This window comes from Nocardia sp. NPDC047038 (assembly GCF_040644075.1).
Taxonomy (GTDB): Bacteria; Actinomycetota; Actinomycetes; order Mycobacteriales; family Mycobacteriaceae; genus Nocardia; species Nocardia sichangensis.
Genome location: NZ_JBEYVQ010000002.1, coordinates 830,867 through 886,689 on the forward strand (window position 1 = coordinate 830,867; position 55,823 = coordinate 886,689).

Sequence of the window (55,823 nt, forward strand, 5' to 3'; positions counted from 1 at the left end):
GGTGACCCCGGTCTACCCGACCCGCCTCACCGGCAAGAAGGTCGCCGTCGTCGGTTCCGGTCCGGCCGGTCTGGCCGCGGCGCAGCAGCTGACCCGCGCCGGGCACACCGTGACCGTGTTCGAGCGGGCCGACCGCATCGGCGGTCTGCTGCGCTACGGCATCCCGGAATTCAAGATGGAGAAGCGCTTCATCGATCGCCGTCTCGCGCAGATGGAGGCCGAGGGCACCATCTTCAAGACCGGTGTGAACGTGGGCGTCGACATCACCGCCGAGCAGTTGCGCGAGCAGTACGACGCGATCGTGCTGGCCGGCGGCGCCACGCTGGCGCGTGACCTGCCGATCCCGGGCCGCGATCTGGACGGCATCCACCAGGCCATGGAGTTCCTGCCCTGGGCCAACCGGGTGCAGCTCGGCGACGACGTCACCGACGAATCGGGCCTGCCGCCCATCCACGCGAAGGACAAGAAGGTCGTCATCATCGGCGGTGGCGACACCGGCGCCGACTGCCTCGGCACCTCGCACCGCCAGGGCGCGGCGAGCATCCACCAGTTCGAGATCATGCCGCGTCCCCCGGAGGAGCGGGCCGCGTCCACCCCGTGGCCGACCTACCCGCTGATGTACCGGGTCTCCTCGGCGCACGAGGAGGGCGGCGAGCGCGTGTTCTCGGTGAACACCGAGCGCTTCGTCGGCGCGGACGGCAAGGTGACCGGCCTGGAGGCGCACGAGGTCAAGATGGTCAACGGCCGGTTCGAGAAGGTGGAGGGCACCGACTTCACGCTCGAGGCCGACCTGGTGCTGCTGGCCATGGGCTTCGTCGGTCCCGAGAAGCCGGGCCTGCTCAGCGATCTCGGCGTCGGCTACGACCAGCGCGGCAACGTGCAGCGCGACAAGAACTGGGCGACGAACGTTCCCGGCGTCTTCGTCGCGGGTGACATGGGCCGCGGCCAGTCGCTCATCGTCTGGGCCATCGCCGAAGGCCGCGCCGCGGCCGCGGGCGTGGACCGGTACCTGGAAGGCGAGACCGCCCTCCCGGCGCCGATCACCCCCACCATGGTGGCTCAGCGCTAGGTCCCCTCTCTTACCGGAGCGGAAACGAAAGGCGCCTGTGGACAACTCGTCCACAGGCGCCTTTTCGCGTGCGATTTCCCGGCTTCGAGTCGCCCCGGCCACGGAAATCCGACACACTGCGGGGTTCGAATGGCATTGCGGCGGGCGTGGCCTTATTGTGATCTCCGGCGTACTGCTGATCTTGGGATGTGGTTATGAGCGCACCTCATCCGGTCGGGTGACTTCTGTTCACCCGGCGTGCACTGGAACGACATCCAGTGCGTTCAGCATTGACGCGGCAACTCGGCGGGAAGTCGACGAGGGCGAGGTTTGGAGCGGTATGCAGTGGAAGAAGGTCGTCGCGGCTCTGGGTGCGTCCGCGACCGTGATGTCCGGATTGGTTCTCGGTAGCGGTTCGGTGAACGCCGCCCCCGGCTGCCCGAGCCTGTACGTGGTGGCGATCCCGGGTACCTGGGAGACCGGGCACGAAAAGAACCCGCAGCCGGGCATGCTGTCCGGCGTCACCCGTGGCCTACCGTCCTCCGCGGAGGTCGACTACGTGACCTACGCCGCGACCGCCTTCCCCTGGGAGGGCGAGGTTTACGGCAACTCCAAGAAAGAAGCGGTCGACAACGCGCGTGGCCTGATCGCGAACATGGCGCAGCAGTGCGGTGCGACCAAGATCGCGCTGGTCGGCTACAGCCAGGGCGCGGACGCCGCCGGTGACCTCGCCGCCGAGATCGGCACCGGCCTCGGTGTCGTGCCGCCCGACCGCATCGCCGGCGTGGGCCTGATCTCCGATCCGCGTCGTTCGCCCACCGACATCCAGGTCGGCCCGGTCGCGCCGGGAGCGGGCGCCGGTGGTCCCCGTGTCGGCGGCTTCGGCTGGATCAGTGACCGCACCCGCACCATCTGCGCGCTCGACGACCTCTACTGCGCCACCGCGACCGAGGACTTCGTCACACGGTTCGCCGGTTTCCTCGCCCAGGCGTCGGACGCCAATCCGGCCAACATGTGGCGCTATCAGATCGAGGCGGGCAACATCTTCGGCGATCTGATGAGTTCGGGCGGTGTCCCGGTCCTGCAGGCGCAGCTGACCGACTCGGCCAACGAGCAGCGAGTCAAGGACCTGGAGCGTTTCTACAAGTCGCAGGCGCACACCCTGTACGGCAGCTACCCGGTGGGTGGCGGCCAGACGGCCATCTCCTGGATGCACAACTGGATCGCGGGCATGGCCTGACCTGGCACCGAAACCACAGGGCCCACCTCCGAACTCGGAAGTGGGCCCTTTTCGATGCGGCCGGAGGGTCTAGCTGGACCCGGTGGGCGGAAGCACATGGAAGAAGTGCTTCTGCCGCGGGCCATCCCGCCACGGGCCGTTGTCCGGCCCACAGTCCGGGCCGTCGTGCCGTTCGAAATGTTCGAAAAGACGAGGCCCGCTGTCCGGCCCGTCGTGCCGTTCGAAACGTTCGAAATGACGAGGGCCGCCGTCGATGTCGGTGCCCTGCTGCGGCGCGTCCACTAGCTGGATCTGCGCCTGGTCGGCGGTGGTTTCGGCGGACGCGGTCGCCGCGAGGGCCGCGAGCGGGACGGTGATCAGCGCACCGGCCGCGGCGACCCCGGCCAGACGCCGCAGCGGCGTAGCGGTTTTGGAGAGCGACACGGAATTCCTTTCTCTCGAACCGTGAGTCGCCGTTCGGCAGCGGCTCACCGGTCCTATCGAAGGTTCGGTCACTGGGACATCGGTGCGACGGGCCTGGCAATCGGCTGTGAATAACTCAGCGCGTGGCTATCAGCGGATCGCCGGCATGGTCTGAGCAGGCACCGAATACGTAGGGGCCTCCCGTGACTGGGACACCGGTGCGGTCGGCCTGGCAATCCTCTGTGAGTGCTCAGCTCGAGGCGATATTGCGGGGCAACAGGTCCCAGACGTGCCCGTTCTCGTTGACGGTGGCGGCCGTGCGGCGCCCCGTGCGGGAGAACAGGATGCGGGTGATCGAGCAGTAGTCGATGGGGAAGGTCAGCGGCCTCTCCAGCTCGAGGACCTCTTGCAGCAGCACGTTGATCACACCGCCGTGCGCGAACGCGACGACAGTGTCGGCCGGATCGGTGGCCGCGACGATATCGGCGACCGCGGCGTACACCCTGGCCTTGAATGCCGTACCGTCCACCTGCACCGGAAGATGCCCGGCCTTGATCCGGTCATAGGCGTCGCGGAATTCGACCTTCGCGTCCTCGATGGGAATATAGGCCGGTAGATCGCGATCGTATTCGGCGAGGTCGTCGACGACATCGACACCGAGCCCCAGTTTCGTGGCGGTCGGCGCCGCCGTCTCCCGAGCCCGGCGCTGCGGGCTGCTCACCACCCGGGAGATCCGGTGATGGCCGAGCGCCGCGGGCACCCGCTCGGCCTGCTCCAGCCCTACCGGGGCCAACTCCGGATCGGCGGGCCCACCCGAAGTCAGCATCCGGACCGGCTGGGCATGGCGAACGAGAATCAACTGCACCCACCCCACTCTGCCGCATACCCTTGGCCCACTCCATCCGGCCCCATCGACCCTTCGTCCGGCCCACCAGGGGTGACATACTCGAACCATGACCGTCGAGCCGTTTCCGCAGTGGCTGCGCCCGCCGCCGGGCGGGTTCGTCGCCGAGGATCTCGATCGCCTGCCAGACCTTCCCCCGCACACCGAGCTGATCGACGGGAGTCTCGTCTTCGTGAGTCCGCAGGCGAAGTTCCACATGTTGGTGATCACGCTGCTCGACTCCGTGCTCCGCCATTTCGCCCCGGCGCACCTTCGGGTGCGGCGGGAAATGACAGTGACGCTCGGGCGGGACCAGCGTCCGGAACCCGACCTGGTCGTCATCCACGCCGACCGTGACGGCGGTCCCGAACTCACCTCCTATCTCGCCGATGACGTCGTCTTGGCAGTCGAGGTGGTGTCGGCGGAATCCCGCACCCGGGATCGCGAGCGGAAGCCGCAACTCTATGCCCGCGCGGGCATCGCTCACTTCTGGCGAGTGGAGAACGTGGATGGCCGCCCCGTCGTCTACGTGTACGAACTGGATCCGGCCACGAAGACGTACGCGCTTACCGGAATTCACCACGATCGCCTGAAGCTGACCGTGCCGTTCGATCTGGATATCGATCTCACCGAGATCGATCGGTTGTAGAAAGGTCGGTTCGGCTCGGTTGGCCGACCCGGCCAAGAGCCGCCAGTGGCGACGGAATCGGCATCCGAGCGCGCCTGAGACCACAGCGACGACGGCACGGTTCGTATCGCGAAGCCGGGCCGTCGGTGTCTGCCGTTAGTTGTTCTTCCTGCGCTTGGTCAGCAGGTAGATGCCGCCGATGATCAGGGCGACCACCAGCAGGCAGCAGAGTGCGCCGATGATCAGCCCGCCGCCGCCCCTGCTCTTCTTCTTTTTGGCGGCCAACTCGAGCGCGGAGTTCCAGGTGTCGGGGCTGGCCCATACGGTGTGGTCCAGCAGACTCGCGTTCGTCAGCAGATCAAGGTACATATCCGAACCCCTTCGGTGTCGCGGCCTCCTCCCGGGGCCGAATCTCCAAGGGTAGCGGTCCGATTCGTTCGATGAGGATCCTTCCAGGACGAAGGCTCGGTCAGCGTGGTTTCACCAAGGGGAACGGCAGTGTCTCGCGGATGCTGCGTCCGGTGATCAGCATGACGATCCGGTCCACGCCCATGCCGAGCCCGCCGGTCGGCGGCATGGCGTGCTCGAGCGCCTGTAAGAAGTCCTCGTCGAGCTCCATCGCCTCGGGGTCACCGTTGGCCGCGAGCAGTGACTGCTCGGTGAGCCTGCGGCGCTGCTCCACGGGATCGGTGAGTTCGCTGTAGGCGGTGCCGAGTTCGACACCCCAGGCGACCAGGTCCCAGCGCTCGGTCACGCCCGGGATGCTGCGGTGCTGTCTGGTCAACGGGGACACCGAAGTCGGGAAGTTTATGTAGAAAGTCGGCTCCTGGGTGTGTGATTCGACCAAGTGCTCGTACATCTCCAGCACCACCTGTCCGGCGTCCCAGCCGTGCTGACAGGGCACCTCGGCCTTTTCGCACAGTTGGCGCAACTCCTCGACCTCGGTCTCGGGTGTGATCTCCGTACCGATCGCCTCCGACACCGCGCCGTGCACCGTCCGCACCCGCCACTCGCCGGAGATGTCCACCTCCTCGAAGGTCCCGTCGCCACGGGGCCGCAGGGCCACCATGGCGCCGTTGGCCGCGATCGCGGCGTTCTGGATCAGCCGTCGGCAGGTGTGCATCATGCGCTCGTAGTCGCTGTGCGCCTCATAGGCCTCGAGAATGGTGAACTCGGGATTGTGGCTGAAGTCGACGCCCTCGTTGCGGAAGGTGCGCCCGATCTCGAACACCTTCTCCATTCCGCCGACGCACAGCCGCTTCAGATACAGCTCGGGGGCGATGCGCAGGTACAGGTCGAGGTCGTAGGCGTTGATGTGGGTGAGGAACGGCGTGGCGTTGGCGCCGCCGTGCACCTGTTGCAGGATCGGCGTCTCCACTTCCAGGTAACCCAGGGAGTTCAGCGAGTCCCGCAGCGAGCGCATCACCGCGCTCCGTTTGGCCAGCACCTCGCGGATCTCGGTGTTGATCGCCATGTCGACGTAGCGCTGCCGCACCCTGGCCTCGGGATCGGCCAGCCCCTTCCACTTGTCCGGTAGCGGGTGCAGGCATTTGCCCAGCATCCGCCAGTCCGCCGCGAGCAGCGACAGCTCACCGCGCCTGCTGGCCCCGATCTGACCGCTCACTTCGATCAGGTCGCCCAGATCGAAGAACTCGCCGAACTCGGCGCTTCGGGCGGCGCCGACCCGGTCGCGATCGATGACGAGTTGGATGTCGTCGGTCCAGTCGCGGACCACCGCGAAGATCACGCCGCCATAGTCGCGGATGCGCAGCAACCTGCCGCAGACCCGGACCGTGGTGCCGCGCGGGGAACGCCGCGCATCGGCGACGGTGTGCGTCGGCGGGTAGGCGACGGGATAGGGATCTATGCCGGAATCCGTCAGCCGCGCCAGTTTGTCCATGCGCACGCGAACCTGTTCGGGTCTGCGTGGCAACTGCTCCGCACTCTCGTGCTCGGGGATCTCCGGCGCGCTGCCGTCGGCGTGCAGGCCCGTCACGGTGGCGGGCACCGCGACATGTTCGCCGGTGTGGATCGCGGTGTCCGGCTCCTTGCCGAACCGGGGCAGGAAGCCCTCCGCCAGCGCGCTGGCCATCGCGACGCGGGGGAGGTGCCTGCGATCTTCGAACAGGAAGAACCGGGGCACCCAGTGCGGCTGATACTTCACATTCGAGCGATACAGCGCCTCCAACTGCCACCAGCGGGAGAAGAACAGCAGCACGCCGCGCCACAAGCGCAGCACGGGACCGGCTCCGATCCGGCCGCCCTCCTCGAACACCGAGCGGAACACCGCGAAGTTCAGCGACACCTTGGTGATGCCGTACAGCTCGGAATGCAGCGCGAGCTGCGAGATCATCAGCTCCATCACGCCGTTGGGACCCCCGGGGTCGCGGCGCATCAGCTCCAGCGAGACGCCGGTGCGGCCCCACGGCACCAGCGACAGCATGCCGAGCACCCGGTCCTGCGGATTGACGGCCTCGACCAGCAAGCAGTCGCCGTCCAGCGCATCGCCCAGCCTGCCCAGCGCCATGGAGAACCCGCGCTCGGTCTCGGTGTCGCGCCAGGCATCGGCGCGGGCGATGATCCTGCGGAACTCTTCGGCGGGGATATCGCGATGCCTGCGGATGCGGACCACGACACCGTGCTTGCGCAGCCGGTTGGCGGCCTGACGCACCGGCTTCATCTCGGGTCCGGCCAGCGAGAAGTTCCTGGTATCCAGAATGGCTTCGTCACCGAGGCGCAGCGCGGAAAGACCCGCCCGCCGGTACGCCGTCGCCCCGACCTCGCTCGCGCCCATCACCGCGGGCGCCCAACCGAACTGATCGGCCTCCCGCAGCCAGGCATCGATGGCCTGCGGCCATGCCTCGCGGATGCCGATCGGGTCACCACTGGCCAGGGAGACGCCCAGTTCCACCCGATAGGTCACCGCCGCCTTGCCGCTCGGCGCGAACACCACCCCCTTGTCCCGGCGGGTGGCGAAGTAGCCGAGCGAATCCTCCACGTCAGAGCGCTCCAGCAGTCCGCGCAGCGCCGACTCGTCGGTGCCGGTCATCGCGTTCGCCGCCCGCTGCGAGCGCAGCAGGATGACCACCGCGGCCAGCAGCGCGACAGCGCCGAACAGGCCGAGCAGGAAGTTGACGAACGGTCGTGGATGTCCGTCGAAGTGCTCGTTGTCCGCCAGCACCGCCGCGGTCACCCGGTAGATCGCCCACCCAGGCCGCTGCAGACCCGGCGGAAGACTGCCGGGGAACATTTCCACGAGTCCCCAGCCCAGCAGCGCGCCGATCGCCAGTCCACCGACCAGCACGCCGAGCGCTTTCCACCCGGCGCCGCGGCGCACCTTGGTGTAGAACTCCGGCCATGCCGCGATGAGCACGCCGATCACGGCTAGGTGCACCACCATCGCCACCAGCGCGTGAATACTGCCGCGCTCGGCGAAGGCCATGGCGTTGACCACCGTGTAGATCGCGAGATAGCCGATCAGCAACCACCAGGCGATCCGTTTGCGGCTGGTGATCGCGCCGGCCGTCAGCCCGACCACCAGCGCCCACATCAGGTTCGTGTCCGGCGCGTCGAAGTAATAGGTATCGATATAGCGGCGCGGCACCTGGGTCAGGAAACGCAGCGCGGGCGAGAGGCTCCACAGGAAGCACAGCACCGCGAATACACCGAGCGTCAAACCCGCGATATGCGGCACTTCCGAAAGTCGGCCATGACCACGGTGTGGAACCGGCGGAGTCGGTTTATCCGCCGGTGGTGCGGTGTCGAGGTGTTGCTGGGCTTGCGTGGAGGTCACGGAACCAGTGTGTACGTGAGTGTGTCGGATTTGCCAAGCCTGCGGCGCGCGTGTTTGTGCGGTGTTTGTACGGTCCGGACTCGAGCGCGGCGTGTTCGCCGCCGACAAGGCTCGACGACGAACTTTTGTGATTCCGCGCTGACCTGGGCGGAGCGGCCGACCAAATCGGTGTGAATTCGTTGCATACGGTAGAGACGTTCCGATTTCTGCGCGGAGCGGGAGTGCGGCATAGTTGCCCGGAGATCGCTGGGGACCTGGGGCGGTGTTCGGCGAGTTCGGATGGGGTAGTAAGTATTTACCCCATGTCGGAACCAGTCGAAGTACCGATCGATGACGACGTTATTCGGCTCGGCCAGTTTCTGAAGCTGGCCAACCTGATCGATTCGGGTTCGGAGGCGAAGACCGTGATCGCCGCCGGATTGGTGCGGGTGAACGACGAGGTGGAACTGCGGCGCGGGCGGCAACTGCACATCGGTGATGTGGTCGCGCTCGCCGGTCACAAGGCGATCGTGTCCGCCTGATCGCCGCCGGGTCGCGGCGAACGGGCGGATTCGGGCGCGCCGCCGCACCGGCTCAATCCTCGGCGCGTACCACGATGCCGTCGTGGTCGCTGTAGAGCATGTCGCCGGGGACGAAGGTGACCCCGCCGAACTCGACCGGTACATCGCGGTCGCCGCTGCCGGTCTGGGTGCTCTTGCGTGGGTTGGTGCCCAGCGCCTTGATGCCGATGTCCAGGGTGCGCAGGATGGCGGAGTCGCGAACGGCGCCGTTGACGATGACGCCCGCCCAGCCGTTCTCCACGCCGCGCCCGGCGATGATGTCGCCGACCAGCGCCGTGTGCACGCTCGCACCGCCGTCCACCACCAGCACCTTGCCGTCGCCCGGCTCGCCGAGCGTCTGCTTGACCAGCAGATTGTCCTGGAAGCAACGGATCGTGGTGATGCGTCCGGAGAATGCCGCCCGCCCGCCGAACTGGATGAACTGCGTGTCGCAGCTGCGGATCTCCGGGCCGATCTCGTCGGCCAGGTCGGCGGTGGCGATTACATTCTGCGATTCCGTCATGGTGTTCATTTTCCAGCGCCTGCGGCGCTGGGTGTTTGCGGCCCCCCTATGGCTCGCGTCCGAGCGTCAGGCTTCGGTCGATGGGCGTCGGCTGCCCTCGCGCGTGGTCGATCGGCGCGTTGCTTCTGGGGGCGGCGGCGTTATCTGTGGCCGTAGCGCAGTTCGTACAGGTCGCGGTCGTGTTCGGTGCACTTTCCGTGGTCGACCAGGTCGGCGTCCAGGCCGTGCTGGACCAAGCGGAAGCGGCGCCAGACGTAACTCAGCGCGACCGTGAAGACGATCAGCGGAACGATCATCATCACGATCAAGCCGATCTTCAGCGGCATCGGCCCGGGGAACAGCAGCACCAGAGCGAAGAACGGGATGATCGGCCCGATGAAGCGGACGAGATAGCGTTCCATGGCCCCGTGTCCGACGAGGTCGTGGATAACCCACTCGTGCAGCTCCTCGGGGAGCTCGCGGCCGAGATCGTAGGAGATCCGCTGCGTCAACGTGGGGGTTTTCATGCCTCCAGGCTATGCCTGTGATATAAGGCACCGCCAGGTCTCGATGCGGGTCATCCACGTCCGTGTCGGCGCTCGTACTCCAGCCGCTCACGCTCGCCCCGGCGGCGGGCGTCGGCATCCGCGAGCGCGGGGTCGAGACCGTGCTTGATCAGCCGATGGCGCCGATAGACGTACAGCAGCGCCACGGTGAAGTAGATCAGCGGGATGTACAACAGCGCCATCATCGCCAGACCCATCCACAGGGGGCCGGGCAGCAACAGGAACAGCATGAGCACCGGAAGCACCGGCACCAGAAACCGCAGCAGGTAACGCCGCGTAGCGCCCGGCCCGACCAGATCCTCCCGCACCCAATCGGACATCGATTCCGGCAGGGTCCTGCCGAAGATATAACCGATCCGCTGTCCGACCGAGGGTGTAGCACTCACCCCTCCAGCATGACAGCCCGAGCCTCACCTACGGTCTGACAACCGGTGGCAGCCCCAGCCGAAGTCGCGGCAAATCAAACAGAGCGCGCGTGGAACGCCGCTATCTGGGTGACGAGGTTGTGGGTGGTGTGCTGCACGGCGATCTTGACGAACGGCTCGATGGTCTTGCCGAGGGCCCGTCCCGCCAAGCCGCCTGGCACCCGGAAGTCCACGATCGCGTCGACCGTGCACAACCTGTCGCCCTTGGCGTGGAACAAGAAGGTGGATTCGACGTCGAAACCCTTGATGGACTCGACGCCTATGGCGAAGTCCCTCTCCCAGCGGATCACTCGGATCCGCGACTTCAGCGAGGCGGGCCCCAGTTTCATGTGCCCGTCGAAGGTGGCGCCGACGCCTTCGGTCTGCTCCCCGACCGGGGTGAAGGACTGGATACCGTGCAGGAACCGCGACAGGTTCCGGTAGTCGTTCACGTAGGCGAACGCGGACTCCGCCGAGGCAACGCAATCCTCGACGATCTTCACTTCGGTCATGCGCAGACCTTAACGGGTGCGGTCGGACGCAGTCCGTCCTCAGCCCGCGCATGGCCGGAGCGAAGGCGGAGGTACGCACAACCGGGACGCGGAGCCGCGACTCAGGCTGTTACCGCGAGAGTCGCGGCGAGGCCGAAGGCGAGCGCCATCACGACCACCTCGGCTACCGCGCGGCGCAGCGAGTCCTTCGCGTCCATCCGGTGGTCCGCCGCCTTCGGCACCCAACTGCGCCGCCACCACCAGCCGAGCGCGAGCAAGCCGAGCAGCACCACGGTCTTGGCGAGCAGAATCCGGCCGTAACCGGTGCTGACGAACGGAGCCACCCCACCGACCCGGATCAGCCCGTTGAGCAGCCCCGTCACCGCCACGACCGCCACCAGGGGCAACGCCACCGCCGAATACCTGGGCAGCACGGCCGCCCACTCGCCCCGGGTCCGCACGACCAGCGCCAGCGCGACCAGCAACCCGAACCAGGCGCCCGCCGCCAACGCGTGCACCGCGGCGAGAACCGACCCGAACGCCTGTTGCGACATGTGCCCGGTGATCGGCCGCAACGCCAGCGCGACCGCCGCGAACACCAGCACCAGATCGGCGGAGGCGGACTCGGGCCGCCGGAAGGCCAGCGCCGATCCACCGGCCACCGTCGCGACGCCGACCAGGATCGCGATCCCGACCTGCCCGCCGCTGACGTCGACCAGATAGGTGCCGAACTCTCCGGCGCCGAGTCGGCTCACCGGAACGCCGACCACCTCCGCGGCCTCGAAGACCAGCACGGCGAATTCGGCCACCGCCCAGATCCCGGCGAGCACCGCGAGCAGCCGCCATGGTGTCCGCGAGCGCGGCGCCACTCTGGGCAGCGCGGCCAACCCGAGCGCGGTGGCCCCGATGCCGTCGGCGACCACCCGGACCACGGCCTCCCCCGGCAGCGGTCCAGGAAGGATCAGGACCCAGGCGAGTACGACGCCGAGCAGCCCGGCCGGGAAGGTCAGCAACACCGCGGGCCATGGCATCCGGCCGGGGGCGCGACGAGCGCCGTCCCGGCCGCCGGTCTTCACGTCGCTCACCGCTTCTGGTCGCGGCTCCTGCCGCCGAACAAGGCGAACGCGAGTCCGCCGCCGAACAACACGACCGCGCCGACGACGAACACCCACAGCGGGATCCCGTCCGAGCCGTCCGAGCTGTCGTTCGCCTTCGCGTTCGGCTTCGGCCCCGGCGTGCCGTTGCCCGGCTTGCCCAGCGTGAAATGCCGTTTGCCGCTGACCGGGTGGCCGTCGGCCGAGGTCACCCGATAGGCGATGGTGTATTCGCCAGCCGGGCCCAGCTCGCCTACGGCGACGCTTACCGTCTTGCCCTCGACCACCGGATCGCCCTTGGACCACAGATTGCCGTCCGGTCCGACGACGGTGAGCGACGGGAAGCTGGGCTGGAGCTCCTCGTTGAACGTGACGCTGGCGCGGTCCGGGCCCGCGTATACGGTCGCGTTGTCCTCCGGGACGCTGCCGGTCGCGGCGGAGTGCGCTGCGGCGACTCCCGTTGCGGCGATGCCGAACCCGAGCAGAAACAGTCCCGTCACGAGGGCGGCGAGGAGGCGGCGGCTCATGCGCGCCGCCCGCGGATCACGTTGCCGACGCCGAGCGCGACACCGAGCAAGCCGAGGGCCAGACCGATCCCGCCGAGCCAGCGGGCCGTCTGGTCCTCGTGGTCGGCGTCTTCGTCTTCGGCTTCGCTGCTCACCGCGTGCCCGTCCGCATGGTCTTTCGCGGCGGCCAGGGTGATCGACGGAGCCGGATGTTCCGGTTCGTCGCCGTTCTTCTGGACCGGTTGATCCCAGCTGACCACCTTGCCGTCGGAATAGGTCTGCTTGGCGGGGAAGCTCACCGAGTCCAGGGCGGGCAGTGGGCCGACGGACAGCGCGAAACGCTGGAACTGTCCGGGCGGAATGCCCGGTGCGCCGGGATCGGCGGTCCAGGTGATCGCGGTGATCTCCTTCTTGTCGTTGCGTTCGACCTTGGCCGACCATCCGGGAATCGGTTCGTTCCGAGCGGATTTCAGGTTGGGCAGGGTGACGGTGAGCGCGGTGGTGCTGGCGGTGTCCGATTCGGTGGGCACCCGGAAGGTGGCGACGGCGTATCCGCCTTGCGCCGCGCCGGGCGCGTCCACCGTGACGTGTGCCGCGGCGGCGCCGCCCGCGAGCAGAACGAGTGCCGTTGTGGCGACCGTCGTCGTGACGGCGCGCGAAATCGAGCTGGGCATGCTGAGGTCTCCTGTGCGAGAGGAATGGGTGTCGGAGGATCAGACCGACACCGGCGGCGCGCGAGGACCGAGCGCACCCAGCGGAGCACAGCGATAGGGCGGTAGGCCGGGATCAGCCCAGAGCGGCGCGCCGGCGATTCGCATCCGCCGCGGCGGAGCGAGAATCACGCGCAGTGCACCGGAGGCGGCGGCGGAAAGCCGCTCGGCGAGGACGATCAGTGCCGCGCAAGCGACCGTCGCGACGGTGTGCGCGAGCAGCATCCATCCGGTCGGCAGCGGGGAAATCGTTGTGGTGTCCGTGGTTCCGGAATGGTCGTGGTCGACCAGCACCGACAGCGCGGCGTGGCTCAGCAGCTGGCCCGCGCCGAGCAGCCCGGCCACGACGGACGGGCGCGGGCACGCTCGCGCGGTTCCCGCGGCCGAGCCGACTCCGGCGGCGATCAGCAACAGCAGCGTCAGCTCGGTGGAGCCCGGCGCACCGCCACCCGCCGCACCGTGTGCGGCGACGGCGAGCACGCCGACCAGCACGCCGACCAGGCCGCCACGCGTGTGGCCGGTGATCGGGTGCGGAGACATCGGGACGAGGAAACTCAGCGCACGCCGAGCCGGGCCAGAATGTCCGACTCGATCCCGGACAGCTCGTGGGAGATCGACGCGTGCACGGAACGGCGGCGATTGGCGGGCATCTGGTCGGAGGTGTGCACGGCGGCCGTCAGGCTGCCGAGGCGGTCCTTGGTGGCGGCGACGAACTTCTGCGCCTCGCCCTTGTCCTTGCCGTCCTGCGAGCCGATCTTCGTCAGCGCCGCTTCGGCATTCGTGATCCGCGCCTGCAGCTTCGCGCCGTGTCCGGTGAAGTCGCCGAGCTGGTCGATGCCGACGCCGAGCTGTTGGGCGCGGCGGGTGTCGAGCTGTCCGCGCAGGAAGGTCGCGCCGCGGTAGGCGAGCGGAGCGAGCACCGGGATGAGCACACGGGCCACCCCGAGGTATTTCTTCACCTGACCGGCGCTGAACGGATCGCGTTCGGCCTTGGCCGCCACCTTGAGCGCGGCCTTCTCCTCCGCCTGGAACGTCGCGATCTGCGCCTTGGCGACCTTGCGCTGGGTGCGGGCCTCGGCCCGGCGCGCTTTGCGGTCGTTCTTCGCGACGAGCTTGGCCTCCATCACGGCCTTGTGCTTGAGGGCTTTCGCCTCGGCCCTGCGGCTCGGCCGCCGCTTGCGCTTCGTGAACAACCCCATCGAAGGCCCTCCGTCATGCTGGTTCGCCATGGCAGTACGACGCCGGGGAAGCCCGTCCGCCCATGTCACACGCTTTGCCGTTACCCTATCGGGTCCACGCCGTCAGCTGCGAGGGTAGTGCGGCCCGCGCGCACGGCGCCCAGCAATTCCCATCCCAGCCGAGCGACTGGTCGGCAAGGCTTCCTTTCTCCATCCGGTGCCGTGCTGGTCGACGTCGAGCGGCTACGCCGCACCACCGTCTGGATTCGAAGTGAAGTGGTGCTGTCGGCGTACCGCGCATGTGCGGGTCACCGCCCTACACGCACAGCGCACCGCAACCCCCGGTTTCGAGCGAAGCGAGACCGAGCATGTTCCGTTCGCGGCCCGGCTCGCGTCCGAGTGGCCGCCGCGTTCGCGACGCAGTCGCCAGCGGCGGTCGCTCGGACGCGAGCCACAAGAGAGCCGCGAACACGCCGCGACGAAGTCGCGGCCAGACCAAACAGCGCTGAAATTCAACACTGTCGGGGGGAGGGACCATACTGCTTAGCGTGGATTCGGACATCGGTGACCGGGATGGTCGCAAGCGCAACGGAACGGCCGTGGATCGGGCCACCGACGTGCCGGCCGCCTTCATCGATGCCAGGGCGCTGATCGGCTGCCGCCATCGCCTGCGTATGGACGCCGCGCACCCCGAGGCATTGGCGGGGATCGTCGAGGACGCGGGCGTGCGCCAGCGCCGGGACGCCGCCGTCGCACACCGCGCCCGAGTGCGCGACGCGCTGGTCGGCGCGGACCCCGATGCCTGGGTGGTGATCGATCCCGGGCTGCGCGCCGCCGAGCGCGCCGAAGCGACGATGCGCGCGTGCGAAATCGGGGCACGGCACATCTGGGGCGGACTGCTACCGCAGGAGCCGGACACCGGCAGGCGCGGAGGTTCGGAGATCCTGCTGCGCGACGTCGAACGCGGCGGCTACATCCCGATCATCGTGGTGAACCACAAGGTGACCGACCCGCGTCAACCCGAGCGCGCCGACTTCCACCCCACCACCTCGGACCCGTATCGCTGGGACCCGCAACCGGATCCGCACCGCAAGCTACGCCAGCAGCCCCGCGATCAACAGCGGCTCGCCCACCTGCACCGGATGCTGCAACGGCACGGCCTGGCCAGCCCCGCGCTGGTCGGCGGCGTCATCGGCTTCGATTTCGATCGCATCCTGGTCCACGACCTGGCGCCGCTGCTGGCCGATTACGACCGCCGCTACGCCGACCGGATCGCGGTGGTGCGCGGCGAGCTGCCCACCATCCCGTCGAAGGTGCCCGAGTGCAGGCAGTGCCCGTGGTGGACGCGAGGAGTCGATGGCCCGAGCTGCGAGGGCTGGCTGATCGAGCATCGTGACGTCAGCCTGGTGGCGCCCGGCTCCCGCGCCGAGGTGCTGCGCAGGCACAACGTCGAGACCATCGATGAACTCGCCGCGTGGGTGGGTGAGGAGCCCGAGGATTGGCAGCACGGCCCGTTCGACGAGGCCGTGGTCACCGCGCGGGCGTGGATCGTCGGTGCCCCGCTGGTGCGGCGGGTCGAGAGCGTGCAGGTGCGGCGGGCGGATGTGGAGGTCGACGTCGATCTGGAGAGCTTCCAGGAGTACGGCGCGTACTTGTGGGGAACGCTGCTGAACGGCGTGTACCGCCCGTTCGTCACCTGGGATCCGTTGCCCACCGAGGACGAGGGCCGCTCTTTCGGCGAGTTCTGGACCTGGCTGATGACGGTGCGCGCCGAGGCGACCGCGACGGGCAGAACGTTTGCCGCGTACTGCTATTCGCGCACGGCGGAAGACAAGTGGCTGTACGAATCGGCGCGCCGGTTCGCGGGCAGGCCCGGCGTGCCGACGGTGGAGCAGGTGCGCGCGTTCGTGGACGGACCGCAATGGGTGGACATGTTCCAAGCCGTCTCCGACCAGTTCATCTGCCCGAACGGCAAGGGGTTGAAGAAGATCGCGCCGGTCGCCGGGTTCTCGTGGCGTGATCCCGAGGCGAGCGGCGAGGCGTCGATGAGCTGGTACCGGCTCGCGGTCGGCTACGACGGCGCCACGCCCGACGCGACCCAGCGCACCCGTTTGCTGGAGTACAACGAGGACGACGTCCGCGCCACCCAGGTGCTGCGCGAATGGATGACCACCCGCGCCGACGCGGAGGTTGCCGGTCTCGCCGATTTCCGGCAGGTTCCCGATGCGCGGTCGCCCGGGACCGTCGCGGGTTACGCGGCGGCCCCACCTTCGGCTCCGTAGTCAGCGCACGGCGGTACCATCGCGACCGTGACAGAGCACGTCGAACAACTCGAGTTCCAGGCAGAGACCCATCAGCTGCTCGAGCTGATGATCCATTCCGTCTACTCCAACAAGGACACCTTCCTGCGGGAGCTGATCTCGAACTCCTCCGACGCGCTGGACAAGCTGCGGCTGGAGTCCTTCCGAGACAAGGATCTGCACGTCGACACCTCCGACCTGCACATCGAGCTGGAGGTCGACAAGGACGAGCGGATCCTGACCGTCCGGGACAACGGCATCGGCATGTCGCGCGCCGAGGTCGTCGATCTGATCGGCACCCTCGCCAAGTCCGGTACCGCCGACCTGCGCAGGAAGCTGAACGAGGCCAAGTCCGAGGCCGCCGCCGAGGAGCTGATCGGCCAGTTCGGCATCGGTTTCTATTCGACCTTCATGGTGGCCGACAAGGTCACCCTGACCACCCGCCGCGCGGGCGAGGCCACCGCCACCCGGTGGGAGTCGAACGCGGGCAGCTCCACTTACACGATCTCCGAACTCGACGAGGCCCCGCAGGGCACGTCGGTCGCGCTCCACCTCAAGCCGGTGGACGAGGAGGATCACCTCTTCGACTACACGCTGGAGTGGAAGCTGCGCGAGATCGTCAAGAAGTACTCCGACTTCATCTCCTGGCCGATCCGCATGCAGGTGGAGCGGACCGTCACCGAGGGCGAAGGCGAGGCCGCCGAGGAGAAGACGATCCTCGAGGACCAGACGCTCAACTCCATGAAGGCGCTGTGGACGCGCCCCAAGAGCGAGGTCTCCGACGAGGAGTACAAGGAGTTCTACAAGCACGTCAGTCACGGCTGGGACGATCCGCTGGAGATCATCCCGCTGAAGGCCGAGGGCACGTTCGAGTACCAGGCGCTGCTGTTCATCCCCTCGCACGCGCCGTTCGACCTGTTCACCCGCGAGCACAAGCGCGGCGTCCAGCTCTACGTCAAGCGGGTGTTCATCATGGACAACTGCGAAGAGCTGATGCCGGAGTACCTGCGCTTCGTCAAGGGCGTGGTGGACGCGCAGGATCTGTCGCTCAACGTCTCCCGGGAGATTCTCCAGCAGGACCGGCAGATCCAGATGATCCGCAAGCGTCTGGTGAAGAAGGTGCTGTCCACGGTCAAGGATCTGCAGGGCGCCGAGGACCAGGCCGGCTACCAGACCTTCTGGAAGGAGTTCGGCCGCGTCCTGAAGGAGGGCCTGCTCTCGGACTTCGACAACCGCGACACCATCCTCCAGGTCTCCTCGTTCGCCTCGACGAACTCCGAGACCGAGCTGACCACGCTGGCCCAGTACGTGGAGCGGATGCCCGAGGGGCAGGACACGATCTACTACATGACCGGCGAGACCCGTCAGCAGGTCGAGAGCTCCCCGCATCTGGAGGCGTTCAAGGCCAAGGGCCGCGAGGTGCTGATCCTGACCGACCCGGTCGACGAGATGTGGGTCGGTTCCGTACCGGAATTCGACGGCAAGGCGTTCCAGTCCATCGCCAAGGGCGAGGTCGATCTGGAGACCGAGGAGGAGAAGAAGGCCTCCGAGGCGCTGCGCGAGCAGCAGGACAAGGACTTCGCCGATGTCCTCACGTGGCTGGGCAAGACGCTGGAGGAGAACGTCAAGGAGGTGCGCCTGACCAACCGGCTCACCACCTCTCCGGCTTGCCTGGTCGGTGACGTGTTCGACTTCACGCCGATGCTGGAGCGGATGTATCGCGCCTCGGGCCAGGCGCTGCCGGAGAGCAAGCGGATTCTGGAACTCAACCCGACCCACCCGCTGGTCACCGGCCTGCGCGACGCGTACGCGGCCGAGCGGGAGAAGGCCGACGCCGGCACGGCGACCGAGCTGTCGGAAACCGCCGAACTGCTGTTCGGCACGGCGGTGCTCGCCGAGGGCGGTGAACTCAAGGATCCGGCGCACTTCGCCCACATCCTCACCGATCGGCTCACTCGCACTCTCTGAACCATCCGCGACCGGAGGACCAGCAATGTCCTCCGGTCGCGGCCGGTGCGGTCGGCGGCGTTTCGGCCATTTCTCGGTTACGGTGACGGGCGGGATGGCATATTCGCAGGACTGGGGAGTTCGCCCCCGGGTGGCGCGGTTAGATGTGGATGCCTGAAAGGATCGTCACGACATGTCCGCAAACCCGCTTGCCGTCGCCGAGCCGTGGGATCTCGTCGCCGACGGATATGACGAGTTCGCACCCGCGATAATGCAACCGTTCTCGGCGCGGGCGCTCGAGTTCGCCTCGCTCTCGCCGGAATCGCGCATCGTGGATGTCGCGGCGGGGCCGGGCACGCTCAGCCTGCTGGCCGCGGGTCACGTGGCGCAGGTCGACGCCATCGATTTCGCGGAGTCGATGATCGCGCGCTTGGCGAAGAACGCCGCTGCCGCCGGGCTGGTGAATATCCGGGCGCAAGTGGGTGACGGACAAGAACTGCCGTACGAATCCGACCATTTCGACGCCGGGTTCTCCATGTTCGGACTGATGTTCTTCCCGGACCGCGCTCGTGGGTTCGCCGAGCTGTTCCGAGTGTTGCGGCCGGGCGGGACGGCGGTGGTGTCGAGCTGGGCGCCGATCGCGGACTCGCCGCTGATGCGGATGATGTTCGGTGCCTTGACCGCGGCCGACCCGGACATCCAGGAGCCGCAACCGAACTTCCTGAGCCTGGAGAACCCGGAGGTCTTCGAATCGGAGATGCGCGGTGCGGGCTTCGAAGCCGTGTCCATCCAGCGGCATTCGATCGCGCTCACCTTCGGCAGCCCCGAGGAGATGTGGGAGACCATGGTGCGCAGCAGCGCCCCGTTGGAACTCATGCGCCACAACGTGAGCGCGGAGGTCTGGGCGCGGCGCGCCGCCGTCATGAAAGCGTTTCTCGCCGAGAAGTACCGGCCACACTGCCCGTTGTCCACCACGGCCTACCTCGGCATCGGCCACAAATCGGGGGAATGAGAACAGCGCGCGACCCTTCGGTGAAGGGCCACGCGCTGCCGGGACTGCGGAGCGGAATTACCGCGGCGCCATGCGCAGCGCGCCGTCCATGCGGATGGTCTCGCCGTTCAGGTAGTCGTGCTCGACGATGTACTGCGTCAGCTGCGCGTACTCGTCCGGACGGCCGAGGCGGGACGGGAAGGGCACGCCCGCCTCGAGGCCCTTGCGGTACTCCTCGGTGACGCCGGCGAGCATCGGGGTGTCGATGATGCCGGGAGCGATGGTGTTCACCCGGATGCCGAACTGGGCCAGATCGCGCGCTGCCGGAACCGTCATACCGTGCACGCCGCCCTTGGACGCCGAGTAGGCGATCTGACCGATCTGCCCCTCGAACGCGGCGACCGAGGCGGTGTTGATGATGACGCCGCGCTGGCCGTACTCGTCCACGGCGTCGGTCTTGGCGATCGCGTCGGCGGCCAGCCGCATGACGTTGAAGGTGCCGAGCAGGTTGACCGTGATGACCGTGCGGAACAGCTCCAGGTCGTGCGGGCCGTTCTTGGACAGGATGCGGCCCGCCCAGCCGACACCGGCGCAGTTGACCACGATGCGCAGCGGGGCGCCGGACTCGACGACCTGCGCGACGGCCGCGCCGACCTCGTCGTTGCTGGTGACATCGGCGGGAATGAGGGTGACCCCGGCGGGCACGTTGTCGCCGGCGCGCTCGATCGACTGCGGTACATCGAGCCCGAAGACGGTGGCGCCGAGATCGGCGAGACGCTTGGCGGTGGCGGCGCCGAGGCCCGATGCGCCTCCGGTGACAATGGCGGCGGAACCCGAAATCTCCACGATGGTCCTCTCGTTTGTGACAGCCAGTTGGCCCTTCGTCAATGGCACCCTAACCGGTACGCGGCGAACGGCCCTGCACGGCTCCCGCGACTCGTTTCCGGCGCGGGCCCTTTCCGGCAAGTCGGCGGAACCGACCGAGCAGAATGGAACAGCCCAGTCAGCTCGACCGAACACCCGGAGTCACCGAATGACCGAATCGGCCACCAGCGCACGCCTCCCCCGAGGTAGGCACGGCCTGCCACGGGAGCAGGTGATCGCTTCGCAGCGCGAACGAATCCTCGTCGCGACGGCGGAGGCCATGGCCGAGAACGGTTACATCGGAACGTCGGTCGCGGCGATCCTCAAGCGGGCTTGCGTGTCCCGCGAGACGTTCTACGAGCAGTTCCGCTCCAAAGAAGACTGTTTCGAAGCGGCCTACCAGCGCGCGGTGCATTTGTTGCTCGACCGGATCGCCGACGCCACCGAGAGGGAAGACGCGGCGGCCGATACCGACGCCGTGGCTCGGATGGACCGGATCCTGCGCGCCTATCTCCAGTATCTGGTGGACGACCCGGCCAGCGCGCGGTTGTTCTTGGTCGAGGTCTTCGCGGTGGGGTCGGCCGCCATCGCGCGCCGGGCCCAGCTGCAAGAGCGATTCGTCGAGTTGATCGCCGGCGTGCTCGACGCGCGGACCGACCAGCAGCGTTTCGCCTGTCAGGCCCTGGCCGCGGCGGTCGGTTCGATGGTCACCGCTCGGATCGCGGCCGGAGACTCGAGCGGTCTGCAGGCGCTGCGGGAACCACTGCTGGATCTGTTGCGTCAGGGTGGCGGACTGTACGGGGCTGCGCTGGACTCGAGCGGCGAGCCATCCGCGTGAGCAGCAGCGCCGCACCGGCCAGCGCGGGAGCCAGCGCCGCGAGCCCGGCGACGGCGACACCGCCGAGGGCCGGTGCGGTCGCGCCGAGCAGGGTCGCTGCGCCGAAGTAGAGGAACAGCAGGCCCGAGCCGATGCCGATCGTGTGCTCCGGCAGATGCTTGCCGACCAGAATGCCCACCGCGATGGCGAGCGCGTCGGCGGCGACCATGCCGATGGTCGAGCCCAGCCAGACGCCTACCCAGTCGTAGTCCGTGGCCAGCGCGGCGGTCGCGAACATGGTGCGATCGCCCAGCTCGGCGAGCAGGAACGCGGACAGCACCACGAAGAACGGCGCACCGCCCACTTTCGGCGCCTTCGGCTCCGGGTCTTGCTCGCCGGTGCCGAAGTGCTCGCGCAACGTCCACAGGCCGACGGCCAGGAAGGTGACGGCGGCGATCAGCGCGATCGCTGTGGTGGGCAGCGCCGCACCGAGGAAATAGCCGATGCCGACCGAGATCAGGTGCACCGCCGCGGAGGCTGTCGCGATGCCGCCGAGCACCACCCACCAGCGGTAGCGCAGCGCGAACGTCAGCGCCATCAGCTGGGACTTGTCACCGAGCTCGGCGAGGAAGACGACGCCGATGGTGAGCAATACGGTGGCGATCATGTGTGGCGGCTCCAAGGTCTCCGGCCTGCCGACCGGAGATATGGGAACGCTCCGGCCGACAACGAAATGGTTGTCCAGGCCGAAGGTCTCGCCCACCGGCCGGAAGCCGGTTCACACAGCCGGACCCGGCCCGAGCGGGCTCGGCGGGTCAGTATGTCGACTGTGTGATTGGGGGCTACTCCCCTTCGCTGCTTGCGACTCTACCGCCACGTTCCGCTCGTGCCAACCCGCTGTAATCGAAATCGCAATGCGCACAATAAGTTTGGCGATCCACGTGCGGAATTTCGGTTACCCTCACGCGGCCAGCAGCATAGCCAGAACCGCGGTGTCGGGATCGCTGATCGGGTCCAGTCCGACCCGGCTGACCAGCGAGGTCACGGTTCCGTCCGACTCCGCCTCGACCCACGCGGCACGGTGTTCCAGCCCCAGGTGGGGCACGCCGGGCAGCAAGACGCAGCCGGAGGCCGCACCCGCGCATTCGGGTAGCGTCGGGCGGGTTTCGGACGGCGGATGCAGCATCAGCAACGCCGGTGGCACATGGTCGGCGAAACGGCCGGGTTCCACGGCCTCGTCGCCGAGTACGGGCCCTTCGGCCAGCACCAAGCCGACCGTGCCCGGGGCGGGGTCGTCGGGCAGGTCCTCACGGACTCCGAACACCGTCGAGGTGGTAAGCAGCCCGGGTAACGTGGCCACACGCACCGCTAGGACCAGCACCTGCGCCCACTCCTTGGTGGTGTCCGGCCAGCGGCCGGAGATCAAGAAGCCACGCAGCGACCCGCGCGAATGGAACGGCGTGATGCCGATCGGTTCGTTCGTGCGCATTCCTGCCTCCCGTTGTCGTACCCGGGGGCGACCTTGCCCGTTCCTTTGGGGTGGATTTCCCGAATATGAACCACGAGTCACCTGGCACACAAGTACCAAAGAGTGCCAATCGGGCGGCCGGGGGCGTGGAGGAGGGCAATCCGGCTGCGCACTCGACGGATCCCGCCCCACCTCAGGGACTCCGGATACACGCGGGGCGGGTGGCGTTCTCGGCAACATGTCCGCGTCACCGGAGAACAGAACGGGCCCGCGAATCCGGCCGCGCGTGGCGGACGGATTCGCGGACCCGGTTCCGGCGTGCCGAACAGGCTCAGCCGAAGATGAGGCCCTTGGCCTGCGAAGTCGCCTTGGCGAAGCGCTCCTGCACGTCGGCCCAGTTGACGACGTTCCAGAACGCGGTGACGTAGTCCGCCTTGACGTTCTTGTACTGCAGGTAGAAAGCGTGCTCCCACATGTCGACCTGCAGCAGCGGGATGATGCCCAACGGGACGTTGGCCTGCTGGTCGTAGAGCTGGAAGGTCAGCAGCTTCTGGCCGAGGGTGTCGAAGCCGAGCACCGCCCAGCCGGAACCCTGCAGGCCGTTGGCCGCGGCGGTGAACTGCGCGCGGAACTTGTCGAACGAACCGAACTGGTCGTCGATGGCCGCGGCCAGTTCGCCGACCGGCTTGTCGCCGCCATTGGGGGAGAGGTTCTTCCACCAGATGGAGTGGTTGACGTGCCCACCCAGGTGGAACGCGAGGTTCTTCTCGTGCAGGAAGATGGCGCTGTGATCGCCCGACTCGCGAGCGGCTTCCAGCTTCTCCAGTGCGGTGTTCGCGCCCGCGACGTAAGCGGCGTGGTGCTTGGAATGATGAAGCTCGTTGATCTGCCCGGAGATGTGGGGCTCCAGGGCGCTGTAGTCGTAATCCAGATCTGGCAGCGTGTACTCGGCCACGTTGTCCCTTCCTATGTCGGGCTGGTTGTGCCCCGTTCCGGACACAGCCAACCATCATTCGTACACCCGGTCGATTCCAACTCGGGCCCACGCTCGCGCATTCCGGTGACGCCGCTCACACCTAGCGGGTCGCGCACCGTCACATCACGCACATCGGCCCCACTGGAAACGCACGCGTAGCATCGAACCATGTCGTGGTACGACGAACTAGTGGGGCGTCTGAGCCTCCCCGAACCCGTCATGGTCGCTCCCGAGCAAGCCCTGCCCGGCCGGGCGGAACCGCTCGACGTGCCGGATACCCACTACGTCAACGGTCACCCGATCCGCCCGCCGTTTCCCGAGGGGCTCCAGCTCGCGGTCGTCGCGATGGGCTGCTTCTGGGGCGCGGAGAAAGGCTTCTGGGAACTCGACGGCGTCTACTCCACGGCGGTCGGTTATGTCGGCGGGTACACGCCGAATCCCACCTACGAAGAGGTATGCAGCGGACGGACGGGTCACGCGGAAGCGGTGCTCGTCGTGTTCGATCCCGCGGTGATCGACTACGCGGGCATCCTCAAACACTTCTGGGAGAACCACGATCCCACCCAAGGCATGCGGCAGGGCAACGACCGCGGCACCCAATATCGTTCGGCCGTCTTCACCTTCGGCGCCGAGCAGGCCGACCTCGTCGGCTCGACGGCCGAGTCCTACGGTAAGCGGCTGGCCGCGGCGGGATACGGGCAGATCACCACGGAGATCACGCCGCTGCCCGGGCTGGCGGCCTTCTACTATGCGGAGGGCTATCACCAGCAGTACCTGGCCAAGAATCCCGGGGGATACTGCCCCGTCCACGCCACCGGAGTGAGTTGCCCGGTGGGCACGGGCGCCTGAGCGCCGAGGTGCGACGAACCGCACCCGAAAGTGCGGTTCACTCGCGACGGTTCGGCGCTCAGAGCGGCGGCGCGATTCCCGGACGACTGGCTCGCGGGTCGCCCGCATCGTGCGCCCGCCACCACCGCGCGCCGCCCGCGACGAAGTCCGCCAGCGGGATCTGCTTGCCCCGCGCGTCGTACACGGTGATGTCGTCGAACCACACCCGGACGTCCAATTCGCGCGGATCGATGCCCTCCTCCTGGGAGAACTCCAGAACGTGTGCGGATTCGCGATCACCGATGCGGGTGTCGAAGCTGAGCAACTCGCTCCACAGCGCCCAACTGCTGTCGTCGAGATCGATGAACTCCCAACCGTGCAGCCGCCCGCCGCCGAAACTCCGGATCGCCTCATCCAGGCCTTCCAGTCGCAGCGGCAGCACCCTGGGTTCCAGGTCGTCCCAATGCTGCGTCCGCAGTGACGCGGCGACCCGGCTCACGCCGGTGAACGTCACCTGCACCCGATAGTCCTCCGCCGCCGTTCCGCGTTCGGGAAGAGTCAGCACTTCGAGGTCGAGTCGCAGTTCTGCGGCGGCCTCGTCGATCGCGAGGCCGAGGCACGTGGCCTCGGACAACGCGATATTGAGCCCTGCGATGTCCATTCCGTGGCGTAGCCCCCTGCTCACGTTCATGCGCCCAGGCTACCGATCGTCTTCGCCGGATCGCGGGATTTCGGCGGCGTTCTGGATTCGATGGAACCGAATGCGCCTCGGCGCCGTCCAAGTAGATATCGGACCCTCTTCGGCCGCGGGTTCCGATGTCGGCGACGAATGGCCGCTCCGGGATTGGTATGGAGGGGAGTCCCGGATCGGCCATTCGCATCGCTCGACCGTTAGGGGCTGATCCGTACTTCGATCAGGTAAAGCACGCCGAGAACGGACCAAGGGTTCGCAACGACACCAGGTCGATAGCTGATCAGTTGCTAGAAAGCCGGTTCAATCCGGCGAAACGCCTTCGACACCTGCGCCTTGTGGATCGAGCTGTGGATTATGTGGATAACTTCGCCCGAGTTATGCACAACCAGCATCGGGCGGGTGCGCGGTCGAGTTCCGGAGGGGAGAACATACCCGAAGTCGTGGCTCGCTGTCGAGGTCGCTCCCCTGGCATGGAACTGCACGGCGGTCCGCCACGCATGGCAGGATCGAATCTGTGACGAGCCCCCACGTTCCGTCGGTCACGGTGGAGGACGTGCCTGCCGAATTCGACAGCAGCGCGCCCGCGTCGGCCGACACGCCGCGATCGATCCTGCTCGACGTCCGTGAGGACGACGAGTGGCGGCTCGGACACGCCCCGGGCGCGATCCACATCCCGATGGTCGACGTTCCCGCCCGGATCGACGAGCTGGAGTACGACGCGGATCTCTACATCATCTGCAGGCAGGGCGGTCGGTCGCTTCAGGTGGTCGAATATCTCACGCACATCGGCTATGAGGCCATCCATGTCAACGGGGGCATGGTGGCATGGCAGCACGCCGGCCGCCCGCTGGTCGCGGAGGGCGACCACGAGGCGAAGATCTACTGACGAAAGAACGAGGTGCGCGGGTGAGTACGGTGGTGCAACCTTGTGCGCGCTGCGGTGCGCGCTGGGCCGTGCAAGGGGCGCCGATGCACTGGTGCCCGCGCTGCCGCGGCGTACTCCTCTCGCCGGGGCCGATCGACGCGCCCGCCGACCGTCGCAACTACCGCTGGGTGGCGCGCAAGCCCGACCAGCGCGGTCGGCGAGCGCAGTCGGCCGTCCGACCGGCCCCGCCGAGCCGCACGCCTCGGTACACGCAGATCCCGCGCTGGGGCCTGATCGACCCGCCACCGCACGCGGGCGGCGCGGCGCGTCGCCCGTTCGGCAAGTTGACCCACTCGGTGATCAGATTGCTCGTCGCGACCGCCGTCGTCTTCGGACTCGCGGCCGTCGCGGAACTGGCGCGCTACGGGGTGTTGCTGCGCAACCGGACGCGCCTGATCCACCCCGCCGTCCTCTTCGCCTCCGACGCGTTCGTGATCGGCGCCGGAGTGCTGGCGGTCGTGCTCGCGCTGCTGGCGGCCGCGGCCACCGTCGGAAGACTGATCGAGATCAGGCGCTCGGCCTACGCCGCCACGGGCAGGCGCGACCCGCGTTCGCCGCGAGCGCTCGCGTTCGGCTGCCTGATTCCGGTGGTCAACCTGCTGTGGCCGGGGGTCTTCCTGAGCGAAGTGGCCGCGTTGCAGGGTGATCCCAGGACGGGACGGGCGGTCCGGATCTGGTGGGCCGCGTGGGTCTTCGGCGGCCTCGTCACGGTGGCCGCGCTACTGTGGCGGACCGCGGATTCATTGCAAGCCGAGGCGGACGGGGTGCTGTTCACCGCGTTCACCGACGCGGTCGCCGCCGCGGTCGCGTTGCTGACCCTCTGGGTGTTGCGCACGATCGAGGGGCATGACCTGCTCGGTCGCAGCCGGACCGCGCGCCGCTGGCTGATCGCGGTCGACCCCGCGGTGCCGGTGATCGAGCCGGTGCATCCCGGCGGACGTGCACAGGCGGGCGCCGACGCGCACGAGGACAACGGTGCTGAGGACCGTGAGCAGGAGGAGGTTATGGCCAAGTGAGCCAGGGCAGTCGCGCGCCGTTCGTCGTCGCGCATCGAGGCGCCTCGGCGGCGCGCCCCGAGCACACGCTCGCCGCCTACGAGTTGGCGCTCCAGGAGGGCGCCGACGGCGTCGAGTGCGATGTCCGGCTGACCAGGGACGGACATCTGGTGTGCGTGCACGACCGCACCGTCGACCGGACCTCCTCGGGCAGCGGTCTGGTCAGCGAGATGACGTTGGAGGAGCTGCGCGCACTGGATTTCGGCGCCGACGGCGATCCGGCCTCGGTGCTGACCCTCAGCGAGCTGATCAGCCTGGTGCTGGACTGGCGTAGCAGGCCGACCAAGCTGTTCATCGAGACCAAGCACCCGGTCCGCTACGGCGCGCTGGTGGAGAACAAGCTGCTCGCCGAGCTCCAGCGCTTCGGCATCGCCACCCCCGCCTCGGCGGATCATTCCCGCGCGGTCGTCATGTCGTTCGCGGCCACCGCCGTGTGGCGCATCCGCCGCGCCGCCCCGCTGCTGCCCACCGTCCTGCTCGGCGAATCGTCGCGCTACCTGGGCGGATCGGCGGCCACCACCGTCGGCGCCACAGCCGTCGGCCCCTCGGTGAAAACACTGCGCGAGCACCCCGACCTGGTCGACAAGGCCGCCGCCGCCGGCCGCGCCACCTACTGCTGGACCGTCGACGACCCCGACGACGTCCAACTGTGCGCCGACCTCGGCGTCAGCTGGATCGCCACGAACCACCCCGGCCGCACCAAGTCCCTGCTCCCCGCCGCCTGACCCGGTTCCGCCGGAATCGGCTCCGCCGAAATCAGGCTGTCTGGGCGAACCTCCGCGAATGCGACCACGCCCGGTGGTACCAGCCGTTCCGGGCAGCAAGTATGAGGCGGGAGACAGACGCGCTCATTTGTGTTCCGGTTGTCGTGGCTTCCAACAAATCCTCGATCGTCCGTCGCTGCGACGCACGCCTCGAGCAGAGCGGAATACGGTGCGGTGAACGTTGGGGGGTGCAGGTCGGAGCGCATCGAAGTGGTCGTCGCAGGTGCGGTGGTGCCGTAGCGGAATCTCTGTGGCGTCCACGTCGATGGCGGGCGCTCGACGCCGCGCCGAGTTCGGCGGCCTTCTTCGCCACGCCCACCCGGTGAACTAGTTTGCGCGATTGCTCCCTGCCGCGACCACGCCACCTCAACCCCCGATTTCGAGCGAAGCGAGACCGAGCATCCGCCGTTCGCGGCCCGGCTCGCGTTCGAGCGCCGCCGCGTCCGCGACGAAGTCGCCAGCGGCGGTCGCTCGGACGCGAGCCATAAAGGGCCGCGAACACCCAGCGCCGCAGGCGCTGGAAAAACAAACACAGCCAAGAAACACGGTAGGTTGACCCCTCGTGGGTAAAAGCAAGCGCAACAGTCCTAAGCCCGGTGGGAACCGGGCGCAGCGTCTCGCCGAGCGGCGAGCGGCGCAGGAGCAGGCGGCACAAGTCGTCACCCGTCCGTTCGAGGGCCTGGCCGCGGAGTGCGATCTGGTCGCGCTGCGCGAATTCGTTCCCTCGGCCACCGCCCGGTTGACGCTGGCGGCCGAGGTCGCGGCGGAGCGGCCGGTCGTGCTCGCAACGGTGCTGCCCGGCGCGGTGGCCGCGTTGGTGCGCGCCGGTGACGAGCCCAGCGGTTACGTCGGCGCGCAGGTGCAGTTCCAGGGCGCGGATCCGGCCGCCGATCTGGCCGCGGCGATCCTATGGACCCAGTCCGCCGAGCCCGGTGATTCGCTGACCTCGGTGGAAAGCGTCGCGGGAGGCCCGCGGCTGGCCGATGTCATCGATCCCGCCGCGAGCCTGGACTTGACCGTGCACCAGGACTTCGACTGGTGGGTGCCCGCAGGGGTCGAGCCCGACCCGCAGGTCGCCGCCACCATCGAGCAGGCCAAGCAGGCGATCATGCCCTCGGCGCGGCTCGGGCTCGCCGCCGACACGATCGGTGCCGCCTGGTGGGTGGACGCGGGCGAGAAGGCGCACATCCGCTGGGTGCGGCCGGAGGACGAGGACGCGCTCATGCTGGCGCTGGCCCGGGTGCACGCCTCCGGCGGTCTGCACCTCGGCGAGGGTTCTCGGTTCGCGGGGTCGTTCCGCACGCACGGAGTGCTGGTCCCGGTCTTCGACCTGGACCGCGAGCGACACCCCGACGAATGGGTCGAGCCCGCAGCCGAATTCGGCGCTCGGCTGTCCGAGGCGCTGGCCGTCGACGCCCCGTTGACCTCCGACGAGCGGCGCTCCCGCGACGGCCTGCGGTCGCGTCAGGTCACCTTGCGCTGAGCCCGGATATCGCGAGACTTCGGCAGAAACGGCCTTTGTCGGCGGCGGTGTTTTCCGGTTGCCGCCGGTGCGGCTCGAAATATAGGAAAGACTCGCCAAACCACTGCGAAATGTGGTGGAACCGTCGTTTACGCCGACATTCCGACTCGCCGTCCGATAGAACGTCCAACAGCGACAGGCCCGGTTCCTGATACGGAACCGGGCCTGTTTCACCTATTCGGCGAACGCCGTCAGACGGAGCCGCCCGCCGCCGAAGGCGCGCCGGAGGCGTCGCTCGGGCCGCTCATTTCCCGGGCGACGAATTCCTCCAGGTCGAACAGGTTCGACCCGGCGCGATCGGCGATGGTGAGCAGGGTGGTCATGTTCGCGACTTCCTCGACCTGCTCCTTGAGGAACCACTGCATGAACTGTTCGCCCAGGTAGTCGCCCTCTTCGCGGGCGGTGCTCGCCAGCTGGATGATCTGCTCGGTGACCGTCTTCTCCTGGGTCAGTGCGAGCGCGATCGGCTCCCTGGCATTCTCGAACCGCGATTTCGCGGCATCGATGCCGGAAATGTCGACGCTGATATCCCGGTCCAGGAAGTACTGCACGATCATCATCGCGTGATTGCGCTCTTCGACGGCCTGCTTGTAGAACCGCTTGGCCAGCTGCGGGAGATCGGCATTGTCGAACCACACCGCAATCGCGATGTACTGATGCTCGGCATTGAATTCGTGCCGGATCTGATCGTGCAACAGGCTGTGAAATTTGCTGCGGGGTGATTCCGGATGGCTTGACATGGCATCGACATTAGCGCTGGTCAAGACCCGTGTCATCCAAGTGCAGCCTTATTGAGGCTAGTGTTGCCTAATTAATTCCTCGCCGCTCCAGCCATTTTCGGCGCCGGAATATCGGTGCGCGGCCGCGGCCGTGTCTCCCGGGCGACGAACTCCTCGACGTCGAACAACTGCCCGTCGGCACGGTCGATCACGGCCAGCAACGTGCTCATGCCGGCGACGTTCTTCACCTGATCGGCGAGGAACCACCCGATGAAGCGTTCGCCGAGATAATCGCCGGAGGTGCGGGCAGTGTGGGCCAGATCGCTGATCCGGGCGCTGCGGACCTGCTCGATCTCCAGCAGCGAAGCGACCGCGCCGCGCGGGCTTTCGAAGGTGGACTCGATCTCGTCCAAGCCGCCGATCTGCACCGGGAGATCCCGGTCCAGCAGGTACTGCACCATGCGCAGCGAATTGCCGTAGTGCTCGCGTGACCGGTCGTAGGCGTGTCCGGCCAACTGCGGCAGTCTGCGTGAGTCGAAGTACACGGCGGCCGCGAGATATTGCTGGGCAGTGGTGAATCCGTGACGGATCTGGGTGCGCAGCAAGTCGGGAAAGGACTCGTCGGCCTCGTCGATGTCCGGCATGGCATCGACGCTACCGCGTCAGCAGGTCCTCCGGGATCGGACGGTCGCCGGCGAGCGCGTCGAAGAACCGGCTCGCTTTGGCCTTGTCCCACAGCAGGACGTTGCCGCTGTCGGTGTCCTCGAATCCGCCGACCGGTACCGCCGTGGCGATGGTGTCGCCACGCAGCGCCCAGCCCAGGCCGCCCAGATCCCAGATGTGGTCGCCGTTGTCGACCTTCAGCGACTTGGCGGTGTCGGTGGCCAGCGGCCAGAGCTTGAACGGATTGGCCAGCGTGGCTCCACTGGTCGCCTTCTTCAGCAGGGCGGCCATGAAGATCCGCTGGTTGTTCATCCGGTCCAGGTCGGCGAGCGCGGTCGCGCGACTGCGGACGAAACCCAACGCCTGTGGTCCGTTGAGTCGCTGGCAGCCCGCGGGCAGGTCGATGCCGGCGAGCGGGTCGTCGATCGGTTTGGGCACGCACACGTCGATGCCGCCGAGCGTATCGACCACGCTGGCGAAGCCGCCGAAGCCGATCTGCGCGTAGTGGTCGATCCGCAGGCCGGTGGCGATCTCCACGGTCTGGACCAGCAGCGCGGGGCCGCCGATGGCGAACGCGGCGTTCAGTTTGTCCTTGCCCTGGCCCGGGATGCTGACGTACGAGTCGCGCGGCAGGCTGACCAGCGTGGTCTTCCCCGACTGCGGCACGTGCACGAGCATGATCGTGTCGGTGCGCTCGGGGCCCACCTCACCGCCGGTGGCGAGTTCCCGCTCCTGCTCGGCAGTCAGTCCGCCACGGCCGTCGGACCCGACCAACAGCCAGTTCGTGCCGGGTGTGTCGCCGACGCGCTTGGCGTAGTTCGCCAGCGCGGGGATGCGGTTGAGCGAGTTGTCCAACTTGATGACGGCGCCGACGGCGGCGAGCACCAGGACCAGCAGGATCACCAGGAACCAGCGGAAAGGGTGGCGTTTGCGGCGCGGTCGTGGAGCCCGCGGCGGACGCTCGCCGCGTGGCGGCACCGGTGGGGGGCCTTCGCGGAGCGGCCTGGGTTTCCGGGGCGGCGTGTGCGGCGGACCTTCGTGATACGGAACCGGCCGCTGTGTCGGCGCGTGCGACGGAACTTCGTGATGCGGCACCGGGCGCTGCGTGGGGGCGTGCCTGCGGGCCGGGGGCGGCGGCATTCGCCGCGCCTGTTCGGGCGGGACCTGCGAATACGCCAGCGGCTGTGCGTGGGGGTCGGCGGTTCCATCACGGCGCACGACCTGCGTGGGCTCGATCGGCGGCGGACCGCCGGACCCCGGAGGCGGCATGCGACGGCGCATCGGAGGTTCACCGGGTCTGCCGGGCGGCGGCATCCGGCGCGTATGCGCGTTGCGCTGGGGGTCGTCGCCGTTCATCACTGGAACTCTACTTATCGGGCGGTTGTGACGTGCCGCATGTGGACGCGGGCGCACGCGGAAGCGGCGCTGTTCCGTAATTCGCAGGCGGCACCAGGTTGTTAGCGCTGCCGAGGGCACAGTTGCGTCACGGCAGCCACGAAACATGGCCGCGCAGAACGGTGTAGCCGATGTAGGCGACCGCATCGATGGTCGCATGGGCGAGGACCAGCGGCCACAGCCGATTCGTGCGCTGCCAATAGCGGCCGAATATGACGCCCATCACAAAGTTTCCGAGCCCGCCGCCGATTCCTTGGTACAAGTGATAGCTGCCCCGCAGCACAGCCGAGGCCAGCAGAGCCGAGTTCGCCGACCATCCGAGCCTGCGCAGCCGGGTGAGCAGGAACGCGACCACGATGACCTCTTCGGCCAAGGCGTTCGCGCAGGCCGAGAGGACGAGCGCGGGCAGTCGCCACCAGTAGTCGCCGAGCGAGGCGGGGACTATCGTCACGCTGACGCCGAATGCGTGCGCCGCGAGATACAGCCCGAGTCCCGGCAACCCGATGATCGCGGCCAGCGTCAAGCCGGGTAGCACGTCGGCGCGCCAACGGAGCCGGTTCGCCAGCCCGATCAGTCGCGGGCCGATGCCCCCGCGCCACAGCAGATATAGGCCGAGGGCGGCCCAGCCGAGCAGCCGCAGCACGCTGAGCAGCTGGAACAGCAGGTCGATGGTGGACTGCGTGGATCGCGACGGATTCAGCGCGACGGTCCGTCCGCCGATCCCGCCCGGGGCGAGCGCGCTCTCCACCAGCGAGAGCGCGGCGCTGAGCCCGCTGAGTCCGAACGTGACCAGCAGCACCACGGCGATCTCGAGTTTGATCGCCAGCCGCTCCCGATCGGTCGGCTCGGCCTCGTCCCACTCGGCTCTGGACTCCGCGCGCATGGGTCGAATCTATTGGGCTCGTCCGGCGCGGCGCGCGGCGCGTCGGCATGTGAACTGCCTGGTGCGTCGTCGGCGTCTCCGCTGCGGCGCATGCTTCCGGGCCTGGCGTCCAACCCGGCCCGCCACTCGGTCGAGCTCGGACATCGGGTCTGCGCGCGCTGCGGCGAGCAGCCGCCACTCCGGCTCACCGGAGCATCCCTCTAAACGACGGTTCACCAAAGGAGTGCGCGACCAAGCGGCGCTGGATCAGCCCGGGCACGATGCGCTCGAGGCAGCCGGACCGCTCACCGCGGATTCGCCACAGGTCGGGATCGAACGAATCGGTGTGGTTGACGTCCGTCGTCCGCCCGCGTTGAACGAATCGGTGCGATTGCCATTCGCCGCGTCGGTGTGCGTGTCAGCTGAGCAGCCAACCGCGTCGGGATTGCGTGCGCCCAGCCGATGCGCCGCCCGTCTCTCACCCTCGTTCCCGCCGATGTCACCAGCAACGACGAGGTCAGCGCGGCCGTCGCGCGGGTCGTCGAGTCCGGCGCTCCACGCATCGTGGTCAACTGCGCCGGTTGTCCACAACCTCTGCGGGCAGGGGCCATGGAACGCTATCTCGTCCGTCTTCTCGGGCCGGTCATCCCGTTCTTCGCCTTGGTACTTCCGTTCGCCGGCCCGATGCCGCTGAAGATCGGCTCGATCGTGCGGCGGGTCAGATCCGGCGCAATCCATTGAGGAACGGGCAGCCCGCCAGCGTGCGCACGGCGCGGCTGAGCCCCTCGATGTCGTGCGCCGGTGCGCTGAACGGCAAGCGGAAGTCGTGGTCGCCGTCGTGTCCTTCCACCCGCAGCGTGAGCCCGTACCGGTCGATGGCCAGCGGGTGCACGATGCCGCGCCGCAGGTGTGGCGGCAGATGCCTGGCCAGCTGGGCGACGACATCGGCGTGATCGGCCTGCATGTGCTGCAGCCACGCGGATTCCATGGCGCAGAACGGATCCGGCTGCGCCAGGCGCAGTTCGTCGCTGCGCACCGATTCCGCGCCAGTCGAGTCGGCCACCACCGCGGAGTCGATCACCAGCCGCAGCAGGGTGGCGCCGAAGCCGATGTCGAGCAGGCCCGGATGCGGGTAATCCTTGGCCACCTCGGTGGCCAGCGCGCGCTGCGCCTGGGTGGGCACCGCCCGTACCCAACCGCGCAGCCAGACCAACGCGCGCACCGGCTCGCGCAGCGGCAGTGGGGCGTGGTCGGTGAGCTCCAGCACCGCGGGCGCGCCGTGGTCTCCGGAGTTGCCTGCCAGGATCGCGGCGACCGAGGCCGTCGGCACCGCGATCACGGCATCGCCGCACTGCCGTACGTGGTGCACGGACGCGGGCGTCGGATCGATGCCCGGCATGGCCAGCACCGCTTGCTCCGCGTGCGCGCATGCGCTGCGCACTCGCTCGGCGGTGGACGGTGCGAAGGTCGAGGACGGACGCGGCATACAAACCTCCGTGGAGCGTGGCGCGCTTGACTGTTGATTAGGTTACCCTAAGCTAAGTGACGAGGCGGGGTTCCGCAAGCGTTCCGGTCCGGCTGATCGCAGCGAACTGGATCGGTTCCGGTCGAACCGGGTTGTTACGGTGAGGGCGTGTCGGAAGGGACGGAATCCGCAGAACCGGTGCTGGTGACGTTGTCGACGCCGCCGCGGCGCAGTCTGGTCGACGGGCTGGTCCGCAACATCGGCGCAAGTCCCGCCGCGCCGACGCTGGAGCTGGACGCGCCCGACACCGGGATCGCCGACTTCCTCGCGCACGTGGCCCACTCCGATACCGGCTTCGTCGCGCGCACTTCCTCGGGGGAACGGGCGCTGGCCATCGTCGCCGCCACAGCCGCCGCCCTGTGCGGCGAGGACATCGGCGCGGCCCTGCGCGACCCCGACATCGCCTTCCTGACCTCGCTGAAACCGCCAGCCGTCGAGGCGGTCCGTTCGGTCCTGCTCGCCATCGAAACCGAGGCCGCGGACCGGGTGAACGCCGCATTGCGCGTGCTCAACGGAGATTGAACACCGCTGAGGCGGTCGTGGAACAGATGACCCGGACCGGCAGGCCCTTCGCAATTGGTGGGGAGCCGAACGAGCGCGCAAGTAATCTCGTAACCGTGCCGCGAATCGCGTACTTCGGGCCGTCCGGAACTTTCACCGAGATGGCCCTCGCTCAATTGGAATCCTCGGGAACCTTCGCCGGGCCCGTCGAGCGGATCGCCGCGCCCAGCCAAGGCGCCGCGCTCGACCTGATCCGTTCCGGTGACGTGGATGGCGCGGTGGTGCCGATCGAGAGTTCCGTGGAGGGGTCGATCTCGGCGACGCTCGACTCCCTGGCAATCGGTCCGCGCCTGCAGATCGTCGCCGAGACCGAACTCGAAGTGAGTTTCACGATCCTCGGCAAGCCGGGCACGGCGTTACCCGACGTGCGCACTCTCGCCGCTTACCCCGTGGCCGCCGCGCAGGTCCGGTTGTGGGTGGCGCGGCATCTGCCGCAGGCGCAGCCCTACACCTCGGCGTCCAACGCCGCCGCCGCCGAGGACGTGGTGGCGGGCCACGCGGACGCCGCCGTGTCGACCGCCCTGGCCGGAGAGCGGCTGGGATTGATCGCGCTGGCCTCCGGGGTCGCCGATCACGAGCAGGCGATCACGCGGTTCGTGCTGTGCACCCGGCCCACCGCGGCGCCGCCCGCCACCGGCGCCGACCGCACCTCGATCGTGCTCGAGCTGCCGAACGTACCGGGCTCGCTGATGCGCGCCTTCGCCGAGTTCGCCACGCGCGGTATCGATCTGACCAGGATCGAGTCCCGGCCCACCCGAACGGGCATGGGCACCTACCGTTTCTATCTGGACTGCGTCGGGCACATCGACGACACCGCGGTGGCCGAGGCGCTCAAGGCGCTGCACCGCACCGCGCGGATCCGCTTTCTCGGATCTTGGCCGGCGACTTCCGCGACCGGTACGCCACCACCGTCGGACGAAGCGTCCGCGGAGTGGTTGATCCAGCTGAGAAAGGGGATGGCCGACCTATGACCGGGAGGTTGATTCTGGTCCGGCACGGCGAGACCGAGGGCAATGTCGCCAAGCTGCTGGACACCCGGATTCCCGGGTTGCCCCTGACCGAACGCGGTGCGGCACAAGCGAAGACGTTCGGTGAGGGCCTGCTCCGCCCGCCGCAGGTGCTGTTCTCCTCGGCGGCGCTGCGCGCGCGCCAGACCGCGAGCTACATCGAGGCGGCGACCGGTGTCGCCGCCATGGTGCTCGACGGACTGCACGAGGTACAGGCCGGCGACCTGGAGGGAGAACACAGCGAGGCGGCGCACCAGACCTTCCAGCGTATCTACCGTGCCTGGCACGAGGGCGATCTCACGCTGCGGGTGCCCGGCGGCGAATCCGCTCAGGATGTGCTGGATCGGTTCCTGCCCGCCATCGAGGAGCTGCGGAATACTTATCTGTCACCGGATGACGCCGCGCCCGGCGACGTGATGGTGGTGAGTCACGGTGCGGCCATGCGGCTCGTCGGCCGCACGCTTTCGGACGTGCGTCCGCCGTTCACCACGAACAACCACTTGGACAACACCGAGACCATCGAGCTGGTACCGATGCCGGACGGCGGGTGGGAGTGCATTCGGTGGGGACGATTCACGCCGCCGTTCGGCTACGAGGTGGCACCGACTTCGGACGATCCCATGGGTTAGCGACGCTCGTTCGGTGCTTCAAGACAGCTTCGGATTCCGCGGGAACTCTTCGCGTTCCGGTAGGAAGTTGATCAGATCCTGCACGGCCGTGCGCAGTCGCGCGGGAGTCCCGCTGCTGAGCGACGTCCACTTCACGCCGTCGTCGGACCTGCTCGCGGTCGCGATGAATCGGCCCGCGCGCGTGTTGAAGACGGCGATGTGGTTGTCGGCCGCGTCTCGGGTGCCATCGCCGTAGATCACACCGACGATCTCGGCATACGAGTGGATCTCGACCAGAGCCGCGGCCAAGGTCTTCGCATCCTGGGCCGGGTTGCCCACCTTCGCCAGCCGTTCCGCGGTGGCCGCGGCGTCGCCGGTGTCGCCGAAGATCGTGGCCAGCTCTTCGGTCGGGGCGTTCATGCCGTACAGCTCGAGCGGCTCGGCATAGCCGAGTGCCGCGAGAACCGTTCCGGGCAGGTCGTTTCCCGCCTCGTCGATGACGTAGGAGTCCTGTCCCCGAAGGGCGACGACCGGGAGGTCGACGCCCTTCGCCAGACAGAAGCGGCTCACCCAACCATCGACGACCAACCGCAGCGCGATGATCCAGTGGGGCCGGTGCAGCGCGCGCAGCCGATTCTCCAGATCACGATGCAGCACATCATCGATCAGGAGTTCCCGCTGGGCGAGTGACTCGGCGGCCGCGTCCATCGCCGCTTTGTGGTCGGTCAGATTGTCGTACCGTGCCCTCGCGTTCAGGACGACGGGGACCTCGATCTGCAGTTTCTCTACGAGGAACTGCATTTCGTCGAGCGACAGGACGACCGCGTCGAGCGTCGACGGGCTGCGGCCCGCACCGAGTACGGTCACCTAACCGTCCCGGTGAGGTCACCGCCGATGACCCCATCGGCGGTGAAGCGGCCGTCGTTGAAGTGCTCGGTCGACCGCAGGTAGTCCCGGCCGTCGTGTTCGGTCTCGTCGTCCTCGTCGCTGCGCGCCTGGTTACCGAGCAAGGGGTTGCCGTTGCCGGTGTTGGCAGGCCGGACCGGCGCCGCCTCGACGCCCTTGACCGCGACGCTCTCCTGCACCGGAGCCGTGCTGCCACCGATCGTGCCGTTGGAGCCCCAGCCTTCCGGAAGCTTGAGCGAGCCGCTGCTGATGCCCGCCGCCGATCCGAGACCGGAGAACGACACGGCACGCGTCGCCGCACCGGTAGCGGTGGCTGCCGCACCGATACCCATGGCCATGGGAGCCATGCCGGAGAAGGAGGGCGCGGAGCTGGTGGTGGCGGCCGCGATCGCGCTGCCCGCGACATTTCCGACGGTGGAGACACCGGTGGTGGCGATCGAGCCGACGGCCTGAGCGGCCTGGGTGGCAGCGCTCGCCACCCCGGGGTTGTTCAGGAACGCCTGGGTGGCGGCCACGGCAGCCTGGATCGGATCGGCCGGGACCTCGGTGGTCGTGTCCGCCGCCTGCTCGGGACTTGCCGTCCCCGCGCCCTTGGCGATCGCCGGCGGCAACAGGAACTCGGCGGGCGTGGCGACCATGGCGCTGGTCGCGGCCTCATAGGTCTCCATGACCAGCGCGGCACGGATGTCCATCGCGTTCCTGGCGACTTCGGCGGCTTCGAACGCACCGCTCAACACGCCGGGCGGGTTCGCCGACGCGGCCAAAGCGGTGTTGACGGCCGCGATCTCGGGCGGGCTCGGCATCGCCAGCGCGGCGACGGTGTAGGCGGTGGCGTTCGCCGCGGCCTTGGCGCCCATCGCGGCCGCCTGCACGCCCTGCTGCTCGGACCAGCCGAGGAAGCCGGTGAGCTTGCCCAGCGCGGCGATGCCGTTGATGCCCTGCATTCCGACGCCGAGTTCGGCCATAACCCTGGCGACCGTCGTCGTCGCGTCGATCCAGGCGGCGGTGAGCCCGCCCCATGCGGTGGCGGCGGCCGAGATCGGAATCGCGTGCGCGCCCGCGTGAAGTGTGGCCGAATTGATCTCCGACGGGCGCGCCGCCCAGATCACCCCGGTGACTCCTGCAACCATGTCTGACTTCTCCCCTGCTCAAAAGCGTTGCTGATGGATCTCGCTTGCGGAACTACACCTGGATGGCGCTGATGCCGGCGGCGCGGACCACGTCGCCCGCGACGTGCTGGGCCAGCTGCATGCGCAGCGTCGCCGCGGCGTGGTGGCACTCCAGAATCGCCTGCGCGATCGCGCGATCGTGCGACATCGCCCCCTGATTGAAATGGCTCGCGCTGAGGAAGGAGACTTCCTCCGCCCCGGAGGGCAGCACGTGCGTCGCGGGCGCGGTGATCGCCGCGGCGGCGGCCAGACGTTCGGCGACGAGGTCGAGTTCGGCCGCGGCGGCGAGAATGGCTTCGGGTGCGATCAGTACATGTCCAACCATGACTCGACTCCTTCTAGTGGCTGTGGGGCGGAACCACGAGAATTCCCCCTTCGAGTGATAGGACGCGACAGCAACGCGATCGGTTCCATCGAATCCCCAATTTTTCGATCTCCGTGCCGATTACACACCCACCGCTGGTGGTGCGCAATACAGCTCGGTTCAGACTATCCCCATCCCAGCTGATGCAGGCGGTCTTCGTCAATGCCGAAATAGTGTGCGATCTCGTGGATCACGGTGATCGCCACCTCTTCCACCACTTCGGATTCGTCGGCGCAGTGTTCGAGGATCGCCTCGCGGTAGATGGTCACGGTGTCGGGAAGCGCTCCGCCGTAATGACTGTCACGCTCGGTGAGGGCGATGCCGTGATACAGACCGAGCAGGTGTGGATTCTCCGGATCGCGCGGCTCGATCAGTACGACCACGTTGTCGATCGCGCGGGTCAGCTCGGGCGGGATGAGATCCAGTGCGTCGCCGACCAATTCCTCGAACCGGTCGGCGGACATCGTCACGGGCATCGGCGCTCGGCTACCTGGGCTGGGGCTGCGGCGGCAGGGGCGCGGCGCCCGGCAGCGGTGCGGGCGTGGAACGTCCGTTGTTCGGCGGCGGCACCGGAGCCTGGCCGTTGATCAGGATCTCGCCCTTGGCCGACCCGGTGATCGGCGCGAAGCCCTCCCGATCGGCTCCCTTGCCGATCATGCAGTCCAGCTTGCGGCTGCCCGCCATCCAACTGCGGGCATCGATGTAGTCGAAGAACAGCGTGAGCGTCTTGTTCCGGATGACGTCCGGTCCGCCCAGATAGTCGGTCGACGTGCGGGTGCACTCCTCCTCGACGAACTTGTCCTGGTCGTCCTTCGCGGGCGGGCCCCCGTTGAAGTGCGCGGCCAGATCGACGGTGGAGACGATCTCCACGGCGTGCGGCTGGGCACAGTCCACCGGATCGGTGGGCAGGTTCTGGTTGATGCCGAGGCACACGCCCGCCTCGTACACCTTGGACTGGTCGTGCTCGGTGGCGCTGCCGACCGACGGCGGGGTGCCGACGCTGGCCGCGATCTGCAGGCCGCAGCGCAGGGTGCGGTCACCGTGCTGCCAGCCGTCCGGGCTCGGATACATCAGCCCGACGATGTACTTGCCGCGCGGATCGAACCGGCCCGACATGTACTTCTGCACCGCGGGCACGCAGTGCTCCTCTTTCAACTCGGTCAGGCGCAGCGAGTCCGGGAACCGCGAGCCGGGACCGAACTCCTTGCCCGGATACCTGCTCATGTCGATGTCGGCCGCGACCTCGAACATGTGCTTGCTCGAGCAGTTCACCTTGGCCAGGTCCGATCGGTCCGGCTTGGTCCAGCTCAGGCAGTCGCCCTTGGCCGCGGTGCCGAACTCCTTCTCCAGCACCGGCTGCGCCGGGGCGCCGGGATTGTGCGCCTCCAGGCCCTTCTCGTTGTCGAAGCCGGTGACGAACAGCGTCACCAGGGCCGCCACCACGGCGCCGACGGCCACCGCGAGCAGGCCCCAGCGCAAGGTGTGGGCCGACAGATGCAGATCGCGCAGCTCGCCGTCGGCGAGGGCGGCTCTGGCCGAGTCGAACGAGCGCCGTACCGAGTCGGCGCGCGACGAAGCGCCGCGCTTGGGCGCCTGCGGGGACCGGGACATGCGTTCGGAGGACATCGCGGTCCATCATGGCAGTGTCGGTGCCGCGGTGCCACGACCTGCCCCGATCGGCGCGGCACGGGCCACGAGCGATTCAGCCGCGCAGGGCCGAGAGGAAGACGCCGGGCAATCGGGCGGGGTTGGCGTCGGCGTAGAACTCGGTGAGCCTGCGCCCGGTGGTCGCTGCGGTGGCGTTGTCGACGAACCACGGCGGCTTCGGAGAGAGGGCGAGTTCGCCGCCGAGCAGCGAGCGCGGCACCGGCCGGAACGGGCCGTGCACCACGGTCCGCTCCACATCGTCGAGCAGCAGGGCGTTGTGCACCACGCCGATACCGCTCTGCACGTCGTCGAGGGTGTGCCCAGGGAAGGCTCCCCAGGCGGCACGCGGCGCGAGGAAGGCCAGACCGGTCCAGCTGTTCACCGCGATCGCGCCGTAGCGCAGCCGTTCGATCGCGCGGTCGAAGGCGACACCGAGCCTGCGGATGGTCGTCGGATCGGCGATCACGTTCGCGCCGAGCGTGCCGGTCAGCTCGGCGTTGGCGAAGTCCACCGCGCGTTGCAAGAACTCGCCGCCCGTGTAGGGCAACTCCACCACGCCCAGCACGGGGGAGAAGTACTCCGTGCGCAGCAGCGGCGAGCCGGTGCGCGGCAGTCCGCCGACCAGCACCCGCCCCGCGCCGAGACGCTCGGCCTCCGGGTACGAGGCCAGCGCGTCGGCGACCCGCGCGTCGCTGCCCGGGTAGTAGGCCGTGCGCTGTGGCGCCCGCTCCATGGCCAGGCGGAGTTCGGCGAGGAACTCGTCCTTGCGGTCCCACTCGGCGCCGATCACCACCGCCTGCGCGGCCACGCAGTTGTAGCCGCCGTTGTGCAGCCGTTGGGTGGCCACGTGCTCGGCCTGGTAGCGCAGATCGGCGTCGGACCAGTCGCCGGGCACCACGATGGTCGGCGAGACGCCGCCCAGTTCGCTGCTGATCGGCTTGTCCAGCAGTGGCCGGTTGTGCTGCTTGCGTTCCGCGCCCTCGGCGCCGGGGCCCCACACGATGGCGTCGTGGGTCTGCGCGCTGCCGGTCATGTGCACGTGCGCGACGTCCGGATGACGCACCAGGTAGCCGCCCTGCTGCGCCCCGCCGGTGAGAATTCGCAGCGCGCCGATCTCCAGCAGCGGTTCGAACACCATCTCGAACACGGTGAACAGCGGGTCGGTGATCGGGTTGAGCTTCAGCGCGACCACCCGGTTGTGCGCGAACAGCTCGTACAGCGCGTCCAGCGGCGGAATCGAGGTGATGTTGCCCGCGCCGAGCACGGCGCCGATCCCGCCGGTCGCGGTGGGATCGAGCTGGGCGAGTCCGGCTCGCCGACGGGCGGCGTCGGCGTCGACGCCGGGACGCAGCCACACCTCGCCGCGGAAGCCGTTGAGCAGCAAGCGATCGTAGACGCCGAACGGGAATACCGGCACCGCCAGCCGCCCGCCCGGCGCCTCCCGCAGCGTGATGCCCGCCAGTGGACTTCGCCCGGTCTCCAGCGCGGCCAGGGTCGCCGACAGCGCGGCCGTGGCTTGCAGCATCGTCAGCGGCCCGGACATCCACTCCTCGCCGACCAGCGCGGAGTGCTCGTCGAGATCCTTGACGACGCACGCCGCGCGCACCCAGTCCTCCGCGAGGCGGCCGGTCCTGGCGTGGATCTCGTCGAGCAGCGCGCGGCGGCGGCGCAGCGAGGTCGCGGCCCACACTTTCTCGCCCGCCGCGAGATCGGCCAGCGCGTTGTCGATGGCCGTCTCGTCGAATGGGGTGCCCACAAACCCACTATGCGCGCGATCCGGGGTGGATGGTCCGCATCCTGGGATATCGGCGTGAAAGCGCAACACACCGACTACTAGGCTGGTGGCCCATGATCGACCTCCGATTCCTGCGGGACAACCCGGACGCGGTCCGCGCCTCGCAGCGCGCCCGCGGCGAAGACCCCGTTCTCGTCGACGCGCTGCTCGAGGCGGACGCGGCGCGGCGTGCCGCGGTGGCCACCGCGGACAACCTGCGCGCCGAGCACAAGGCGATGGGCAAGCTGATCGGTAAGGCGAGCAAGGACGAGCGGTCCGCGCTGCTGGCGCAGGCGTCGGAGATGTCGGTCAAGGTCAAAGAGGCCGAGGCCGCCCAGCACGCCGCCGACGTGGACCTGGACGCCGCGCACCGCGCCATCTCCAACGTGGTGCAGGACGGCGCGCCCGCGGGTGGCGAGGCCGATTTCGTCGTGCTGCAAACGGTCGGCGCGCCGCGGGAGTTCGACTTCGAGCCGAAGGACCACCTGGAGCTCGGCGAGTCGCTCGGCCTGATCGACATGGAGCGCGGCGCGAAAGTCTCCGGCGCCCGGTTCTACTTCCTGACCGGCTACGGCGCGCTGCTCCAGCTGGGAATGCTGCAGCTGGCCGCGCAGAAGGCGGTGGCCAACGGCTTCACCATGATGATTCCGCCGGTGCTGGTGCGCCCGGAGGTCATGGCGGGCACGGGGTTCCTCGGCCAGCACGCGGCGGAGGTCTACCACCTCGCCGACGACGACCTCTACTTGGTCGGCACCTCGGAGGTGCCGCTGGCGGGCTACCACTCGGACGAGATCCTCGACTTGAGCGACGGCCCCAAGCGCTATGCGGGCTGGTCGTCGTGTTTCCGCCGGGAGGCGGGCAGCTACGGCAAGGACACCCGCGGCATCATCCGGGTGCACCAGTTCGACAAGGTGGAGATGTTCGTCTTCACCACGCCCGACCAGGCCGACGCCGAACATCAGCGTCTGCTCGCCTGGGAACAGGAGATGCTCGCGGCGATCGAGGTGCCCTACCGGGTGATCGACGTCGCGGCCGGTGATCTCGGCAGCTCCGCCGCGCGCAAGTTCGACTGCGAGGCGTGGGTGCCCACGCAGCAGACCTACCGGGAGCTCACCTCGACCTCCAACTGCACCACGTACCAGGCGCGGCGGCTGGCCGTCCGCTATCGAGACGAGAACGGAAGGCCGCAGATCGCCGCGACCTTGAACGGCACGCTCGCCACCACCCGCTGGATCGTGGCCATTCTGGAGAACCACCAGCAAGCCGACGGGTCGGTCCGGGTGCCGTCCGCCCTGGTCCCGTTCGTCGGTACCGACGTGCTCCGACCGACGAATTGACAACGGACGAATGACGTTCAGGTAAATAGCTACTGGTTCGCCATGCCGTATTCCCGGGATGTGGCAACCAGGGGGATTCCTTATGTCTAGGCTATTCGTCGTGCGAGGAATCGGGTCTCGCGGCGATACCCGAACCCGGGTGCGGGCCGCGTCTGCGTTGGCGACGGCTATGGTCATGGCTCGGACCACCGGGGCGTTCTACGTCATGGGCGGGGTGCTCGGTCTGCTGATCACCGCCATCGCCCCTGGTGAAGAGGGTAATCGTCCGCTGGTAGGCGGGGCGGCAGCGGTGGCGCTGGTGCTCGGTCTCACGCTGCTCGCATGGGGCCCGCGACTGCCGCATTCGATCCATCACGTCTATGTCGCGATCGCGACGGTATTGGTGACGATCGCGGTGCATTCGTTCCCGAACACGGTGGGCGCGATCAGCCTCGCGGCGTTCTACGTCTTCATCGCGTGCGACGCCGCCCTGTTCTTCGCCTGGTCGCAGGCCGCCGCCCATATCGCGTTCGCCTTGGCGCTGTGCCTGTGGGTGCTGCCCGCGCGGCCGGTGACGCCCGGGTTGCCGTGGTGGTCGGGCCTGATCCCGGCCGGCGTGACCTTCGGTGTCGGCGTCGTCGTCGGGATCCTGACCAGGATGGCGTCCGAAGCCGACATCGACGTGCTCACCGGCCTGCTCAACCGGCGCGGCTTCGACCGGGCGCTGAACACCGCGATCCAGCAGGCCACCAGGTCCGGGCACGGACTCGCGCTGGTGCTGGTCGACCTGGACCGTTTCCAGAAGATCAACGACCATCTCGGGCACCGCGCCGGTGACGCCGTCCTGCAGCGGGTGGCCGACACCTGGTCGAAACTGCTGGCTCCCGATCAGCGCCTGGCGCGTTACGGCGGGGACGCGTTCGCCTTGCTGCTGCCGAACACCACCGAGCAGGCCGCGATCCTGCTCACCGAACAGCTGCGCGCCGCGGTGACCACCGGCTGCTCGGCCGGCGTGACCTCCTGGCAGCCGGGCGAATCGGGGTCGCTGCTGGTCAGCCGCGCTGACGTCGGCCTATACCGGGCCAAGCAGGCCGGACGCAACCGGACGGTGCTGGAGTCCTCGCGGCAGCTGCCGCTGGCGGTGGAACTGCGCGAGGCGATCGACCGGGGCGCCCTCGACGTGCACTACCAGCCGATCGTCAGCCTGACCGAAGGCGGCGGCAAGGCCGTCGGTGTGGAGGCGCTGCTGCGCTGGTCGTCGAGCGCGCAACCTGATGTCACCACCGAGGGCTTGATCCGCGTCGCCGAGGAATACGACCTCATCGCCGATCTGGACGAACTGGTGCTGCGCCGGGCCTGCGCGGACGCCGCCCGATTGCAGGAAACCTTCGCCCAGCTGGATCTCACACTGAACGTGAACGTCAGCGGGCTGGAGCTGGCCGAGACCGGCTACGCCGACCGGGTGGCGGGCATCCTCGCCGCCACGGGGTGGCCCGCCGACCAGCTGGTGCTCGAAGTGACCGAGAGTGAGCTGGCCGCCGAATCCCAGACCGCGATCGAGAATCTGCACACCCTGCGCGACCGTGGCGTGCGCATCGCCATCGACGACTTCGGCACGGGATACTCCTCGCTCAGCCGACTGGCCACGCTGCCGAGCGACATTCTCAAGGTCGATCAGTCCTTCGTCGCCGCGATCCGCTCGGATTCGCCCGCGCCGCCCTTGCTCGGCGTGATCGCCGCGCTCTCCAACGCGCTGGACCTGCAGGTCATCGCCGAGGGCGTGGAGACCGAATATCAGGCCGCAGTGCTCACCGAACTGGGCTTCGCACTCGCGCAGGGTTATCACTACAGCGATTCGCATCCGGTCTCGGAGCTGATCAGCGACCTCAACGAGAACAAGGGCCGGATCGGCCAAGGCGTCACCGACCGGGAGCTGGGCGACGGAGATTCGGTTCCGGCGAACGGCTGGGTGCCGTTGCCCTGATTCGCGCGGAGGCCGATTCCCTTCGACGCGCCCGAGCGGTAATTCCCTTGACGCCGCGAGGCAGGGATGGCCATGCTGATCGGCATGCGGTTGCTCGTCTACGCCTATTGATTCGCTGGATCGCCGCGCGCCCGTCGGACGGGTAGCGCGCGTACTTTCAGTCTGCGCTCGCTGACGGTTCGGGCGGTGCTCTTCAAGAGCACCGGTGAACTGATTCCGCTGTACGCGCTGTATGCCCTGCTGTTCGCCGACCACGGCATGAGCACGGGGCAGATCTCCTTGCTGTTCGCCATCTGGTCGATGACCTCGTTCCTGCTCGAGGTGCCCTCCGGTGCGTGGGCCGACACGGTTTCGCGGCGCGGACTGCTCGTGCTCAGCGGTGTTCTGCTGACGGCGGGCTTCGCGCTGTGGACGGCGGCGCCGTCCTTCACGGGCTTCGCCGCCGGGTTCGTGCTGTGGGGTACCTCGGGCGCTCTGGCCTCCGGCACCTTCGAAGCGTTGCTGTACGACGATCTCGCCGCCCGCGGTGCGTCGTCGACATATCCGCGCATCCTCGGTTACACCCGGGCCGGTGCGGAAACCGCCGTCGTCATCGCGATCGTCGCCGCGACGCCGCTGTATCTCATCGGTGGCTATGCCCTGGTCGGCTGGGCCAGTGTCGGTCTGGCCGCCGTGCACACGCTGGTCGCGCTCTCGCTGCCCACCGCGCCGAAGGCGGTGTCCGCGGCGAACGTCGATGATCTCGAAGAGGACGAGTCGGCATCTTTCGCGCCACCTTCCGTGGTGGCCGGTGAGACGGGCGGCTCCGCGGGTTCGAATGCGGATGTACGCGGGTCGGTCTCGGTGATCGAGGGCTATGACGAGACTCGGGATGATCAGGCGGACGTCACAAGGAGATACGCCGAGGGCGGTCGGACACCGGAGACGGTGCTACGTGCCGCTCGATCCGGCGTCGCTCGAACCGCCTTGGAGGAGGAAGGTGCCGGAGCGAGCGGCTCAAAGGAGGAAAGTGCCGGAGCGAGGGGCTTCACGGCGCAGCCCGCGGCATTCCATCCGGAGACCTCCCCGGCGCACTCGGGGCCGTTCGCGCGCTACCTCACCATGCTGAAGGCCGGTGTGGGCGAGGCCCTTCGCGTGCGGATGGTGCGCTACGGCGTGCTGCTGGAGGCGCTGCTGTTCGGGATCACGGCGTTCGACGAGTATTTCGCCTTGCTTGCGGAGGAGGCGGGCGTATCGACGGCCGTCGTGCCACTGCTGGTCGGCCTCACTGTGCTCGGTTCGCTGACCGGGTCGGTGCTGGCGGGGCGCACCGAAGGAATGTCGGGCCGGACGATGTCGATCGCGGTGGGTGTCGCGGGCGTGCTCTTCCTCGGCGGCGCGCTGATAGCCGGTCTCGCGACCGGTCGTCCGAACGCGGTGTACTTGCTGACCACCCTCGGCTTCGCGTCGATCGGAATCTCCTACGGCATCGTCTACAACGCGGGCATCGTCGCGGCCGCCCGCCTCCAAGACGCCATCGAGGGTCCCGCCCGAGCGACCGTCACCTCGGTCTCCGGTCTCCTGGGCGAGGTGATCGCTCTAGCGGTCTTCGGATTCGCCGCCCTCCTGACCCTCCACGCCGCCATGTCCACCCTCTTGGCCATCCTCGGCGCCTCCATCCTCGCCATCGCCGCCCTCATTCCCCGCTGGCTCCCACCCCGCCACTGACCACGGGCGGCACACGATCGAGAGCGCTTCTCGCGAAATGCCGCAGTGATGTGCCACTCGACGATTGGGTAGCGTGCGGGAGTGCGGTTGGGGCTGTTTGCGGGGTTCGGGATCGGTGCCGGGGTGGCGGTGCAGGGGCGTATCAACGGCGCGTTGGGGGCCCGGTTGGAGGATGGGATCGCCGCGGCCACGATCAGTTTCGGGGTGGGACTGGTCGTGTTGGGGGTGGCGTTCGCGGTGAGCGGGCGGCTGCGGGACGGTGGGCGGCGGGTGCGGCTGGCTCTGGCCGAGGGTGGGCTGCGGCCGTGGCAGTTGCTCGGCGGGCTGTGCGGCGCGTTCTTCGTCGCGTGCCAGGGGCTGACGGTCGCCGCGATCGGCGTCACCGCGTTCACCGTCGCGACCGTCGCGGGGCAGTTGCTCAGCAGCCTGGCCGTCGACCGGCTCGGGCTCGGTCCGAGTGGGCGGACGCCCGTCACCGGGGTGCGTCTCGTGGGTGCGGCGCTCGGGGTGGCGGCGGTGCTGGTAGCCGGATTCGGGCACCACCGCGCCACCGGTGGTCTCTCCGTGCCCGACGCGCTGCGCGGCACGCCGACCGTGTTGTTGATCGCGCTGCCCGCGCTGGCGGGCATCGGCCTGGCCTGGCAGCAAGCGGTGAACGGCAAGGTGGGCGCGGTCGGCGGAGCCATGTCGGCGGCGATGGTCAATTTCTGCGTCGGCCTGGCCGCGCTGCTCGTCATCGAGGCCGTGGTCATCGCGACTTCGGGCGGCCCGGCCGCATTCCCGACCGAGCCTTGGCTCTACACCGGCGGTTTCATCGGCGTCGCCTTCATCGCCCTCGCCGCCCTGGCGGTGCGGTGGATCGGCGTGCTGCTGCTCGGGCTCACCTCGGTGGCGGGACAGTTGCTGGCCTCCGTTGTCCTCGACGTGCTCACGCCGACCAGCGCGGGCTTGTCCGCCACCGCGATCGTCGGCTGTGTGCTGACGTTGGTCGCCGTCGCCATCGCGACTCGGTCGCAGTCCTGAGGACACTCGCCCGACATTCATGTTCGAAGTGCATGAATGTGGGAGGGTGCGCTCATGCTGATCGAATACGGGGTGTGGGTTTCGCGGCTGGGACTGACTGTCGTCTTCGCGCTGTCGGCCTGGGGCAAGCTGACGGATCGCGGCGCGGCACGGCAGGCGGTGAGCGATTTCGGGGTGCCGCTGCGCTGGGTGCCCGCGGTGGCCTGGGGGTTGCCGATCGCCGAGGCGATGATCGCGGTCGGTGTGCTGTTTCCATGGGTTTGCGGCCCGGCGGCGCTGGCGGCGCTGCTGCTGCTCGCCGTGTTCACCGTGGCGATCACGCGCTTGCTGCGGCGAGGTGAGCATCCTTCCTGTTCCTGTTTCGGTGCTGCGAGCGCGGCGCCGATCGGACCGAGGACGCTGGTGCGCAATGCTCTTCTCGCGGCGCTCGCCGTGGTTGTCGGCATCGGCGCGCAGACACATCCGCGCGTTCCGATGGGCCTGCCCGCCGACAACGCGGTCGGCTGCGCGGTTGTCGCCGCAGTGGTCGCGGTGCTGGTCTGGTTGACAGGCCAGCTGCGTGCCCTGCGCCGCCGAGTGGACGAGCAGGCGTTGTCCACGCTGGGTGCTGAGGGCTTGCCCGTCGGTGCGGTGGCGCCGGAGTTCGAACTGTTCGGCCCCGAGGGAACGAAGACCACGCTCGAGGATCTCTTGGCCTCGGCGAGGTCGGTGCTGCTGGTCTTCGTGCACCCCGGCTGCGAGCTGTGCGCGGCGCTGGCACGGGAACTGCCCCGCTGGCGTGCGCGAACCGGTGACGCCCTCGAGATCGTCGCGGTCGGCAACGGCGATGCCGCCGAGCAGGCCGCGTGGGGAGCCGAGCACGGGTTGGGCGACATTCCCTCGCTCGTGCAGCAGGGCAACGAGGCCGCTCTGCGTTACCGGGTGCGCGGTACGCCGTCCGCCGTGCTGATCGATCCCGAGGGACGTGTCGCCGCGCCGGTGGCCAGAGGGGGCATCGCGATCCGCGAGTTGATCAGCACGGTGCGGGCAGCGCCGCGCAAGCCGGCGCGCGACAAGATCCCGGCCGGGGCCGCGCGTTAGTTTCGGGGCGTACCTCTTTTCTGCCGCCGAGACCGACCCGAGCCCGGTTATCTACTGGTTAGCAAATTTCTAGCAAATCTACGGTGATGCGCCGATAGGATCGAACCGCACCGGTGCGGATTCGCCATCCAACCAACACGACCCATCGACAAGAGGGGAAGACATGGCGCTCTTCGCATTCACCGACTACTCCGGCAAAGAGTTCATCATCCAGCTCACCAACGAGCAGCGGATCGCTGAAGCACGCCGCATCCTGTCGGGTGACGAGCAGATGTCCGTCCACGTCATGGGCCGGATCCGGAAGATGCCCGCCCCCTACAACCCGGGTTGGGACTTCCATCTGGACCCCGACACCATCACCTTCTTCACCATGGCGATCGAGGTTTGCGACGCCAGCATCATGTACGTGAACGATCACCTGGACGAGGCGTGCGGCGCGTTTCTGCCGGGCTGCTTCTGGTGTCCGTGGTCGTCGAAGCTGACCCGCGAGGTCGCCGACCGGTAATCGGCTGGCAAACGCTTCCGGCCGGCGTGTGAACGCCGGCCGGAAGTCTCGGATTCAGTCCAACTTGCGCGAGCGCAATTCGTGGCCCTTGGACGTCTTGCACCGTCCCGACTCCAGGTCCCACTGCCAGCCGTGCAGGTTGCAGGTCAGCGTGTTGCCTTCGACCACACCGAACTTCGACAGGTCCGCCTTCAGGTGCGGGCACCGCCGCTGCACCTCCCAGCCGCTGAGTTCGGTGGAGGCGGAGTCGTCGTGCGCCTCGGAGAACCAGCCGTCGGCGTAGGCGATCCGCTCGTCGGTGAGGCATTTGAAGAAGGTGTAGAGGAACTCGTTGTATCCGCCGATGCGCCAGGCCTGGAAGCGGGTGGACAGGAAGATGGTGTTCACCCAGTCGGGCTCCCGGTCGCGCAGCACCGTGCGCACCAGCTCCGGCGCGATGCGGAAGCCGTAGCGGTAGCGCCCCTCGCCTTCGATCGGCTCGCGCACCGTGCGCTTGGGGAAGTCCAGCACGACGGTCTCCTCGCCGATCACCAAGCCGACCGGGTAGCCGATGCCGTCGCAGATCACGTCGCTCTGGGCCATGATCGGCTCGAACACTTTGCGCAGCGGCTCCAGCAGCGAGCCATCGCCGCGCTCCCAGGTCGCCTTCTCGGCCTCCAGTACCGGGGCGAGGCGCTGGGCCATCCGTTCGATGTACTCGGCCTTGTTGTCGTAGATCTCGGCGGGATCGCTCGGGTGGGTCAAGGTCAGCTCGGCGCCGCGCACGTCCGCGACCGAGCCGGGGATCATCAGGATCCCGCCCCCGTTGCCGTGGATCTCCATCTGCTCCAGGAACACCTTCTGGTCGGGGAAGATGTTGCCTTCGTCACCGCGATCGTCGTTGAGGTAGCGCAACTCGTCGTCCAGGAACACCGGCGGACCCGCCGACGGCACCACCCAAGTCGCGCCGACCTGCTCGATGTAGCTGCGGGCCCGGTCCATGCCGCGCTGACGCTTCTGCTTGCCGAAGTTCGACTTGGTGCGGGCCGGGATGTCGTAGACCATCGGGTACCAGATCGCGCCCGAGTACTGCAGCAGGTGGATGTCGACGTGGCCGAAGGCGTCCTGCAGCACGTCCATGTCGACCGGGCGGGCGTCGTTCATGTTGAAGCAGGTGGTCTCGCCGTCGGAGACCACGAGCCCGGAGTCGCCGATCGGGCCGTCGGCGGGCGCGCGCAGCGCGATGATCATGACGTCCAGGTCCCCGCCGGGGCCGGTCACCGTGTGCTTGACCGAGTCCTCGGTCTCGAAGAACTTGTGGAAGCCCAGCTGCTCGAGCTCCCGGCGCAGATCCGGCACGGGATAGTCCGGCAGCAGCACGGTCGCGTCCTTGTTCACGTGCTCGGCCAGCGTCTTCGCGTCGAAATGGTCGCGGTGCAGGTGCGAGACGTAGAGGAAGTCGCATGCGCCCAGCTCGTCCCAGTCCAGCTGGGTGTTGTCGGGGAACGGGAACCAGGAACCGAAGTACGCGGGGTTCACCCAGGGATCGCAAAGGATCGACCCGGCCGCGGTGCGGATGTGGAATCCGGCGTGTCCGACGCTGGTGATCTGCACTAGCTGCTCCTCCTGCTGTTTACCAGCCAACCAGGGTAGTAGTTACGGCGAGACATCGCCGATGCAGTAGCCGTCCGTCCCGGAGCGCAAGGTGAAGGTGCGGGTCTGCGTCACACCGGAGGAGTTGGTCACCGGCACGAGCACCGCGATGTAGTCGGTGTTCACCTGCTCCGACCGGATCTGCTGGTCGGCGAACTCGGCGGCCCCGGTGAGCACGCCCTGGTTGTTCGCCAGCGGCGCGGGGCTCGGACGCCCGGTGCCCTTGGGATCCCAGGACGCCGGGGACGCCTTACAGATCAGAGGGTAGTCGCCTTCTTTGTCGGCGGGGTCGAGCGGAGTGCCGACGAAGCGGGAGAGGTACCGGCGCACGGTGTGCCGGGCGTCGGCGTCGTTGTAGGTGATCTCCGCACCGGCCGTCGCGACGCGCGGGCAGGCGTAGCCGGTCTCGATCTCGGCGCGCTGGACGGCGACGGTGGTGGTCGGGCTCTTCCAGACGACGGCGTCCTCGCCCGCCGTGCCGGGCTGGGCCAACGCGGTGAGGACGGCCTGCTGGTCTCCGTACATCTCGGCGACGTTCCTGGGCGCGATGGTCCAGCACTTGTCCTGCATCTCGGCGATGGTGTGCGAGCGGAGGTCGGCCGCCCAGCGCCGCATCGCCGGGGCGGCGGCAGGCACCCCCGCGACCGCGCCGACCGCCGGAGCGTCGGCGGGAACCGGCGGAAGCGCGGAGGTGCTCGGCGGGGGTGCGGCCGGGACGGCGGCCGGCGGTGTCGTGCGAACGGCCGCCTGCGGCGGGGTCTCCTCCGGAATGCCGACGACGGAATCGCATCCGGTCAGCGCGATCGCCGCGATCAGGGCGGAGCCGCAGGCCAGCGCGGCGCGGGTCGCTCGCCCGGCCCGGTTCCGCTCGCGTGCTGCACTGCGGTCGTACTCGCGCGGTACCGATCGGGCGCGTTCCACTTCGACGATCCTCTTCTCTCCGGACGTGCGGTCGGGGCTGCTCATGCGTCCTCGCTCCGGCGCGGCGCGCGGCGGCGGCGAACTGCCGATGGGGACGAGCAGCGACTACGCTAGCGGACTTGTGGAACCCGTCTACCGGACGATCATCGGCCTCGCCCGTACCGTCTTCTTCATCGAAGGTCTGAAGTTCACCGTCAAGGGCGATGAACACATTCCCGCCCGAGGTGGCGCCGTGCTGGCGGTGAACCACACCGGCTACATGGACTTCACCTACGCGGGCCTGCCGGTGCGCACCCCGAAGCGCTACGTCCGGTTCATGGCCAAGAAGGAGGTCTTCGACGACAAGATCTCCGGCCCGATCATGCGCGCGCTCAAGCACATCCCCGTCGACCGTTCGGCGGGCGCGGATTCCTACAAGGCCGCTGTGGACTATCTGCGCCGTGGCGAGCTGGTCGGGGTGTACCCCGAGGCGACGATCAGCCGCAGTTTCGAGATCAAGGAATTCAAGTCCGGCGCGGCGCGCATGGCCATCGAGGCGGAGGTGCCGATCATTCCGATCGTCATCTGGGGCGCGCAGCGGGTCTGGACGAAGGGGTTCCCGAAGCGGCTGGGCCGCACCAACACGCCCATCTCGATCGCGGTCGGCGAGCCGATCCAGCCGTTCGAGCCCGCCGCCGAACTCACCGCCAAGCTCCGCTCGACCATGCAGGAAATGCTGGCCGACCTGCAGAAGGACTATGTGCACGAGCCCGGCGCGTACTGGGTTCCGGCCCGGCTCGGCGGCAGCGCTCCTACCCTGGAAGAGGCGGACGCGATGGACGCCGCCGAAGCCGAGGCGAAGGCCGCGCGCAAGAACGCGGCGGGGCAGTAGCGGGAGGTGCGATGGCGCGCGAACCGGTTTACGACATTCTCACCGGATTGGCCCGCGCCATCTTCTTCGCGCAGGGTCTGCGCCTCGATATCCAGGGCAGGCAGCACATTCCGCGTTCCGGCGGCGCGGTGCTGGCGGTGAATCACACGGCTTATCTGGATTTCATGGAAGTCGGACTGGTCGGGCGCAAGTCCGGCCGCAACGTCCGGTTCATGATGAAGGCCGAACTGGAACACGGCATCGTCGGCTTTCTCATGAAGCACTGCAAGGCGATCGGCGTCGATCGCACGGCCGGAGCCGAGTCGTACGCCCGCGCGGTGACCGCTTTGCGCGAGGGCGAGGTGGTCGTGGTCTATCCCGAGGCGACGATCAGCCGCAGCTTCGAGTTGAAGGAATTCAAGTCCGGTGCGGCGCGCATGGCGGTCGAAGCCGGGGTCCCGATCGTTCCCCTGGTCATCTGGGGCGCTCATCGGATCTGGACCAAGGACATCCCCAAGCAGTTGGGCCGCCATAATTTTCCGGTCACCATCCGGATCGGCGCACCGATCCCACCCGATGAACCGGCCGAGAAACTCACCGCCACCTTGCGGACGCGGATGGGTGAGCTTTTGGACCTCGCTCAACGCGACTATCCGATGGTGGAGGGCGCCCGCTGGGTCCCCGCACGGCTCGGTGGAACCGCCCCGACTCTCGCGGAGGCGGCTGTGCTGGAACGCGAGGAGATGGAGAGGCGGCGGCGCGCGAAGGCGCGGTGACGGCGCTGTACCCGCCACGCTGCCGTGTCACGAGGTCGGGCAAGGACCTCGTGACACGTCGTAGGGCGGCACTCGATCAGGCCGCGTCGAGCGCTGCGGTGATCTTGCGGACCATCTCGGCCGGGACGGGGCTGGGCGCGCCCTTGTGGGATCCGGCGGCTGCGTCGATGGCGACGAGGACGGTGCTGCGGAAGTTGTCGGCCTCGGCCGGGTCCTGATTCGCGAGCAGCCTCATCGCCGCGGTCAGGGCAGGCAGCACATGGTCGGCGAGTTCGGCGACGTTCTTGCCGTTCAGGGTGATGTCCTTGGACTTCGCGGCGAGTACGTGCCCGACCAGGCCGGTTGCCGACGACAGGGCGATGCTGCCGTGCGTGGCGGCCTTGTGGGGCGAGCCGGTGGCGTCGGCGGCGGCCGTGAGCGATACGGCGCCGTAGGCGGCGGTGCGGACGGTGGCCTTGTCCTGGTCGGTCAGGGTGATGGACATGGTGGTGTGCTCCTTCGAGATGTGGGGGGGGGGTCGGCGGGCCGGTCAGTGTCTCGGCGAGCCGTGCTGGTCTCCGGCCGGTGCGGTCTGGCGGACGGCATCGGCGATGGCGCGGAAGTCCTTGCGCAGGATCGCGCCGTGGTTGCCGGCGACCTTCGCGCCGATCCGGATGTTCGGATTGCGGGCGCACACGCCGTCCAGGCTGGTGCGGATTCGCTCTTGCTCGTCGCCACGGCTTCCGAACGACGTCCCCGAAGCAACCACATACCGCACCGGAACAGTGCTGCGGTCCAGCAGGGGACCCAATTCGCGCTCACGGGAGAGCTTGCCGAGCTCGATGTTGCTCTCGGCCATCTGTTCGGCGGTCATCCGCGGGGTCAGACCGGTCGGGCGCAGCAGCGGCGTGAACCAGCTCAGCCGCTTGAACAGCTTGCGGATCCGCTGCTCCATGGCCTCGTCGAGCCAGTCGTACGGGAACGCGCCGTCGACCAGCACCGCGCCCATGGCACGGTCCGGATTCCGGTCGGCCCAGTGCGCCGCGACGACTGCCCCGTAGGACCAGCCCACCAACAGCGCCCGGTGCACCCCTCTGGCCGCCGAGACCGCATCGACGTCCCGGACGGCGGCGTCGAAGGAGTAGTCCGCCGAACGCCGGGATTTGCCGCGGGCGCGCTCGTCGAAGGTGATGTGCCGGTAGGCGGGGCCGAGCTCGGCGATGACCCGCCGCCAGTAGCCCTGAGTGGCGAACTGGCCATTGCAGTAGATCACGGGGATACCGGGACCGCCGGTGTCGGTGACCGCCAGGGCGGTATCGTCCACCGGCACCGTGCCGCTCCACTTCGAAGCGGGGGCCGGGTTGCTGTTCTTCGTCATGGCAACAACTCTCGGTGTCCGGCCTGACACCGCCCTGACACCCGCCTGATACGGCCACTGACACCGTGTTTCGCGGCGACGGTTGTGTTCAGCCCAGATCGGGTGCGTTCTCGACCGCCCTACGCGAGCGGCGGTCGGAACATCCGACTACCGCCCGGTCCGCAGGGCCTTCAGTACGCTCCGTCACCCCGGGCCACCACACCGACCGTGCGCGCGATCAGCCGCAGGTCCATCCGCATGGACACGTTCTCCACGTAGGACAGATCGAGCCGCACGGCGTCTTCGAGCGGAAGGTCCGACCGGCCACTGACCTGCCACAAGCCGGTCAGCCCCGGCT

Annotated in this window: 57 protein-coding genes and 2 pseudogenes (2 of these 59 running past the window's edge); 25 read left to right on the top strand and 34 right to left on the bottom strand. The window is 68.4% G+C overall.

All coding sequences use genetic code 11. The annotated features are described in order from the left end of the window. Both ABZ824_RS11910 and ABZ824_RS11915 read left to right on the top strand, forming a co-directional pair. Positions 1-1,069, top strand: the 3' portion of a protein-coding gene (locus ABZ824_RS11910; RefSeq protein ID WP_356963271.1) for a glutamate synthase subunit beta. The gene continues 401 nt to the left of window position 1, outside the view; 1,069 of the gene's 1,470 nt are visible here — the last part of the coding sequence; its start codon lies off the left edge, out of view; the stop codon is at positions 1,067-1,069. 319 nt (positions 1,070-1,388) lie between these two features. Continuing rightward, positions 1,389-2,288 carry a cutinase family protein gene (locus ABZ824_RS11915; protein WP_356963272.1) on the top strand — a complete coding sequence of 300 codons (900 nt, stop codon included), beginning with the start codon at positions 1,389-1,391 and terminating at the stop codon, positions 2,286-2,288. Positions 2,289-2,357: 69 nt separating this feature from the next. On the opposite strand, the gene ABZ824_RS11920 is transcribed toward ABZ824_RS11915, so the two are convergent. Further along, positions 2,358-2,711: a hypothetical protein gene (locus ABZ824_RS11920; protein ID WP_356963273.1), complete on the bottom strand. Its 354-nt coding sequence runs from the start codon at positions 2,709-2,711 to the stop codon at positions 2,358-2,360. A 229-nt stretch (positions 2,712-2,940) separates the two neighbouring features. Then, a complete protein-coding gene (locus tag ABZ824_RS11925; protein WP_356963274.1) occupies positions 2,941-3,555 on the bottom strand; it encodes a histidine phosphatase family protein in 615 nt (204 codons plus the stop codon). A gap of 88 nt (positions 3,556-3,643) precedes the next feature. Between ABZ824_RS11925 and ABZ824_RS11930 the strand changes: the two genes are divergently transcribed. Then, positions 3,644-4,222 carry a Uma2 family endonuclease gene (locus ABZ824_RS11930; RefSeq protein WP_356963275.1) on the top strand — a complete coding sequence of 193 codons (579 nt, stop codon included), beginning with the start codon at positions 3,644-3,646 and terminating at the stop codon, positions 4,220-4,222. Between the two features lie 135 nt (positions 4,223-4,357). Here ABZ824_RS11930 and ABZ824_RS11935 read toward each other — a convergent pair whose 3' ends face one another. Beyond that, entirely contained in the window at positions 4,358-4,570 is a 213-nt protein-coding gene (locus tag ABZ824_RS11935; protein ID WP_355073325.1) for a hypothetical protein, read from the bottom strand. Between the two features lie 100 nt (positions 4,571-4,670). Then, entirely contained in the window at positions 4,671-7,994 is a 3,324-nt protein-coding gene (gene lysX / locus ABZ824_RS11940; RefSeq protein WP_356963276.1) for a bifunctional lysylphosphatidylglycerol synthetase/lysine--tRNA ligase LysX, read from the bottom strand. Positions 7,995-8,296: 302 nt separating this feature from the next. Between lysX and ABZ824_RS11945 the strand changes: the two genes are divergently transcribed. Next, complete coding sequence (locus tag ABZ824_RS11945) at positions 8,297-8,515, top strand: RNA-binding S4 domain-containing protein (RefSeq protein ID WP_039794186.1); 219 nt, start codon at positions 8,297-8,299, stop codon at positions 8,513-8,515. Positions 8,516-8,567: 52 nt separating this feature from the next. Here ABZ824_RS11945 and rraA read toward each other — a convergent pair whose 3' ends face one another. The 9 genes from rraA to ABZ824_RS11990 form a co-directional block, all read right to left on the bottom strand. Further along, positions 8,568-9,056, bottom strand: a complete 489-nt coding sequence (gene rraA / locus ABZ824_RS11950) for a ribonuclease E activity regulator RraA (RefSeq protein ID WP_355073321.1) — start codon at positions 9,054-9,056, stop codon at positions 8,568-8,570. Positions 9,057-9,196: 140 nt separating this feature from the next. Further along, positions 9,197-9,562, bottom strand: coding sequence for a DUF5313 family protein (locus tag ABZ824_RS11955; protein WP_356963277.1), 366 nt, complete (start codon positions 9,560-9,562; stop codon positions 9,197-9,199). Positions 9,563-9,612: 50 nt separating this feature from the next. Continuing rightward, the gene (locus tag ABZ824_RS11960) at positions 9,613-9,987 is read right to left on the bottom strand and encodes a DUF5313 family protein (RefSeq protein WP_355073318.1); all 375 of its coding nucleotides are present in this window, start codon (positions 9,985-9,987) and stop codon (positions 9,613-9,615) included. 74 nt (positions 9,988-10,061) lie between these two features. Then, positions 10,062-10,517: an SRPBCC family protein gene (locus ABZ824_RS11965; RefSeq protein ID WP_355073317.1), complete on the bottom strand. Its 456-nt coding sequence runs from the start codon at positions 10,515-10,517 to the stop codon at positions 10,062-10,064. 101 nt (positions 10,518-10,618) lie between these two features. Beyond that, positions 10,619-11,581 carry a CopD family protein gene (locus ABZ824_RS11970; protein ID WP_356963278.1) on the bottom strand — a complete coding sequence of 321 codons (963 nt, stop codon included), beginning with the start codon at positions 11,579-11,581 and terminating at the stop codon, positions 10,619-10,621. Continuing rightward, positions 11,578-12,117: a copper resistance CopC family protein gene (locus ABZ824_RS11975; RefSeq protein WP_356963279.1), complete on the bottom strand. Its 540-nt coding sequence runs from the start codon at positions 12,115-12,117 to the stop codon at positions 11,578-11,580. Before ABZ824_RS11975 ends, ABZ824_RS11970 begins: the two co-directional genes overlap by 4 nt. Continuing rightward, on the bottom strand, positions 12,114-12,770 hold the full coding sequence (locus ABZ824_RS11980) for a YcnI family protein (RefSeq protein ID WP_356963280.1): 657 nt from the start codon (positions 12,768-12,770) through the stop codon (positions 12,114-12,116). Before ABZ824_RS11980 ends, ABZ824_RS11975 begins: the two co-directional genes overlap by 4 nt. Positions 12,771-12,809: 39 nt before the next feature. Beyond that, entirely contained in the window at positions 12,810-13,346 is a 537-nt protein-coding gene (locus ABZ824_RS11985) for a hypothetical protein (RefSeq protein WP_356963281.1), read from the bottom strand. A 14-nt stretch (positions 13,347-13,360) separates the two neighbouring features. Beyond that, positions 13,361-14,005 carry a DUF6474 family protein gene (locus ABZ824_RS11990; protein ID WP_355073309.1) on the bottom strand — a complete coding sequence of 215 codons (645 nt, stop codon included), beginning with the start codon at positions 14,003-14,005 and terminating at the stop codon, positions 13,361-13,363. Positions 14,006-14,658: 653 nt separating this feature from the next. Between ABZ824_RS11990 and ABZ824_RS11995 the strand changes: the two genes are divergently transcribed. From ABZ824_RS11995 to ABZ824_RS12005, 3 genes are all read left to right on the top strand, one after another. Next, positions 14,659-16,266 carry a TM0106 family RecB-like putative nuclease gene (locus ABZ824_RS11995; RefSeq protein ID WP_356963495.1) on the top strand — a complete coding sequence of 536 codons (1,608 nt, stop codon included), beginning with the start codon at positions 14,659-14,661 and terminating at the stop codon, positions 16,264-16,266. 27 nt (positions 16,267-16,293) lie between these two features. Next, positions 16,294-18,252: a molecular chaperone HtpG gene (gene htpG / locus ABZ824_RS12000; protein ID WP_356963282.1), complete on the top strand. Its 1,959-nt coding sequence runs from the start codon at positions 16,294-16,296 to the stop codon at positions 18,250-18,252. A 172-nt stretch (positions 18,253-18,424) separates the two neighbouring features. Next, positions 18,425-19,243 (top strand): methyltransferase domain-containing protein, encoded by an 819-nt coding sequence (locus ABZ824_RS12005; protein ID WP_355073305.1) that lies wholly within the window; start codon positions 18,425-18,427, stop codon positions 19,241-19,243. A gap of 57 nt (positions 19,244-19,300) precedes the next feature. Here ABZ824_RS12005 and ABZ824_RS12010 read toward each other — a convergent pair whose 3' ends face one another. After that, entirely contained in the window at positions 19,301-20,068 is a 768-nt protein-coding gene (locus tag ABZ824_RS12010) for an SDR family NAD(P)-dependent oxidoreductase (RefSeq protein ID WP_355073304.1), read from the bottom strand. A gap of 187 nt (positions 20,069-20,255) precedes the next feature. Between ABZ824_RS12010 and ABZ824_RS12015 the strand changes: the two are divergent. Beyond that, positions 20,256-20,471, top strand: a pseudogene (locus ABZ824_RS12015) (helix-turn-helix domain-containing protein); the annotation flags it as partial. A 322-nt stretch (positions 20,472-20,793) separates the two neighbouring features. Here ABZ824_RS12015 and ABZ824_RS12020 read toward each other — a convergent pair. The 3 genes from ABZ824_RS12020 to ABZ824_RS12030 form a co-directional block, all read right to left on the bottom strand. Then, complete coding sequence (locus ABZ824_RS12020) at positions 20,794-21,570, bottom strand: TMEM165/GDT1 family protein (RefSeq protein WP_356963496.1); 777 nt, start codon at positions 21,568-21,570, stop codon at positions 20,794-20,796. Positions 21,571-21,864: 294 nt separating this feature from the next. Then, positions 21,865-22,392, bottom strand: a complete 528-nt coding sequence (locus ABZ824_RS12025) for a peptidase (protein ID WP_355073302.1) — start codon at positions 22,390-22,392, stop codon at positions 21,865-21,867. Positions 22,393-22,702: 310 nt separating this feature from the next. Continuing rightward, complete coding sequence (locus ABZ824_RS12030; protein ID WP_039794275.1) at positions 22,703-23,326, bottom strand: superoxide dismutase; 624 nt, start codon at positions 23,324-23,326, stop codon at positions 22,703-22,705. Between the two features lie 189 nt (positions 23,327-23,515). On the opposite strand from ABZ824_RS12030, the gene msrA reads away from it, so the two are divergent. After that, positions 23,516-24,196 (top strand): peptide-methionine (S)-S-oxide reductase MsrA, encoded by a 681-nt coding sequence (msrA, locus tag ABZ824_RS12035; protein ID WP_355073300.1) that lies wholly within the window; start codon positions 23,516-23,518, stop codon positions 24,194-24,196. 58 nt (positions 24,197-24,254) lie between these two features. On the opposite strand, the gene ABZ824_RS12040 is transcribed toward msrA, so the two are convergent. Beyond that, entirely contained in the window at positions 24,255-24,866 is a 612-nt protein-coding gene (locus ABZ824_RS12040; protein ID WP_356963283.1) for a hypothetical protein, read from the bottom strand. 556 nt (positions 24,867-25,422) lie between these two features. On the opposite strand from ABZ824_RS12040, the gene ABZ824_RS12045 reads away from it, so the two are divergent. The 4 genes from ABZ824_RS12045 (at position 25,423) to ABZ824_RS12060 (ending at position 29,096) form a co-directional block, all read left to right on the top strand. Continuing rightward, on the top strand, positions 25,423-25,755 hold the full coding sequence (locus ABZ824_RS12045) for a rhodanese-like domain-containing protein (protein ID WP_356963497.1): 333 nt from the start codon (positions 25,423-25,425) through the stop codon (positions 25,753-25,755). Positions 25,756-25,775: 20 nt separating this feature from the next. Continuing rightward, on the top strand, positions 25,776-26,810 hold the full coding sequence (locus ABZ824_RS12050) for a DUF4328 domain-containing protein (protein WP_356963284.1): 1,035 nt from the start codon (positions 25,776-25,778) through the stop codon (positions 26,808-26,810). Next, the gene (locus tag ABZ824_RS12055; protein ID WP_355073296.1) at positions 26,807-27,574 is read left to right on the top strand and encodes a glycerophosphodiester phosphodiesterase; all 768 of its coding nucleotides are present in this window, start codon (positions 26,807-26,809) and stop codon (positions 27,572-27,574) included. The genes ABZ824_RS12050 and ABZ824_RS12055 overlap by 4 nt, the downstream gene beginning before the upstream one ends. A 601-nt stretch (positions 27,575-28,175) precedes the next feature. After that, entirely contained in the window at positions 28,176-29,096 is a 921-nt protein-coding gene (locus ABZ824_RS12060; RefSeq protein ID WP_355073295.1) for a DUF5926 family protein, read from the top strand. A gap of 230 nt (positions 29,097-29,326) precedes the next feature. Here the strand turns inward: ABZ824_RS12060 and ABZ824_RS12065 are convergent, their stop codons facing one another. The 4 genes from ABZ824_RS12065 to ABZ824_RS12080 form a co-directional block, all read right to left on the bottom strand. Next, positions 29,327-29,875: a ferritin gene (locus tag ABZ824_RS12065; RefSeq protein ID WP_355073293.1), complete on the bottom strand. Its 549-nt coding sequence runs from the start codon at positions 29,873-29,875 to the stop codon at positions 29,327-29,329. A 71-nt stretch (positions 29,876-29,946) separates the two neighbouring features. Then, positions 29,947-30,498 carry a ferritin-like domain-containing protein gene (locus ABZ824_RS12070; RefSeq protein ID WP_356963285.1) on the bottom strand — a complete coding sequence of 184 codons (552 nt, stop codon included), beginning with the start codon at positions 30,496-30,498 and terminating at the stop codon, positions 29,947-29,949. Positions 30,499-30,508: 10 nt separating this feature from the next. Continuing rightward, a complete protein-coding gene (locus ABZ824_RS12075; protein WP_356963286.1) occupies positions 30,509-31,873 on the bottom strand; it encodes an LCP family protein in 1,365 nt (454 codons plus the stop codon). A gap of 127 nt (positions 31,874-32,000) precedes the next feature. Continuing rightward, positions 32,001-32,795, bottom strand: a complete 795-nt coding sequence (locus tag ABZ824_RS12080; RefSeq protein ID WP_356963287.1) for a CPBP family intramembrane glutamic endopeptidase — start codon at positions 32,793-32,795, stop codon at positions 32,001-32,003. Between the two features lie 456 nt (positions 32,796-33,251). Here ABZ824_RS12080 and ABZ824_RS12085 point away from each other — a divergent pair. Continuing rightward, positions 33,252-33,356: pseudogene (locus ABZ824_RS12085) on the top strand (3-hydroxyacyl-CoA dehydrogenase); the annotation flags it as partial. A gap of 136 nt (positions 33,357-33,492) precedes the next feature. Here the strand turns inward: ABZ824_RS12085 and ABZ824_RS12090 are convergent. Further along, on the bottom strand, positions 33,493-34,260 hold the full coding sequence (locus ABZ824_RS12090; protein WP_355073287.1) for a DUF2470 domain-containing protein: 768 nt from the start codon (positions 34,258-34,260) through the stop codon (positions 33,493-33,495). Between the two features lie 147 nt (positions 34,261-34,407). Here ABZ824_RS12090 and ABZ824_RS12095 point away from each other — a divergent pair, with 147 nt between their 5' ends. The 3 genes from ABZ824_RS12095 (at position 34,408) to ABZ824_RS12105 (ending at position 36,496) form a co-directional block, all read left to right on the top strand. Further along, entirely contained in the window at positions 34,408-34,821 is a 414-nt protein-coding gene (locus ABZ824_RS12095; RefSeq protein WP_356963288.1) for a hypothetical protein, read from the top strand. A 95-nt stretch (positions 34,822-34,916) separates the two neighbouring features. Then, positions 34,917-35,831: a prephenate dehydratase gene (gene pheA, locus ABZ824_RS12100; protein ID WP_356963289.1), complete on the top strand. Its 915-nt coding sequence runs from the start codon at positions 34,917-34,919 to the stop codon at positions 35,829-35,831. Beyond that, a complete protein-coding gene (locus ABZ824_RS12105) occupies positions 35,828-36,496 on the top strand; it encodes a histidine phosphatase family protein (protein ID WP_356963290.1) in 669 nt (222 codons plus the stop codon). The genes pheA and ABZ824_RS12105 overlap by 4 nt, the downstream gene beginning before the upstream one ends. Before the next feature lie 18 nt (positions 36,497-36,514). On the opposite strand, the gene ABZ824_RS12110 is transcribed toward ABZ824_RS12105, so the two are convergent. The 6 genes from ABZ824_RS12110 to ABZ824_RS12135 form a co-directional block, all read right to left on the bottom strand. After that, positions 36,515-37,342: an ESX secretion-associated protein EspG gene (locus ABZ824_RS12110; RefSeq protein ID WP_356963291.1), complete on the bottom strand. Its 828-nt coding sequence runs from the start codon at positions 37,340-37,342 to the stop codon at positions 36,515-36,517. Next, entirely contained in the window at positions 37,339-38,511 is a 1,173-nt protein-coding gene (locus ABZ824_RS12115) for a PPE family protein (protein WP_356963292.1), read from the bottom strand. Before ABZ824_RS12115 ends, ABZ824_RS12110 begins: the two co-directional genes overlap by 4 nt. A gap of 52 nt (positions 38,512-38,563) precedes the next feature. Next, entirely contained in the window at positions 38,564-38,875 is a 312-nt protein-coding gene (locus ABZ824_RS12120) for a PE domain-containing protein (RefSeq protein ID WP_159849106.1), read from the bottom strand. A gap of 164 nt (positions 38,876-39,039) precedes the next feature. After that, entirely contained in the window at positions 39,040-39,390 is a 351-nt protein-coding gene (locus tag ABZ824_RS12125; RefSeq protein ID WP_355073276.1) for a metallopeptidase family protein, read from the bottom strand. Positions 39,391-39,400: 10 nt separating this feature from the next. Next, positions 39,401-40,540 carry a septum formation family protein gene (locus tag ABZ824_RS12130; RefSeq protein WP_355073275.1) on the bottom strand — a complete coding sequence of 380 codons (1,140 nt, stop codon included), beginning with the start codon at positions 40,538-40,540 and terminating at the stop codon, positions 39,401-39,403. A 76-nt stretch (positions 40,541-40,616) separates the two neighbouring features. Further along, on the bottom strand, positions 40,617-42,317 hold the full coding sequence (locus ABZ824_RS12135; RefSeq protein WP_356963293.1) for an aldehyde dehydrogenase family protein: 1,701 nt from the start codon (positions 42,315-42,317) through the stop codon (positions 40,617-40,619). 92 nt (positions 42,318-42,409) lie between these two features. On the opposite strand from ABZ824_RS12135, the gene serS reads away from it, so the two are divergent. From serS to ABZ824_RS12165, 6 genes are all read left to right on the top strand, one after another. Next, positions 42,410-43,672 carry a serine--tRNA ligase gene (gene serS / locus ABZ824_RS12140; protein WP_356963294.1) on the top strand — a complete coding sequence of 421 codons (1,263 nt, stop codon included), beginning with the start codon at positions 42,410-42,412 and terminating at the stop codon, positions 43,670-43,672. Between the two features lie 175 nt (positions 43,673-43,847). Then, complete coding sequence (locus ABZ824_RS12145) at positions 43,848-45,635, top strand: bifunctional diguanylate cyclase/phosphodiesterase (RefSeq protein WP_355073270.1); 1,788 nt, start codon at positions 43,848-43,850, stop codon at positions 45,633-45,635. Positions 45,636-45,797: 162 nt separating this feature from the next. Beyond that, a complete protein-coding gene (locus tag ABZ824_RS12150; RefSeq protein ID WP_356963498.1) occupies positions 45,798-47,342 on the top strand; it encodes an MFS transporter in 1,545 nt (514 codons plus the stop codon). An 81-nt stretch (positions 47,343-47,423) separates the two neighbouring features. Then, positions 47,424-48,365, top strand: coding sequence for a DMT family transporter (locus ABZ824_RS12155; protein WP_356963295.1), 942 nt, complete (start codon positions 47,424-47,426; stop codon positions 48,363-48,365). 54 nt (positions 48,366-48,419) lie between these two features. Beyond that, positions 48,420-49,445, top strand: a complete 1,026-nt coding sequence (locus tag ABZ824_RS12160; protein WP_356963296.1) for a MauE/DoxX family redox-associated membrane protein — start codon at positions 48,420-48,422, stop codon at positions 49,443-49,445. Between the two features lie 163 nt (positions 49,446-49,608). Beyond that, positions 49,609-49,950 (top strand): hypothetical protein, encoded by a 342-nt coding sequence (locus tag ABZ824_RS12165; RefSeq protein WP_039794242.1) that lies wholly within the window; start codon positions 49,609-49,611, stop codon positions 49,948-49,950. A gap of 54 nt (positions 49,951-50,004) precedes the next feature. Here the strand turns inward: ABZ824_RS12165 and ABZ824_RS12170 are convergent, their stop codons facing one another. Further along, on the bottom strand, positions 50,005-51,543 hold the full coding sequence (locus ABZ824_RS12170) for a Rieske 2Fe-2S domain-containing protein (RefSeq protein ID WP_356963297.1): 1,539 nt from the start codon (positions 51,541-51,543) through the stop codon (positions 50,005-50,007). Positions 51,544-51,585: 42 nt separating this feature from the next. After that, positions 51,586-52,548, bottom strand: a complete 963-nt coding sequence (locus ABZ824_RS12175; RefSeq protein WP_356963298.1) for a hypothetical protein — start codon at positions 52,546-52,548, stop codon at positions 51,586-51,588. Positions 52,549-52,624: 76 nt separating this feature from the next. On the opposite strand from ABZ824_RS12175, the gene ABZ824_RS12180 reads away from it, so the two are divergent. Beyond that, positions 52,625-53,374: a lysophospholipid acyltransferase family protein gene (locus ABZ824_RS12180; protein ID WP_356963299.1), complete on the top strand. Its 750-nt coding sequence runs from the start codon at positions 52,625-52,627 to the stop codon at positions 53,372-53,374. 11 nt (positions 53,375-53,385) lie between these two features. Next, positions 53,386-54,129, top strand: a complete 744-nt coding sequence (locus tag ABZ824_RS12185; RefSeq protein ID WP_355073259.1) for a lysophospholipid acyltransferase family protein — start codon at positions 53,386-53,388, stop codon at positions 54,127-54,129. Between the two features lie 76 nt (positions 54,130-54,205). Here ABZ824_RS12185 and ABZ824_RS12190 read toward each other — a convergent pair whose 3' ends face one another. From ABZ824_RS12190 to ABZ824_RS12200, 3 genes are all read right to left on the bottom strand, one after another. Continuing rightward, positions 54,206-54,613: a hypothetical protein gene (locus tag ABZ824_RS12190; protein ID WP_356963300.1), complete on the bottom strand. Its 408-nt coding sequence runs from the start codon at positions 54,611-54,613 to the stop codon at positions 54,206-54,208. A gap of 45 nt (positions 54,614-54,658) precedes the next feature. Next, entirely contained in the window at positions 54,659-55,486 is an 828-nt protein-coding gene (locus ABZ824_RS12195) for an alpha/beta hydrolase (protein WP_356963301.1), read from the bottom strand. A 170-nt stretch (positions 55,487-55,656) separates the two neighbouring features. Further along, positions 55,657-55,823: the 3' end of a sugar transferase gene (locus ABZ824_RS12200; RefSeq protein WP_356963302.1), read on the bottom strand. 1,351 nt of this gene lie beyond the right edge of the window; only the last 167 of its 1,518 coding nucleotides appear in the window; its start codon lies off the right edge, out of view — the gene reads right to left on this strand; it ends in the stop codon at positions 55,657-55,659.

Excerpts from the sequence above, each read along its gene's own strand:
- ABZ824_RS11915 (WP_356963272.1), top strand. The coding sequence starts at position 1,389 with ATGCAGTGGAAGAAGGTCGTCGCGGCTCTGGGTGCGTCCGCGACCGTG.
- ABZ824_RS11930 (WP_356963275.1), top strand. The coding sequence starts at position 3,644 with ATGACCGTCGAGCCGTTTCCGCAGTGGCTGCGCCCGCCGCCGGGCGGG.
- ABZ824_RS11935 (WP_355073325.1), bottom strand. The coding sequence starts at position 4,570 with ATGTACCTTGATCTGCTGACGAACGCGAGTCTGCTGGACCACACCGTA.
- ABZ824_RS11945 (WP_039794186.1), top strand. The coding sequence starts at position 8,297 with ATGTCGGAACCAGTCGAAGTACCGATCGATGACGACGTTATTCGGCTC.
- rraA (WP_355073321.1), bottom strand. The coding sequence starts at position 9,056 with ATGACGGAATCGCAGAATGTAATCGCCACCGCCGACCTGGCCGACGAG.
- ABZ824_RS11955 (WP_356963277.1), bottom strand. The coding sequence starts at position 9,562 with ATGAAAACCCCCACGTTGACGCAGCGGATCTCCTACGATCTCGGCCGC.
- ABZ824_RS11965 (WP_355073317.1), bottom strand. The coding sequence starts at position 10,517 with ATGACCGAAGTGAAGATCGTCGAGGATTGCGTTGCCTCGGCGGAGTCC.
- ABZ824_RS11975 (WP_356963279.1), bottom strand. The coding sequence starts at position 12,117 with ATGAGCCGCCGCCTCCTCGCCGCCCTCGTGACGGGACTGTTTCTGCTC.
- ABZ824_RS11980 (WP_356963280.1), bottom strand. The coding sequence starts at position 12,770 with ATGCCCAGCTCGATTTCGCGCGCCGTCACGACGACGGTCGCCACAACG.
- ABZ824_RS11985 (WP_356963281.1), bottom strand. The coding sequence starts at position 13,346 with ATGTCTCCGCACCCGATCACCGGCCACACGCGTGGCGGCCTGGTCGGC.
- ABZ824_RS11990 (WP_355073309.1), bottom strand. The coding sequence starts at position 14,005 with ATGGGGTTGTTCACGAAGCGCAAGCGGCGGCCGAGCCGCAGGGCCGAG.
- ABZ824_RS11995 (WP_356963495.1), top strand. The coding sequence starts at position 14,659 with ATGGACGCCGCGCACCCCGAGGCATTGGCGGGGATCGTCGAGGACGCG.
- ABZ824_RS12005 (WP_355073305.1), top strand. The coding sequence starts at position 18,425 with ATGTCCGCAAACCCGCTTGCCGTCGCCGAGCCGTGGGATCTCGTCGCC.
- ABZ824_RS12020 (WP_356963496.1), bottom strand. The coding sequence starts at position 21,570 with ATGATCGCCACCGTATTGCTCACCATCGGCGTCGTCTTCCTCGCCGAG.
- ABZ824_RS12025 (WP_355073302.1), bottom strand. The coding sequence starts at position 22,392 with ATGCGCACGAACGAACCGATCGGCATCACGCCGTTCCATTCGCGCGGG.
- msrA (WP_355073300.1), top strand. The coding sequence starts at position 23,516 with ATGTCGTGGTACGACGAACTAGTGGGGCGTCTGAGCCTCCCCGAACCC.
- ABZ824_RS12040 (WP_356963283.1), bottom strand. The coding sequence starts at position 24,866 with ATGAACGTGAGCAGGGGGCTACGCCACGGAATGGACATCGCAGGGCTC.
- ABZ824_RS12065 (WP_355073293.1), bottom strand. The coding sequence starts at position 29,875 with ATGTCAAGCCATCCGGAATCACCCCGCAGCAAATTTCACAGCCTGTTG.
- ABZ824_RS12070 (WP_356963285.1), bottom strand. The coding sequence starts at position 30,498 with ATGCCGGACATCGACGAGGCCGACGAGTCCTTTCCCGACTTGCTGCGC.
- ABZ824_RS12075 (WP_356963286.1), bottom strand. The coding sequence starts at position 31,873 with ATGAACGGCGACGACCCCCAGCGCAACGCGCATACGCGCCGGATGCCG.
- ABZ824_RS12080 (WP_356963287.1), bottom strand. The coding sequence starts at position 32,795 with ATGCGCGCGGAGTCCAGAGCCGAGTGGGACGAGGCCGAGCCGACCGAT.
- ABZ824_RS12090 (WP_355073287.1), bottom strand. The coding sequence starts at position 34,260 with ATGCCGCGTCCGTCCTCGACCTTCGCACCGTCCACCGCCGAGCGAGTG.
- ABZ824_RS12105 (WP_356963290.1), top strand. The coding sequence starts at position 35,828 with ATGACCGGGAGGTTGATTCTGGTCCGGCACGGCGAGACCGAGGGCAAT.
- ABZ824_RS12115 (WP_356963292.1), bottom strand. The coding sequence starts at position 38,511 with ATGGTTGCAGGAGTCACCGGGGTGATCTGGGCGGCGCGCCCGTCGGAG.
- ABZ824_RS12120 (WP_159849106.1), bottom strand. The coding sequence starts at position 38,875 with ATGGTTGGACATGTACTGATCGCACCCGAAGCCATTCTCGCCGCCGCG.
- ABZ824_RS12125 (WP_355073276.1), bottom strand. The coding sequence starts at position 39,390 with ATGCCCGTGACGATGTCCGCCGACCGGTTCGAGGAATTGGTCGGCGAC.
- ABZ824_RS12130 (WP_355073275.1), bottom strand. The coding sequence starts at position 40,540 with ATGTCCTCCGAACGCATGTCCCGGTCCCCGCAGGCGCCCAAGCGCGGC.
- serS (WP_356963294.1), top strand. The coding sequence starts at position 42,410 with ATGATCGACCTCCGATTCCTGCGGGACAACCCGGACGCGGTCCGCGCC.
- ABZ824_RS12145 (WP_355073270.1), top strand. The coding sequence starts at position 43,848 with ATGGCTCGGACCACCGGGGCGTTCTACGTCATGGGCGGGGTGCTCGGT.
- ABZ824_RS12160 (WP_356963296.1), top strand. The coding sequence starts at position 48,420 with ATGCTGATCGAATACGGGGTGTGGGTTTCGCGGCTGGGACTGACTGTC.
- ABZ824_RS12165 (WP_039794242.1), top strand. The coding sequence starts at position 49,609 with ATGGCGCTCTTCGCATTCACCGACTACTCCGGCAAAGAGTTCATCATC.
- ABZ824_RS12175 (WP_356963298.1), bottom strand. The coding sequence starts at position 52,548 with ATGAGCAGCCCCGACCGCACGTCCGGAGAGAAGAGGATCGTCGAAGTG.
- ABZ824_RS12185 (WP_355073259.1), top strand. The coding sequence starts at position 53,386 with ATGGCGCGCGAACCGGTTTACGACATTCTCACCGGATTGGCCCGCGCC.
- ABZ824_RS12190 (WP_356963300.1), bottom strand. The coding sequence starts at position 54,613 with ATGTCCATCACCCTGACCGACCAGGACAAGGCCACCGTCCGCACCGCC.
- ABZ824_RS12195 (WP_356963301.1), bottom strand. The coding sequence starts at position 55,486 with ATGACGAAGAACAGCAACCCGGCCCCCGCTTCGAAGTGGAGCGGCACG.